This is a genomic window from Pseudomonas sp. UFMG81 (assembly GCF_015354575.1).
In the GTDB taxonomy this organism is placed as follows: domain Bacteria; phylum Pseudomonadota; class Gammaproteobacteria; order Pseudomonadales; family Pseudomonadaceae; genus Aquipseudomonas.
In genome coordinates this window covers 1-57,671 of sequence record NZ_JACAFQ010000018.1, presented here as the reverse complement: position 1 = coordinate 57,671, position 57,671 = coordinate 1, and the positions used below count along the sequence as shown (strand labels likewise).

Genomic DNA, 57,671 nt, shown 5'->3' with positions numbered 1-57,671 from the left:
CCAACCCGGCAAGGTCTTCACCCGCGAGCGGCTCACTCAGCTCCTTTACGGATGGGATGAAGAGCCTGAGAGCAACACGCTGGAAGTGAACGTTTACCACCTGCGCAAGAAACTCTTCAACGATCTGATCCGCACCGTTCGCGGCATCGGTTATCTGGTGGAAGGCAAAGCATGAGCTCGTTGCGCCAACGCACGCTGTGGCGGGTCATGCTGCTGTTGCTGGTCGGTACTAGCCTGCTTACGCTCTACAACTATCACGACAGCAGCCACGAGATCGACGAGATCTACGACGCGCATCTGGCGCAAAACGCGCGTCTCTTGCAGGGCGTGATGAGCATGCCGATGGACGACAGCGATCGCCACGCGCTGTATCTCGCCTTCAACGAAGCGCTGAGCCATGCGGGCAAGTACCGTGTCGGCCACCCCTACGAGAGCAAACTCGCCTTCCAAGTGTGGCGCACCAACGGTGAAGTCCTGGTACATACGGCCAGTGCCCCGAGCTTCACTCGTCCTCTGACCGAGCCCGGCTTTTCAAACATCATGGTGGGGGAGCAGCAATGGCGCAGCTTCGTGCTTCCCGTGCCAGAGCGCCAGTTGGTGATCTGGGTCGGTGAGCGCAACGATGTGCGCAACGATCTGATCGGTCGTATCGTCCGCCACACCTTGTTTCCCTTCCTGATTGGCAGCCTCGCGCTAGCGTTGCTGGTGTGGCTGGCCATCGGCTGGGGGCTGCAACCGCTGCAGAACATGGCACGCGTCATCCGAGCGCGGCATGCAGAGTCACTGGAGCCACTGCAGCTCGTGCCTCTACCTCGGGAGCTGGAACCCATGCAGGCGGCGCTTAATCGTCTGCTAGGGCAGATCGATGAATTGCTGCGTCGAGAGCACCGATTCATCGCCGACGCTGCCCACGAGATGCGTACGCCCCTGGCAATTCTTCGCCTGCATGCGCAGAACGCGCTCGAAGCCAGCTGCGATGCCGAGCGAGATAAAGCCCTGGAGTTTCTAGTCGGCGGCGTGGATCGTCTCGGCCGAGTGGTCAATCAGTTGCTGACCATGGCGCGGATCGAGCCGCGACTAGGACGACGCAACTGGGTGGCAGTGGATGTGGCTGGCGTGGCGACAGAGACATTGGCGAAGATGACACCCTGGATTATGGATCAAGGCCAGGAACCGTCTCTGGAGATCACCGAGAGCAACTATCAGCTTCAAAGCGATGCAGGCGCTTTGGGCATTGCTCTGCAAAATCTGGTCACAAACGCAGTAAATCACTCTCCAGCTGGCGGTCGAATCAACGTCACGCTACACCGCGAAGGCAACGCCATCGTAGTCAACGTGGAAGATCAGGGGCCAGGCATCGACGAGGAAGACCTTGACCGTGTCTTCGAGCGTTTCTACAGCAAAGGCTCTGAGAACGGCGCCGGACTGGGTCTGTCCATTGTGGCGATGATCATGGAGCGGCTTGGAGGCAGTGTGCAGTTGAGCAATCTTCCCTCCGGCGGGCTCCGCGCAACGTTGACAATCGCGCCTACGTCCTGACCATTTAAGTCCGCAATGGGTCGAAGGCGGTCACTCACAACCGGCTACTTTCGAACCAAAGCCGCCATTTACTGGGGGCAGCAAACGGCCAGAAGTGGCCATTCGAAGGTGTCTACGAATTTAGTGGCGATTCAAATGGCCAGTAAGCCATCGAACAAAGGGAGCTGGTTTCGAGTAGCCCAACAATGTTAGTGCTGCGCCTTCGAGCCACCTCTCCCGCCACCTGCTGCCCAATCACAGACAACATAGGCGCTGTTGAGGGTACGCGCTACCACGTAGCCCTGGATCTCTTCGTACGTCACGACATTGGAGGTGCGAATGGGATCGCCATCATCAAAACGCCGCTCCCGGTCGCCGAAGACAACGCCTCTCAGGAACAACTCATGCGGCCCATACTCAACCGAGGACAGGTACGCCGTGATCTCCAATTCGAACTCCATCTGCATCGCCCTGGCTACCGTACTGGGCATGGCTGAAGGCGAGACATCGACGATTTTGCATGTGGAAAGCGGCGCGGGCCGTTTAACCATGTTTTACCTCCTAAGCGGTGACGCCCTCGGAACCTTACACACGAGGTACCAACCTATGGACTGACCAGCAACAGGTGACTAAGTCCGCGCGTGTTAGCCTTGACGAAGGCTTAACCCAAGGAGCGCTGTACTTGAGCAATCCACCTATTTCTGGCTACTACGAAAATCTTCTCGCTGCTCCCGACTTCTCCGACGACCCGATTGGTGCTCGCCAGAGTCAGCGCTGGCAACTGATCCTTCATGACATTCACCGCAGCACATCTGAAGGTGATCTGCGCGAAGCTCGGGGCAAAGCCGAAGGCTACATTCGAGGGCTTGTAGATGCTGGTCACCTTTCCAACGACCGCATCCGGGATTACAAAATCCTGAGCTGCATTCACCGTCGTCGAACATTGCTGTCGGATGCTTGATCGCAGCATCGTTTATCCAGCGCACGGAGGCGCCTGGCTACGTTGTTTTAATCATTGCCCCTATAAGCGCTCGTAAGCTCGCCCTTCCCAATCCCCGCTTGAACGACGTCAACACAAACCGTCCCTCTGCTGTAGTGATCACCCAGTAACGCCCTACCTTCTTCAGATGCTCAATGGGGGACGTCTGCAGAATGTGCCCATCCGCGTGTTGCTCAAACCGGCCCGGATCGGCATGACGAAAAACGATTCCGGTAGCACACTCCGACGTGATGAAGACATCGCTCAAGTAGGCTGTGACAGGTGGCGAGTATCTATAAGCCATCGCTCGTATGACCCGCTTGAGCTGGAAATCGGACGGGCTCTTGCAGTGGTAATCGATGTTGATCTCAGCTGACATCAGCGCTTCCTTTTCCACAACTGACATTGCCCGCCTCTGCAGGCTGACCCTGTCAAAGCTCTATGGTGAAATCCGGCGAAAAACCAGTACGCTCTCCTGGATAGCCTCTCGGATTCGAAATGACCCGGCAGCCCGAGAACATTGTGTCGACTGCATGATGCGTATGGCCGAAAATCCAAACGTCAGCCTGGGCAACAAGGTCGTGCCATTCATTGAAGTAGGCAGCACCCAGGTGACCTTCATGGCCATCGCCGGCCAGCTCTCGAAGAGGGCAATGATGCGTGATCACCACCGTCTTTCCCTCAAAGCCCTTGGCAAGCTCGACGGCCAGAAATTCTCGAGTGGTGATGTTCCGAGCAATCAGGTCGACAGGACGCAGCTTGCTGTAGCCCTCTCCAATGCGGATGCGCTTAAAGTCGTTCATCCACTCTGCACACACCCTCATCGCAGCCTTGTAGTCGCCAGTAGCGGTGAAATCTGTCCAGGCTGTTGCTACCAAAAACCTGGTGTCGCCGATAATGAGGGTTTGGTTGTCGAGGACATGCACATGCTCTGCTGCCGCGTCCTGCATCTTGATCAGCGTTTTGGAGAGGTGACCCTTGTAGAATTCATGGTTGCCACAGGCGTAGATCACCGGACAGCTGAAGGTTTCGTTGGCCCACAACACCCCTCGACTACGCACCGAAATGTCGCCGGCCAGCACCACCAAATCGGACTCCGTCGCAGGAGGCTGAAAGTCCGCGAACTCCAAGTGCAGATCTGAGTAAATCAAAATTTTCATCGGGTCAGCAGGTTCCTATTCGACGCTGATCGTGTCGCCGGAGCGTCCACATGGGGCAGCAAATCAAAATCAAGATTTAGAGCTCGGTCATTCGGCTTTAGCCGCCTACGGTCGAGAGACTCGAGTCACTAAAAGTCACCCCCGGCTCGACGCATTTCGTCCTCATCTGCGATTCCCTCATCATCTAATCGCAGACGTTCAATCAGCTCTGCTCGGAGCTCTTCGAGGCTAACTTGGCCATCCACGTAGCGCTGCAACTGTGCCAGGCGCTCAGCTGCAAGCCGCCCTCCGTCGATCGCTAGACAAGCGATCTCCGCTGCCACAGCTTTACGACGGCGTTCGCGCTCCACCCCATCGATTTCCATGTGCATTCCCACGTCGGTTAGCCGAAGCCTCCATAGGAACGGAAGCCCGGCTATCAAGCGCTACCTAAAGGCTTTACTAAAGCGCTGAGAGAGCGATGCCGCATCAATCGAAGCCCAACTCTCCGGATCATTACTCAACCTGACCCAGTTGATCGCCACCCCCACCATCACCAGCCCAGCAAGAATCCCCTCCCAGAACGCCCAAACAAAGGTGGTTCGAACAAGGTAATCAGGATCGACGCTTCCGGTGAGTAGGTGGATCGGATAAGGAGAAAGGAAGCATCCTGCAATGAACGCCAAGATCATCAAAGGTACTGCGTAGACCATTAACATCACCGGCACCTTGATCTGATACTGCCTCGCAGCTACCAGCTTGCCGCTCGGGCCCTTCATGGCATAGATGGTGGCCTTGTTCTTCATCTTGTCCTTATTCTTGGTGAAGATGCCGTACAGGGTCACACGCGCTCCTGCCTCGAGCTCTTCGTAAATTTTTCCCGGTAGCAGAACCTCCGGCAGCACTTCCCCGTCTATCACGATCCGGGCAGTGACTGCTCCCGGCTCGGTAGCGGTGACACGTGGTTTATCGATCACTCCCGTGACCTGGCGGCAATCAAACTTGATCAAAATTTGCTCCTGCAATTTTAAGAGCGCGCAGCCGACCCCACCGCCTCGAAGGCAGCGTCTGTCGATGTGCCGAGTCAGCTACGCGCGGAACGAAAAAACAGTACTAAGTGCAGCCTGTTTCCTTGACCCATCTCCAAGCAATAGGTAGACGGTACTTTTAGTTTCAAACATGCACGGGTGGTGATGCGAAAGTCCAAAATTGGTGCGCACCCAGTGGCCAGCCGGGAAGCGCTGTTGGCTGTCCTGGACGACCTCATGTGCATAAACAACCGTGGGCAGGATCCCCATGGATGACAGCTTCTGATGCTCATATTGGGTGAGCTGCAAGTCGGCGATAATCCAATGCTTCACAAGGCAGAAAGGCTTCCCAGGCAAAGCCTGCTCGGCGCTACGGATGAGTTCTTCCTCGGTACCTAACCACCCTTCTACTGGCTCTCCGCTCCCGTAGAAGAACTGTGTGATCTCATCTAACGTCGCAGCCATGCAACCTCCAGGCTTGGATATGGCACTTGTGGGAGATGTGAGGCAAATCGGCTGCGCACCATGTGCAACGATGATCGATCGGGCCGTGCCCTCGGGTCGATGACTCGGCGCCCCACCTTAACTCTGCGGCGCTAACACAGACGTTGCCACAGTCAGGTCTGATCACTGGTGAAAACAAGCCCAGAATCGGTTACGAATTCGTAGATGGGGGCGTGCTCACTTCCGTCTTGCATTCGTATTTCCAACAAGGCAGCCATCGAGCAGCCACGTTGACGTAAAGCCCGCGGAGGTATCACGTAGATTTGATGCACGTCCAACAAAGCCGGAGAACCACCGTACCAAAGTGACTTTACGGTTGCGACGTCACTCACTAGGTGCGTCGTTGGGCCTACGGCTCCGCCATCAAACCCCACGCCTTCAATCAAGAAAGTGAAGCTGCATCTGCTGAGGTCGACGGAATTCCAATACAAGACGTCAGAATCGCCAAGCTTGAACCGTCCCTGCAGCTCCTCGCTGTTTGTCAAAAACACATGTCTTCCTAGTATTGCGGGTCGCAATTGAGCTCCCGCCAACCGATGGCGTAGCCCAGACACGACAGTCACCGGAGGCCGTTTACTCGACCATGATCGTCATTTTTTGCCAATCATTGGCGTCAGTCAGTGAGGTCTGACCTCGGATTCCACAAGGGTTGCACCAGGCTGAAAGCGCATTCCATGCACGCCATCCAATATATTCTATGGCGAGCATATGATCAATATGGCCTTATCCTCACTTTTGAGGATTCGACATGGTGTCGAGGGAGTCCCTAGCAGCAGTCCTGCGTTTGGCGCGAGCGAGCCGTGGGCTATCGCGGGATCAGGTGCATGAGAAGGCCAGGATCTACCCTAGCCAGCTTCATGGGCTCGAGAACGGTAAACTGGGTGTTACGTTGGACATGCTAGGCAGCATCGCTGAGGCCCTTGGCTTTGATCCGCTGGCACTTTTGATAGTCGCCACTAGCTGTGATGCTCAGACATCTGTTGCTGAACGTTTAGCGGTTATCAAAAAAGAGCTAGCGATTCTGAATTCTCTACACATAGTTTCTGATTTGCCGAAGCATTTTGTTGAAGGCGAACTAGTGGCTCAGCGTGCAGGACGAAGCCTGAGCGAGAACGTAGTTCGAGAAGCCCTGGCATGTCGTGATCAAGGTCTAAATCAGCGGGAAACTGCAGAGAGGCTTGGAATACATCAGTCAACTGTCAGCAGAATTTGGCGTAGAAATGCAACCTGAGTTAGGCAGACAATTTCCGAAAACCTTCTCGCAGGAAATCCGTATTACGCGCCGACGGCGGAGTTTTTAGCCACCAATTAGCTCGGGCGGAAAGCAATCCTGACACAGTGAATCGCCGAGAAGCAGGGCTAAATCTTGAGATTTTGGCCGAAATTCAGGAGTCACAAACTGGGCGACCCCAACCTCTAGAAGGATGGAAAAACCAGCCTTGCTGGTGCTTGTTTACATCAGGTGTAGATGTTACTGGACAGTGGGAATTTTGAGAGGAGTTTCCAATGAGGTGCACACAGCGGTACTTTAGCGGCGTTGCTGAAAAGTCACTGGTGGGTATCTGACTCAGGTAGTTATTCGGAGCGCCCAAACAATTTGCTCAAGCTCTTCAGCACAGAGCTGCTCCCGTGCTTCATTCCTCACGACCATGACGGCCTCCTTGTCCATCGCGATACACCCCCGCTCTGCAATTTCCTCACGATCAACAGGAAAGAGCCAGGTGGTCGAGCGAGTCATCGCCCGTATCAAGTCAGCCTCATGCTTTGAAATCACCCCATAAGCAACGCCAAGCAGCCAATACGCTACACACAAGTGGATAGGTTCTGCCTCATCGAACACGGCATCTACCCCAATTCCTTGGCTCGCACGCCCCCTGTACCTTCGCACCGGGAAGGGACGGAAATACTGGCTGGCGAATCCATTAATCAACCCTCCGGAGATATCACGCCACAGCCATAGATACATCAAAAATCTCCCAGAATTGAAGCTCAGTTCAGATACGTTACCCTGCCGCAACTGAAGATTGAGCCATTGTTGCGTCCGTGCAACCAAACGTAGCAAAAAACGATTTTCCGCAAGAGCGACGTATGAACTCGTACTGGATAACGCGAAATTTACTTGCAACCTCATCGCAGGACTGCCGACATACTCTTCAAATGCAACCCATGCCTTGTTTACGTAATTCAAGCGGCGCTCCTGTACCCTCTTCAACAATACCGGCGATTCATGCCGGAGGCAAACAGCTGCACCTTGGATGCGCCAAGAGCGACGCCACGCAGGTGCCTGATTATTTGCCACATCACCGCAGAGGCACTCGGGACAATACACGACACTCGAATTAAACATCAGCAACGGCGCGTCTGGCAGTCGGAAAACAGAAGCGCTATGGACGCTAAAAAATGGCTCAAAGGGTTGAGTAAAGCTTTCGCATGCGACCAGAGCATCTATATCACCAGACACTCCACGGAAGTGAGCTTTGATGTGCTCCTGAATAGCTGCGCGGTCGACGAAGCTGCCAAGAACCAGTCGCGCGAGCCAAGACGAGAGCGTTTCGTCGTAAATTGGACAAAGCAGCCTTGAGCATACTGGCATATCATCCACCACTTTTGGCCTAATAAATTCCATGCGTTCAAACGCATGCTTGGCATTGTTCAAACACCTTGACTGCCGTCTCGCCTACCAGTCCGCGGGTCTGGTGATGAATCGCATTGACATTAGGAGCAAATGTGCTCCGAGATGAGAGATTTTGATGCACCAGCCCCTGCACGAAAGCGCCGTACCGTTTATCATTGGTCATTGGCGCCAATCTAAGGCACTCAGGCTTCAATGCTTCGAAAAGCTGGAGATACTTGTTCACATCGCTTTGTGTTCCAGCGATCACGAGTTTCGCAGTCATGGGCAGTGACAAGAGGTATGTCAGCGAAGCATGTGTGCACTGAGTGATATTGCGGGCGAACATCAGATACCTGCCAGCATCATGGATCAAAAAATATCGATAACCGCGCATGGCTAGCACGATCTCAAAGACTGCTGGCATCTTCTGAGTCGCGTCTTTACGGATCGAGTTGGGCATCTGCAGTGCTTCGACGACACTTTGCAGAACAAAGCATGGATCACTGTCGTCATCTTCATAAAGAGCAAGCGCCCGGCCTTTGCTCCGGCTCAATCTGCGCTCAATTTCATAGAGCACTGAACTCAACCCCGAGCCACGCTCGCCAGCGATCAAGATTACTCTTGGCTCGTTTTCTGACAACAACATTTCTAAGCATTTAGTGACAGCGCGCTCATTTCCGCTACTCGTGAGCCAACGGTCATGGGCAGGCTGCAGAAAAGCAGGTGTACAAGAGAGATCAACCGAAGGCGCATCATCAAGACTAGTCACGACTTATCTCCCTAGCAGCACAGTAAGGTTTATTGCTCCGCTTACTCAAAGCGCTTATGAGGCTTTGAGTTCATTCGCTATCGACCAGAACCTTGAGCGATTCCCACTCAACTGTTGGTTTCGAATTGCTCATGTAGAAATGCGTATCGCGAAGAGTTTTTTCGTCCACGTACTCCTGACCATGCAGTAACGCATACCGGTGAGCCTCAGCAAACAAATCGATAATCAGGCGTAACGAAGCAACTGCCGCGTCACCACCTTCAGGTGGAGCCAGGCTGTGCTGAAGCAGCGTGCTAAGAAAGGAATCGGTGGTGACCGCTGAGTATTGCTTCATGGGCATGCACGACTCATATGCGGCAATGAAGCCTGCGAGATCCGCATTGAACAACCAAGATTTCATAGTTTGTCTGCGGCTGGTGAAACGCGATCTGAGATGTTCATTGCCCATGACAGTTTCAGCAAACGCGTCTGTTCCCACAAGGATGAGATTCACCTTCCACCGTTTCCCAGCCAAACCACGCGCTGACAGCAAGTTTTTCTTCCAGATACGCGCGATGCTAGTTTCCTCGGTTTCGCCAAATTCATCGACAATCACTGCGCCAATATTAAAATCCTCGATGGCACGCCAGGCCTCTCTGGCAGTTCGAATATAGGGACGCTCACACCGATTACCGATCTCCTCGATAATCCGCTTCTGCACGTTAAGCTCATTGGTATTCTCAGACATGTCGACATAGATGATTCTTCGCCCCCATCGACTGTTCGGTTCCCAGCTCAGATCAGCCCATCGCTGCACCATCGTAGATTTGCCGGCGCCAATCGTGCCTGTGATCAGCATCCCCGGGTTGTAGGTGCGGCGAGGAAGCTTTACGAGTTCCATAACCAGCTCCATTGCCCTGCTCGCCGCCGGATAATCAATCCAGATCTCGCGCATGCATGCCAGCGCACGCTCCTCAGCAGGCAAATGCAACATCGCGAGCGTTTCGGGAGTAAGCTCGATCATGACCTCTCCTCCACCTTGAAGGGCAAAACATTGGCAAACTGATTGGTCTCTACCGGTTTGGCGACAGGTTCGGCTGCATCAGCCGGAATAAGCCCCATCCGCTGGGCTTGCTCCACTGAAGCTTTCGCCCGCAAGCACTTCTTGCCTTCTTTATTGCTTGTGACAATAAGCTTGCGGACGAACTTGTGGGCTTCCACGCCATGTGGCGTCATGCTGCCAGCAAGCATTCTGGAGCGTCGCATTGCCTGCTGCTCAATCTGGGTACGGGGTACCCTGCCGGCCTTGAGGGCTCTAACGGTGTGCCAGAGTCCGTTGTACAGTACATACAAATGGTGCAGATTCAATGGGCTGCGGCGCACCGAAACGCTCTTATGACGGTTTATCAGCGCCCGTGTTGGGCCGTGGTCATAAACGATCCCTTTATACCTAATGCCCTCTGGTCTCACCTGTACCCTACCACCCGGGAGCATGTTGATCATAAATGCCTCAGCTTGCTTGGCACTAAGGGTGGGCGGGCGCTCTATACCGAGGCTTTTCAAGCCATTTTTCCATCGCTGTATGGGGGTCAGTCGATCAATCTCGCGCGTGGTATTGTTCAGACGAATAACTTCACCGTACAACATCTGACTGAAACGTCTGAGATTGTACACTGCGCATGCTTCTGGATTGAAATCAGCATCCTTTCGTGGACTCGATCCTGTGCTTCCCTCCAGGCTTTGCACGAAAAAAGGTATTTAGCAGCTTCACTGCGTCCTCTACTGCACCTCCTTGCTGAACCCTTTCGCGATACTCGTAGACAATCCCAAATTTGTCACAGGTGGCCCGAAAATGGCGGTTGTCGAATTCAGATCCTTTATCGACTAAAACGCCACTTGGCCAACCGTATACAGGCCATGCTTCTTCGTTCATACCGAGGGCGGACAGCAAATCTCGTTTATTCATCAAAGCTTGATACATGGCAGCCGCGGTTGTCGCTCGAGACGGTGAACAGAAGGAAATGTCAACGGCCAAATATGCACTACTGAAATCATCACTCACTACGGTCAGGTAAGGACGGCCCAGTAGTTTCCCCGTTTCGTCATCAATGAGCATGATGTCCGCAGTCGTGCCATCGACCTGCACACGTGAGAGCGGCCCTTTAAGCTGGAAGTCACTGGGATAAGCGCCATACTTTTTTGAAACATAGTCACTACCCCATTTCCTCAGATCGCGCAGCCTTGGGTCAATATCATTGAAAACCCGTACGGCGGTAGATCTGGAAAATGGCTGCTTACCGGCAGCTCCGCAAAGATTCTCAAACACAGGGTAGATAGCCACTGCGGTTGCGCCTTCGTTCCAATACGTCTGATCAAACGCCTCCATGTAAAGAGCAACAACCTCTGGATCACGGTCATTCTCACCTACGGCCCTACCCGGCTGTTTGGGCACGAGCGATTGCCACCTCGGGTCATTCGCATAAGCACGTTTCACATCGCCAAAGGCAGTGGATTTCAACCCCATTTTTTCCATTGCTTCTTCTTTGGTTTTTATGACCTTGGCTTCAAAGTCCAACAGTATTTTCTCACGGCGCCGCGCTTCCTCCTGCTGCTCCCAACTAAAGGTTTCGGCGCACACAACGCTCTCTGGCAAAGGTTGAACATCAGCCTCTCGCTTTTTCGCACTTAGCGTTTCGTGGAATACACGGATGTCATCGGGAGTGAAGCCAATCAATTCTTCCTGGCGGACGCTTCTGAGCGTATGGTCGTCGCACTCCACAACGTATTCATCAACATTGTCCCCACGACCTATAACCCTGTAGCTGTGATCCGGGTCGTCACTCCATAGCACAAAGTCGTCAACTTCGAATCGATCTTCCAGAAATATGGCCAGCTCTTTTTTGTGCTGAGCACTCAATCCAGACGGCTGACTCTTTGAGCTTCGCTGGGGCATCTCACCATTTGAATTCGGTTTAGCTAATTCGCCCTCTGTGTTCGACTGGGCAACCTCATTTTTGGAGTTTTTCTGGCCCATCCCATTTTTTTCATTTTTCTGGTTCATCTCATCATCTCCTAGCTTTACGATTGTTGTTCAGCTTCTCTAACTGGCACAACCGCCGCCTCACAAGTGTCCAACCAGGCGCTGCGACATTAATCATCTCGCAGTAAATTCGAATTTTCGTATAGATGAAGTGCCGTTCAATGTAAGCTTCTTGATGGGTGTGCCACCAGGACACCAAGATTGCAAACTCACGAATGAATTCTTCTCGATGCGAAAAATCCTGATGGTGATATTGACTGTTCAACACGAACAGTTTGAGTTCATCTAACAGGCTGGTACTACTCGGATTCGTATAGCCGCTGCGTAAGGCAAATCGGCTGTTCTCATGACGTACTGTGTCCCCGAATCCCACCACGGCGGCGCTGGGCGACAGCACGGTCACATCCTTCCGATAAGCAGTCCTAGTTCCACCATCACTCCAACGCTGGATCCGAATGCGGGCCTCGGAACCGAGCCCCCCGCGGATAAGATAAAGGTCAGAATCTCGGATATACCTTGCCAGCCCTCCTACAACCCACAGGCCGGATAACGGCTCGACTGAGCCCCTTAAAGCGTCAGGGCTTTCAGCTGCGGCTGGCGAGTCTGCCAGTTGCGTTGAGCATGCACTGGCGGGGTGGTTTTGGGGTGAGCACATGGTGGCTACCTGATGTAGCGACTCGATCTACCTGTTGTACCACCGCTAGGACATAGCTGAGTTATCAGCGACGAACGGTTCAAAGTTTGTCAGATATCGCCGATTTTTTTGAATGATTTTGCCGGCGATTGTTGACATCGAAATTTAAAGGCTTTCGCGGTCAGACTGTTAGAGGGGGATCGGTGATCGGAGAAAATGTCCATCATGAGCTGCCTAAGCCACTGATTCGACGAATTCGGTTTGGACGACTAGTCTTGCAACGGGCCATGTCCATAGTGTTCATGAAGAGTCCTGGAATGAGGTGGCTGCCCATGAAACTGATTCAGTGCCGTTTCTCTTCTGGTCAACGACTACCGCTGCTCGTGCAAGCTGGTGACGCAGCGCCGTTGCCCATGCTTGTCCCTTTCATTTACGTCCAGCTCAAGCTCAGGCATCGTGCATACAGTACCGCCGCAGCGCACCTGCGCGCGATCCAGGCTTTTTACACCTATGCCAAAAGCCGTGACCTCAATATTGATGAAGCCATCTTGGCCTGCCACTTCGAGGCAATTCTTGCGTTACTGGACGGTTACGCCATCTGGCTCCAAAGTCGCCGCCAAGCCGATAACCTGGTGGCCCGAATTGGCAAAGCTGACACTGTATTTTTTCAGCAGATCGGTTCACGAACACGGGACCAGTACCTGCGCTTGTTGAAGAAATACCTGTCTTGGTGCGTGACCCGTTACCTCCCGCGCGCCCGTCAGAACTCAGCCACACATGCTGACATCGACGCGGTATTTGCCGATGTCGCCGACGTCATTGAGCGGCGATTTGAGAGCCATATCATCAATGCTCGTCCCGACCGCACTCGTTACCGCAGCCTGACAGATACGCAACTACAGATCGTTCGGACAGTGATTCGCCCTGGCGCTGCGGAGAATCCGTTCCCGGAGCGTTTGCAACTGCGTAATTGGCTAATGATTGAATTGCTCTTGGAGACCGGCATCCGTCGCGGAGAGCTTCTGAAGCTCTACACCACGGATATTAATAAGGGTTCTCAGCACGCCTACGTCAGCATCAATGATCGCGAAAATGACCCGGGCGACCCCCGTGCTGAAGAGCCTGCGCTAAAAACGCACGGTCGAACCGTAGGTATTTCTACACAGTTGTATGAGGTCTACGAGCACTATATCCAGAGCGAGCGGCGCCCTTGGCGTGACGGTAAACCGATTAAATTGCCGTACCGCTATCTGTTCATCTCGGATCGAGGCCGCCCGTTGTCGATTCGCGCATTGTCTAACGTCCTCGATCGGCTGTTTCTGGCCATTGAACTGGCACATCCGGGGTTGTTGACTACTCTTTCTGCGCATGACTTTCGCCACACCTTCGCCGACCGTTTCTTGGCTTATCTGGTCGAGCAGCGTGGGCACGACCTGGAGCGCGCCACGGACGAACTCCGACGAGTCTGCGGGTGGACTGAGACCTCGGCGATGCCACGTCGTTATGCAAGTCGTTATCTAGCCGAGTCTGCGAACCGCCATAACGCACAGCGTGCCTCGGCAGCTTGGGGCCGACTTGACAGTTAAGAAGGTTCGTCGTGACTAAATCAGCCGATCGCGAACAGGCATCACCCTCCTCCTTTCCTCCGGCCTACGTGTTCGAGGGCCCGGCTCTGGTTGCGATTCGAACTCGCACCACTGATCAGCCAAAGTACGTCGATACCCGTTTGCCGATATGGACCTGGTACGACGGTGGGCTCGCAATGACAATCGATTGGGCTGAGCTCCATCTCAATCCTGACATCATGCAAATTGCCAAAGCGTTCGTTGCATATGCACTCGAAAAATACGCACCGGTAACGGCATTCAAAGCATCCGGAGTGTTTGGACGGCTAGCTGAAAGCGAGATCTCACGCAAATTTCCTTGGACAAGGGAAGAAGTGGTTACGATAGTAAGTACATGGACAAAATCTCGCGAAAGCATCATCTTTTTTAGAACCTTCTATCGATGGGCGCTTGGTCGAGGAATATTGGGCTTCGACAAAGAAACATATCTGGCACTTAAAGAGATAAAGACGAACCGCGTTGATCCTTATGAGCGGATATTCTTATCCCAGTCCGGCCTAGCCCTTGATGAAGAGATTCGACTTCTTAAGCGCATTGAACGAGACCTTTCATCTGATTCTTGGAAGGAATTCCAGCTAAATATAATTCTTCACTTAGGATTCGAGCTCGCGCCGAGGTCGATCCAATTTCATTCACTAGACGTTACGGACTTTGAGTTCATTGAAAGCGCTGATCATGAGAAGTACTACACCCTATGGCTACCCATGGCTAAAAAGTTCGGCCAGCGCAGACCTGAGCGGCGCCCCCGCAAAATAACCACCCGCCTGGGTGAGAAAATCTCACGCCACGTTTTAGAAATTCAACGCCGTTTTGGTAGCGACTGTGGACCATTATTCGTCAATCCTTGTGGACGGCGTCTCTCGGTTATTGAAATCGGTTCAGGCCTCAAACATGAGCTGGGGGAAGCTGGGATAGATAGGCCGAATCAGGTAACCATGTTGTTGCGTCATCACCTCGGTCAAGGCTTGGCGGATCAGGGAACTCCGGCAGACATGATTGCCGAACTGCTCGGCCACAACAGCACGGTTGCAGCGCGTGCTTACGTAACGGCCACCCCCAACATTGCCCGGGTCAAAGAGAAAGCACTAGGAAAAAGCCCGGCCTATCAACGCATCATGCGCAGCTTATTAACTGGGGAAATCGTCCAACGCCGCGATACAGCTCCTGAAAGAGCCGTCCGCGGTGTCATTGATACGCAATACATAGGCGATATTGGTGCCTGCGCCCTGCCCGTTCATACCCACTGTCCCTACAACCCTATATACGCGTGCTACACCTGCAAGAAGTTCCACCCCTTTGCTGACGGCCGCCATGAGCAGGTAAAGGATGCGCTCCAGCGGGAGGCCCAACGGTTCATTGATATGGCAGAACTAGCCGGTGACCTCATACACAACCGGCCCCTCGCCCAGCATCAGACAACCATCCTAGCGGTAAGCGCTACGATCGAGCGCTGCCGGCAACAAAATGAGGATGCTGCAGATGACTCTGTCTAGAGCAAGTCAACGCCTCGGAGGTTTTGTTACACAGGAACAAGCGATTTTCCATTCGCTACCGATTTCAACACCGTGGGCGTCATCGCTATGGGGCGTCGGAGGCTGGTTACCACAAAGGGGAAAGCAAAATACGCTCACCTTCGAGACGCACCGGCAAGCACTCGAAAAAACAGGCTATCCTACTCCGGCGAAGGGCCCACTCCCTCTCGTGTTCCAAGATTTTAACAAGGCCCTGATTGTGTATTTACAACGCACCCGGAGCCTGAAGTTTTCAATGGTGGCTGCATACAATATTGCCGTCCGCCGGCTCTACAACCCCTTGTTCGAGCGCGGAGTATCCGACCCCACACAATTGACACGTGGCGACTTTAATCGCGTCGTAGGATTTCTCCGTGAGAGCGGCTACAAGAATCTCTATGATGCGATCTCTCACCTCCAAGTAATATCGGATACGATTGATAATCTGCAATTAACCGAGATCGCCATTCACTTTGAGCATGATGCGAAACCAGAAAAACGCCGGCACGATTACATTTCATTGCACGATCCTGATCGAGCGGTAAAACAGCGTAAATCTGATGATAAATTACCTTCTCGTGAGGCGATGGAGGCATATGCTATATGTTCGAACAATCCACTTAGTGACGGCGAAGAAATTTTGCTGCGAGTTATCGATTTATTGATAGCGACTGGGCAGCGAGGTAACGAAGTAACAGTAATACCCTATGATTGTTGGGTCGAAAGGCCGATCAAAGGGGCGACAGGAGAAGTAGTTGTCGATGCCCATGGCAAGCCTCTGGTCGAATGCGGGATTAGATACTTTGCAGAAAAGCAATTTCAATCACGGGTTCACTGGCTGGCTGAAAGCGATATTCCTCTAGCCAGGCGCGCAGTAGAGCGATTAAAAACGCTAACCAATGAACAACGAGAAATTGCCGCCTGGCAAGAGCTCAATCCAGGACGTATTTGGAGTTACCCCCCTCAGTCAGTGATCTCCGATGCAAAAGTCTTGGATTGGCTAGGTTTTAGCGAAGCAAGAAGTGCAAGCAGAAATCTATACCTTTTCCTCACACGCAACGGTGTCCATCCGTTTGACGATGAACCAGATGAAAAGCGAGGAAGGTCGTTAAAACGACGCTACGTTGCCGGGGAAATTGAACGCCTGATCGTCCCGAAGCTCCGTGGACACGAGGTATTGACAGAAAATGTCGGGGGACAGGTTCGTATCGTACTTAGAACCAGCGAAACGCTTGCCATCGCTTTCGACGGCCAATTTCGTTTCGGTGGACGTGAGGCGAATGTGTTCCGTGCGGTCCCGCGTCGGGTCACCATCGCGGATATCAATCACGCATTAGGTGATAATGAAAAATATACGTCCATTTTTTCGCGTCGCTCATTAACCGAATCCGATGGAACTCCGATTAGGCTAACAAGTCACCAACCTAGACACTGGCGGAACACAATTTACCACTTGACCGGTATGAGCGATGTTCAGCAAGCGTTGGCCTTGGGGCGCAAACGCCTCGACCAGAATGTTTATTACCAACACACGAGCATTGAAGAAAACACCGCTGCCCATCATGAGTTCCTGGCGTTCAGTAGCTATCACGAGCGCCTCGACTTTCTACATACAGGCATAAGAGATAAGCGCATTCATGGCGCTTTGACCGACAGTTACCATGCTTTGCTTTCAGATAAAGGTACAACAACTGCAGAAGCATTCCTCGCCGTACACGCCACAGCGCTGCATGTCACCCCTTTCGGAGGTTGTATCCACGATTTCTCCCAGGCACCCTGCCCTAAGCATCTTCAGTGCTGGAATGGCTGCTCGCATCTACATCTGATGGGCACTCCATCGGAGCGGGTCAACCTTGAAAAACAAGCCAAGAATCTGACGAAGGCAATATCGATCATGCGCGACGCAGGCACCGGAGAAGCAGGCAGCGATGTATGGCTAGCAGACCAGGAAGACAAGCTCAACAATTTAATATCTGTCCTTGCACGCGATACCAATGGAGGTGTGCAACGCGTGTTTCCAAATGGGCGTCCAATCACGGTTGCGGACTCGGACAAACGGCACAGTTCGGTATCAGATGACTAGAGGCAACTATGGCACGACGACAGACATTGAGGGGCGGCACTCTTGACGAAGCAATAGACGCTCTCCTCGCCCAGATGATTAGCTCAGGAGTGGAGCTCGCTCCCATTTCCCGACCGGAGGTACAGCGCCGGCTGGGCCTGACAAGCCGAGCTACGCTAGGAGGTGACCGTGGAGACAGAATTGAGGCCGCCCGTATTGTTCAAATGAGGGAAAGCGGGAGGGATCCAGATGGTGCCCGCCGGCGCAGAAGTCTCGAAGAGCGTATTGCAAGTCTTCGAGCGGAGAATGCTGCGTTGGAAAGACAGCGAGACAAGCTTTTCGAGGCTCTGTCAGTAATAGCACACAACTGCCTTATGAACGGTTTGGACGTAGAGTCAGTAATGGCACCGTTGAGAAACACCCAATAAATCAGATTAGTAGTCTTCGTATCGACTACAGATTACGGCATGGTAACCCGCCCACAGTGCTAGACAGGACTGCGTCAGATCTGACGACTACACATTACGGTACACGTATCCTGACTACTTCGTTCCAGACGCAAAACGTTGACATGTGCGCCTACCGCTCGTAGAGTCTGTCTGGTAGCCCTTGAGGCACTTGAGCTTTATCTCCCCTTGAGGGATCTGCAAAGCCCGGTAACGACCGGGCTTTTGCCTTTCTGCTGTGTTGCACTGAACTCTCGTAAGACGTTCCCTCGTATTCACCCTTTTATCGCTGTTGTGTTTTCAGCCAGACGCGGATTGCTCAGGGCGATCGTACTCGGCCCCGGTTTAATGCAACAAGCTATCTACGAAATCCAGCGCGATCCACAGGCCTGCTGCTGACTTACCAGATATCGCGTTGGCGTCTGGTGCAGTGGTCATATACGTCAATCGCAAAGATGTATCAATGAACAACCCGAACGAGATCATGCTGATAGGCCACGCGGAGACAGTACTGCCCAATCTGATTGATCTCGCGCTGATGAACTGAGTCTTCTTGCCGTCTGTTTTCAATGCTTGACAGCCCCACCCTAGCCTTCCACCTACCGCACGTGTCTGCTCGCAAATGAGGTTGGCCTTGATTACTTTTCCAGGCCAGCATATTCGGTAATTGCGAGCCCGTTGGCCGCTCTTAGTGCGGCCAACGGGCCTTCGCCCTTGCTTTATACGCGCGGTTTAGTCCCTGTTTGGCTACTCGAACAACTCCTTGATCCTTTGGTGGGCACCGGACATATCTGACCGGAGCAAATACTCATTCAGGGCCAGATGGCCATCCACGCCTTTCGCTGACGCCACACCATGCACGAAATCTGGCGTGTGAATAAGCCCAGGGAAGCAGCCTACTGCAAGGCTTCGACCATTGCGCTGCACCATCATCGGTACTGATCCCACCGCATCGAACCTACACTGGTAACCGTCGAGTACGAGGCTGGCGCGCAATTGCGACAGTGTCTGCCACTGCTCCTCTAAGGACGCACAGCCAGGCTCTACGCCATCCACGGCGTACTTCAATAGCGTGGCTCCGAGATGCCTGTTGAGACGGCTCTGCAGGTGTTGATTATGGAAGTGATTCAAGCACTCGGTGCAGGACGTTTCACAGTCGCAGTTCTCTAACAATTGGCGGGTTGCCTCCAGGATCTCTACGATGTGGCGGGCTGCGATCTCTGCGTAGCCAGCTCCTCCTGAAAGAGTGTCATACAGGAAGACTTCCAGTACACGCGCCTCCCCCTGCACTCCGGGATCGATCCTGAAGCCCGACCCGAACTCTGAGGGGTCGAGGTCCAATTGTTGATGCCGGCTTGCCGCTAGCCTTAGCGCCTCGGCTATAGAGTGAAGAGCATCCTCAAGGATTTGCAGGACCACAACCTCGGCCGTATTCGTAACCAGCGGCGCTTCAATTTTCAATCTGAGCAGTAGCAAGTCTGTCTTGAAATCATGACCTAGGAGGACTTGCTCAAAGCGACCGGAGCACTGTGCAGGTGTGCCTTTGGGAGCTAGCAACTTGTAAGGCCGGTCATGTGCGCCGAGATGAGCGTTGCGGTCAGACACAGAGGCGTGGCCGCATTCAACGCATACTAGGAAGCCACTAGATTCGGCCCCCTCTATGCCCCGGTTGACTGTCACCAGCGTCTGGTCAACTGCATGGGTGAAACTCGCCTTCGGCCCACAGGGTTGAAAGAATAACTCATCAGGATTAACAGGCTGCGGAAATTGCGCCATCGTTGCGAAGGTAATTTCCTGCTCTCGATCGTTTTCAGGCAAGTCTTCAGCTTTTTCCGGGCCGAACACCTCCGGCAAGATCATCATCTCTGTGGCAAGCACGCCGCCGCATACCGGACATGGATCTTTGGGGTCGGATGGCATATTGGGGTTACGGACGAAAGTGCAGGTTTTGCAATGAACATGGCGCTTGGCATTTTTGAACAGAGGTGCCGCGCGATTGACCACATTCCCTGGCAGGTCGGCGAAGACCCCACCGGATCGATAAGTATGTCGATCGATCACGATGAGCCGTCCTGGGGCATATTCACTCAAGGCTTTGCTGATCGACTGCTGCGGACGTTGGACAGTCTGAATTTCCAACCTGCCATTTACCTTGGCCATGCTCTCCACCAAGAAGCTGCACAAATTCGTTGGAAACGCATAGGTAGGCAGTAAGCCGTGGTGGAAAAGAAACTCCAGCAATTCCTTTTGCTCAATTTCAGCATCGGATGCATTGCTGTCATCGTCATTGACCTCATCTACCTCTTGCACTTCGCTCTCGTCGGCTTGACTTAACGCCTGTTGCGGTAGCTGCGCCGCTAGCTCATGCAACCTCTGCATCAAACCATGAACGGTCTCTTCGAGCCACTCCATCAAGGTGAGCCCTTGCGTATCGAGACTCGGCGGGAGCCATGCCAGCACGGACCGTTTTAAAGGGCCATTATCCTGAAGCACGTTACTCGTGATCCATGCCTTGAACTGCTCGAGATTAAGCCCAGAATCGTTACCGCCAAAAAAGAAATCATGGGTCGCACCCAATGCCTTTTGCAGCAATGCCGTCTTGGATGATGGCAGTACCGGATTCTTGGCCATGACTTCATGGAAGAACGTCTGGAACAAATAGGCGTGGACGTGACGACGAGCAATCTTGGCGTTATCCACCTTGATCTCGGGCGTGCGAGGTGGTCCGGCCACTATGTACCGGGGGTTCAGGAAATAGTGACTGTCGTGCGGGCCGTTTTGTGAATAGGTCACTACCGTGGAAACGGATGCACCTCGGCGCCCCGCCCGCCCAGCGCGTTGCTGATAGTTTTCTCGTTGAGGAGGCACGTTGCGCAGAGCAACCGCTACCAATGAACCGATGTCGACGCCTACTTCCATGGTCGTCGTGCAACTGAGCACATCGATCGGGCGGTCGCTAGCATCGATCAGCACATCCTGGAAACGCAGTTCATAAAGCTCCGTGGTCGCATGCACTTTGTTTCGATCACGATTCGACAACTGTGCCGTGTGCTCTTCCACGTTGAGATTGGAGAGCCTCGCACCTGGCTGCAATGCCTCCCATACCGGTTCGCGCCAGAGTCCCTTGCGGGCGGTTAGATATTCACTCATGGCAGGATCCACAAGCGTGGCACGATCACTCCCGCACGCCAGGCAAATTTTGCCTGATAATGCGAGCGGTGTGACGGCCGTGCACTGGCCGCATTGCGCCCAGACGTGATCGAGGTTCACCACTAAGTTAAGTGAGTTAGGCGACAGGAACCAGCCGCCGTTTTCCTCGTCGGCCAAGTGATTACGCAGCGTCGCTTCGATGACCTCTAGTGTTGCCAAGTGACCGGGCAGATGGGTGGCGAGCGCCTCTCTCAGCGCTTTGTCAAACTTACCGTTGCTGCTCCACGATGGTTTTCCATATCCCGCCGCTTTGATACGCAGGATACGATCAATCGATTTGTCAAACGCAAAGTCCTGCAGCAGCATTTCTATCCAGCCGATGGCCAGTGCTCGCAGGTCCTGGTCCGCGATTGTTACACCCGCCGCAACGAGATCCTGTTTGATTTTCCTCAGCTTGGTGGTGACTGGCTCGACGTAGCCAATGGTGGTCCCAGTCAATGAGTAGTAGCTACTGCACAGCAGCTTGAGCAAAGCGATGCGATAGCGTGCTGGCAACTCTGGAGGCAGACCGTTTTGTTGTAGTGCCTCCTCCAAATCAGAGTCGCAATCGCGTTTGTACAGTGCAATCGCGTCGGCGACCTTGCGCGCGTCAACGCCATCAAACAGCGGCAGGTCAAACTCGGTGAGAACTGCTAGAAAACCTGTGTAAAGCACATGCGTAGGCCGCGGTTCCCGCGAAATATCTCGCAGTTTTTGGCAGGCCAAGGCAATCGCTTGCCGGAAGACGTCCAATTCGATGTCGCGAGGAATGTCTCGTGCCAGACGAGCCGCTTTCTGCCGGCCGTCCGAAAAGATAAGGACCTTGCGCCCACCGTTCGGGTGGCGGGCATCCACGACCCTGCTCTCTGGCTGCCTGGCCATCTGGGTTCGAACCAGAGTAGTAAACGGTGCCTCCCCCTTGGTCACGTGGTCCATGATCTTTGAGGGTTCATCTTTACCATTGCGGATCCTTCGCGTGCAGACGGGGCAATTATCGAAGGTAATTGGTTCCCCCATTGGCGTTTTGTCCGGCACTCGCACCCTGCGAAACCCCTCGACCCCTTCCTGGCTGGTCGAGCTCATGATGCCCGTCGAAATATGCAGCCATTTGTCGCGGTGACGGCTTCGCGGGTGCGTCGTTTCCTCAACAAAAATATCCACTGGCATCAACGCCGCCGTACCCGCTTCGGAGAACGGGCCATTGGGTTGGTGCCAGACGAAATCCATGGCTGCGTTCACGTAGCCGCGCACGAAGGCAGCACCGCAATCACGATGGGTCAGAAATTCAAACACTCGACCTTTGGACTCGCAGTTGCATTGCGTCGAGGGCTTGGTGCGCAGGCTTCCCAGGACAGTTGAGCCCTCGTGTTTACCGTGACGACTGGAGCAATCAGGATCAATGCATGCATAGAGTCCCGGCAAGCCGCGGTGAAACAGGTGGAGCCGCGTCGGTAATAAAACCCGGCCATCCGCACGTCGTTGGGCGTAGCTTCCCAGCGCCAGCAACGCATCGGTGGCCTTTTCTGGGCTGTTGTCCTGCGTTCTACCGAAGAGTTTTTCGCCGAGGTCATCAAGCTTTTCGGCTTTGCCTGAGACCAGCTCGATCAGCCTCTCCAAGGGGCCAAACCCAGTGAGGTTCTCGAACAGCCAGTTCCGCAGCCCGGCGTGATCCGAGCCTTGGAACGAGTCCCAGCCGAGTGCTCGAGCCAGGTCATTCAGCGCACGCATCACTGATGACAAGTCGTTTGCCGCGCGCTGAAACGCAGGCAGATTCAAAGAGGCCAGCGCTTGCATTTGCGCATCGGTGATGCTGCGGTCACCGGGCCGGAGTTCATGGGTACCTTGAATGACGCGAAGTCGACGCGGCGAGCTTTCTAGTAAACCGGTCAAGTCGCGGGCAAACCGCTCACCGTTGTACGCTGCAGCCTCCTCGCTGCCCAGACTCGCACTGGTCAGGATGCAGCGCATACGCTCGCGTGGGATGTCCAAGCGGGCGCAGAGTCGACGAATCAGCAGCGCGACCTCTGCCCCACCCGCTCCGCGGTACATGTGTGCTTCATCGAGTACCAGAATGAACTCGTTGCGAACATCACTTTTCAACCAGTCCTTGGTCTGTTCGAAGATGTCCCGCTCGATGGGGCGCATTAGCATGTATTCGAGCATTGAATAGTTGGTGATTAGCAGTTCGGGGCAGCGCACCTGCATTTCGTCACGCGTCATCAACTCACGGTCACCAGGCTGCGTGAGGAGTCGCCCTTTCCAGTTTTTGGAAATGAACTGTTTGCCTTGCCGCTTACCCGACGAATAGGTCTTGGTCTGCACCGAGTCATCGGCATAAAAGCCCACGAGATCTTTGCTCGGCCAGCGGCCGATCCTAGCCAACTCGCCCTGGACTGCCGGGACGTTGGCGACCCTTTTGTAGAATTGCTCGAACAGCGGCTTGATGAAGCGTTCATCGCGGCTACTTTCCCGCTTGCCCGGGTAAGGCGTGCGCCCGGTATAACTGCCAAAGCGAATTGGCAATGTCCGGCCCTGCTGCAAGACACCCGCTGCGTCGGCGTTGCCAAAAATGCGACGAATTCGCGCCAATTGGTCATTGACTAAGGCGTTCATGGGATACAAGAGCATGGCCCTGCACCCGGGCATTGATGCGGACTTTGGCCGCTCTGCTCCCTCGATTGCCAGGGAGCCAATCACTGGCATGAGAAAACTTTCGGTTTTTCCTGAGCCCGTACCAGTCGCGATGACTAAGTCCGCCGACTCATCACCCAAGAATGCGCTCAAGGCCTGCGCCTGATGTTCATAGGGGCGGGGATAGAGTCCCAAGCCCATCCCGGACAAGTCGTTCAACACTGAAGCAGCCGCCGGCGGGATGGCCAAGTGCTGATAAGCTTCACCTGTTTTATAGACTTGCGTGGCCTCCACGTAGGGGGTCTGGGCGATGGTAGCATTGGCTTGCAAAAGCGCGTGGCGCTCCCTGACCAGTCCTTCATCCCGGATGTGATATTGCGCCTCGATATACTGCCGCAAGCTTTCGGTGAGACTTCTCGCGGTCTCGTGCACCCCGACAGCCTCTGCCATGGACGTGTTGTTCATCAGATCCTTCCTTGTGCGCCGCCGCGCTCGACCAAAACAATGCCTAATCCCTCAAGCGCACAGCGCACAATGGGGAATGTTTCGACTGGTATTACATGGATTTTCAACCCGGCATGATCACTCTCGGTTCTAGGTAACTCCCAGCCGAGCAGCAGTGCCTTCTCCTGCTCAGGCGGAAGCCGGCGATACGATCGCAAGGTCACAAACCGTGGGGAGCTTTCTATTTGCATCTTACAAGGCCGGCCCGCTTCGAGATCCAGATAGAAGCGCAGGCGACGTGCGTCAGATGCCTCGATGGATGCCAACTGTTCAAGCCGACCGCAGTGAAATTTGCCTATGAAATAACTCACTATGTTCTCGGTTCGACACTTGGCCAGGAAATGTCCGGAGTTACTGGGCTGACTTACCAGCTCAGACCAACGTCCTTGCACATACACGGATACAGGCGCGACATCCGTTGGGCAAGAGGTAAAACGTCTGGACGCTTGCATGAGAAAGTTAGAAGACCAGGTTGCCAATCCCTCAAGAGGCGCACCGATCCAGTCACTCGGGTCGCCCATATCTAGCCATCCCGCACAGAGTGACGTCGGTATCACCCGCACTCGCCCGAGTGCCCTAGCCTTAACGCTTCGCGGGAAACGCGGTGAGGGTCCGCCCCCCAGTACGACCGCGTAGCCGTCCTGAGACCTGATCGCTCGTGGAGGAGGAGGCAACCATCCTTTTTCAACCCGAACCAAATCGCCGATCTGCTCTAGGCTGTCGAGAATGCTCAGTACGCCAGGTTTGGCCTCCGTGTCATCCAGCATCCCTGGCCAAATTGGCCCAAGATGTTTTCGGGTCAGGCTGGTCAGGCTGAGTGAAGCCACAGGTGTCCACGCGCCCCGATTTTCGGTAGGCATCGCGCGTAGGAAGCAGGCAGCACGGAGACATTCCGCGATAGCGGCGATCCGCAGACCTTCGCCTTGGGTGGTGCAACTTAGGCCATTGGCCAAGATGCTTTGTGCCTCGTGCCGGGACAGTGCTTGCCATCTCATCTAGGCCCCCTCGAGATGAGAAGTTTCAGCCTGGTGTTGAGCCATGACCTGCTCTGCCAGGCGGGCTAAGTCGTCGACCGGACCGCCTGTACTCTTTGCCCAAGGCAGTGCCCATGCCGTTAAAAGAGCATACAGGTCCCCTTCCTCGCTGCTTCCTGCAGCAGTCCGTAAGCGCAGATAGGCTCGTTCGGCGCATCTTCTCCAAAGGTTGCCCGGCTGAAAGCCCGCCTCTTTCAGCAGTTCCTCCAACTCCGCCACGAGAGCACCGGACATGCCGCTGTCGAAGCCCTCAAGTTGGTCCCATGACTCTTGCGCGAGATGACCATACTTCACATTGATCAATCGGGAAGTTACGCCACGCATGGGAAGCACATCGGTATCAAAAACCGGGCCGAGTTCGGCAAGTGTGCCACCGCCTGGAAATGCTGCAGGTCCCTGGGCCCACGAGGCGACCAGCGCAAGTCGGGGGTAGACGGACATCGCTAGTTGACGGCGGGTAATCACCTCGCGAATGGCTGAGCCATAAACTTCAAAGGCGGAGCGATTTGCGCCTTTCAGGGCTAGGCAGCCTGAGGTCTCTCCCACTATTTCCAGGCATTCCGCCGCTGCCTCATCCGAGACAAGGCCGACAGGGATGCGCCACTCGTGGTAGCTTGATCCACCCACGGCCGCAGCCAGTGCGTCAGCGACCACGTCCGCCAACGACCCGGTAAATTGGATCAACTGACCGGCGGCAAGCGCGGCTATGATTTGACGTGCAACGGTCAGTGCTGTCCCTTTGACGAAACCGCATGCTTGTAGGTTGGTGGAGATCAAATCGCACGCGGTCTCCACGCTTAGGATCTCGACAAGTGGCCCCTGAGGCTCTGCTTCAAACAGACGAACCTGCGACGTAGGGGGTGACTCGCTCCTTACTGTACCAACGCTATTTTGCAAAGTTTCCAGGCGTTCTGACAGCCGCGCTACAGCTTCTGTGGTCTCCACCCAAGCCGTTTCGCGTGCAGTGATAGGCTTTAGCCGGTTTTCGATCGCACTGAGGTGTGCAGTCATCTCATCCCAAGCACCTGACCGCTCAGACAGCACCTTCACTGCTTCGCTCAAGGAACGGATGTCGTCTTGGGCTGCTTCGTCGGAAGCGCCGGCGCGCATGGCGTTCTCTTCCAATGCGCGGACGGTCGATACCAACTGCTCATCCGCGGCAAGGAGGCGTTCTGTCAGTGCGCGAAGTTCGGCGAGGTCGCGCGTCGACTCAGTGGCGCGCTCCCTGATGTCACGCAGTTCTCCAGCTAGGTTGTCATCCTTCAAGCGCAGTGCATTGAGCTGTTCGACAAAAGCATCATCTGTCGCTTCAAGGCTCTCAACGCTGTCCTCGAGAGTGCCGACGCGATCCGGCAAGGCTTCAAACAGTCGATCACGCGCCACTATGGCCGCAGTGCGGAATTTGCTCAGTTCTGTCTGAGTGTCGGCGTGGTCAGCGAACCCACTAAACGCGATCAAGCGCTCTACCGTCTCGCGTGGGGCATCCGGGAAACGTTCAACGAGCTTCGCCAGAAAAAGCGGGCCCGCATCATTAGCGGGCGGCAATTTGTCACCTGCGGGGAAATCTTTGTGCAGATGATTTCTCGCCCACTCTACCCAGAAGTTGGCGAAGGCCTTCCAATCGGCTTCACTCTTCTGGCCACCCAGTGGATGCAATAGATGACTGATGAGTCGCTTTTGCTTGGCTTTGAAGTCAGTGGGTGTCCCGCTGCGAAAACCGTCAATGGCGGTCATCCGGTCATAGCAGGATTTTCGATAGCTATGCGGTACTTCCTCAATAAACTCGGTAAGGGACTGCTGGTCGAACGCCGAGATCCGAACTCTGGCCTCCTGGCTGTAGTAGTAACTCATGGCGAGACACTTTTTCCTGAAGATTTGACCTCAAAACCGCAGGCGATAACGTCCTTGATCAAGGCACGGTAATGCGGAATTAGCGGAGGTTGTGGTTGGATGGCGCCGAACGCGTAAACCAACTGGACATCGTCGGCGTCAATGTGGGCCGGCGCAGAGCACTGCAATTGCGTCATAAAGCTGCGCAGCCGCAAGCGTATAGATGGCCCGAGACATGGCACAGCGATGTCCGACGGGCACTGTGCGCTACCACGTAAACGCAGCCTGCCGAAGCCGCCTAGGTCGAGGTCGACGTGGCATGCAGCATCAATCAAACCGTCAATAACGATCGCTTGTAGTTCTGGCGTAAACAAGCGCTGATGCTGGTTGTGAGGCGCGCTCAGATCACTTGCTGCCAGCTCGTACTTGAGGCCAGTGGCAGCGCGTTCAAGGTAAACAGAGCCCGACGCACCAGGAGGTATTGACAGGTATTCCAGTCTCATCTGGTTGAGCCTGGCCAAGGCGATACATTCCTTGCATCGGGCTCCTTCGAAGGGCACGACCAAGCGCACGCCGGCGGTGTTAGTGAAAGCCACCTCCACCCCAGGCAAATCGATCGCAGCGTCGACGTTGAAGGTCGTCGATACGTATTTTTCAATCTCCGACGTACCAGCGTTGGCCACATGGAACTGCTGACGGCTGTCAGGTATCAAGGCAAATAGTGCCGGATCTCGATCCACTCCTGTTGCCGAAAGCCGATTCTGCCCGCTCAGCAGTAACATGGTTGGCCCGTTAGCGGTCTGCCCTACCGGCATTCCTCGGGCTGTGAGGATGATTGCGGTCGAGGCAACGCATTCGGCGGAATTTAAACTGGAACTCTGGGTCAAGAACGGCCAAGCGATTGAAATACTTGGCACGGCTCCATTGATGGTCAAGCCCGTCAAGGACTCCAGCCATTCTGCACAGGCATCGGAAGGTGACGTGGGCACCGTAATAAGAGCTAGGTTCCAACCCTCACGACTGTGAAATTTATCAGGAACCAGTTCCTCTGGAAAATTCAGGTTCTCCGGTGCCTTCCACAACAGAGCGTAGCTACCGTCCGTTCTGAGCTCCTGGGCTCTGGGAAAGCCCGGCGTTCTATCCCCTGCCAAGGCCGTAAATACTGCGGCCCCGAAGGTGGGCAATCCATGACAGGTGCGCTCTACACCATCGGTAAAATGCCGATCGGGGGTGCCTTGGAACGACACGATGCGAAAACTCTCTTGCGAAAGTTCCGCAGTCACGCGGCGGCCGTTCGGCATTCCGCGCATGTCAATCTCTTGAAGAATCCCATTGCCTACGTCCAGGGTGAAACTCGCGTCGCAGGGCCGACAAGACGGTAGTGTTAGTTCCAGATACCAGGCAGCGCGGTTTCTCCCTCTCTCAATTTTCAGCCGTAGTTCCATACTACGCATGGGCCGCGCCGACAATGCGAGCCCGGCTCCATGCTGACCGTGCAGGCCTGGCACAAAATTATCGCACTGTGCCGAGCCGAAACCTGGCCAATGAGCAAAGCACTTTTTCTGCTTGATCCCAGCCCGATGTAATACCTTTGCGCGACAGATCGGGCACACATAGCGTCCCTTGCGTGTGGCCTGCTCTGCTGACTCAACCTGGTTTGTTAACGTGTTGACGGCGTAATCCAAGGCCTGCCTCCTTGCATCCCTTAGTGTCCGAAAGCTTTCGCCTTCTCGTTATTCAACTGGAACTCGGGGCGCAGCAATTGTGCTTGGCTACCAAACAAAGAAATTAGGTCCGATGAGCGCCACCGCCGGTAATCGGGGACGTTAGCGGCCCGTTGGATCACCCACCGATCCAGCGCCTGATCTGCGATTTGCTTCACTGTCTGAAGAGACCGGATATCCGGCTTACCCTTGCCTGTTTGCAGGATCTTCGTCGCATTGGTTGCCAGTTGGCAGATAAAGACTTCGCGTTGGATGCCGTGACGCATCAGGTCATCTTTGAAACCCAGCGCCTTCAGGGCTGCGCGGGTGGTGCGCAATCGCCAATTCGGCCCTTGGCCGTACGCGTGATGATCAGCATAGGTGTGATCAATGTGGCGCAGATAGTCACGCAGTTCCAGGAACAACCAATCAGGAATATGGAAGTGTCCCCAGCCGCCGGTGTAGCCGATTGACTTAAGGTACTCTGTGCCATTGATTTTTAGACGGTTGTATACCGAGGAACGGCCCATCGAAGACGTGGTGATGACGGCCATCAGGCGCGCCCGCTTCTCCTCCTGAGAGATTATGCCCGTGGTGGCTCCGTAGGCATGGGCGAAGTCGTTGTAAAGATCACGACTTCGAAGCAGGCAAGCGATCAGTTTGCCGCAGAGCAAGGAGTTGTAAGGAGGGAGCGCTCCCAGGACGTAGGCATCCATGATGTTGACTAAGCGCGCGCCTCGATCATGCGAGTTCCAGCCGATGAATTTGTCCCGCACACCTAGGTTAAACACTGGATCACCCACGGCAATGATGCCCATTAGCTTGCCATTGGATTGATCCCACACCAGATAGCGCAACCGCCTGCCGAAGCCGCTGGACACCGGGACGGACCACGAAAGCGATGCCAGACGGAATAAGTCGCTCTGCCAGGTGCCCGACGAAACCCGCTCCAGGGCAGGGGAAATTTTCTTGGGAATCACCTCGGTACCTGAGGCGAAATATTGCATCAGTTTAGCACCCGCTCGAGCTACAAAGTTGCTGCTGGCGATGAGGCGCTCCTCCCGTTGAGCTCCATGCAACACCCGGATCGCATCCTTGTCATTGCCGGGCGCTCGCAAGGCACCCTCATCAGTTCTGGTGAAGCCCAGAGTATGCAAGTGTTCACGGAGTTTTCGCTTGAGGTTCGCCTCCCTCGGATTAACGCCCGCGATAATGATGTTGCCCTGTGACATCTACGGCTTCCTGCTCACTGTCATGCTGCATTGAATATCGAAATTTATTCATGACGCATGCGATGGTTCATACACTGCGTACCTGAAAAGGGATGTCAGTGCATTCCTGGGAATATTAAACTCCAGCTTATATCGGGCGCGCTCTGCGATGCCTTGGTCAGAATAACGTCAAATATGACTGGGAACGGCATCAGGTACTGCTGGGCAGTGATGTGCTTGGTGCCCGTGGACCTGACGAAGCTTTCACTCAGAATACCGGCCTTCTCCGCTAGGCGGCGTAAAGGTGCTCCATCGCGTGGATGATTCTCATAACCCTGCCCCACTGCAAGGTTCCCCAAGTACCAGAGCTGTCGACGAATCTCAGTGCAGGTCTGAATCATGCCTTTCTTCCGGGAGTGCAGTGCGGGCATAAGCCTATAGCCTGGGGATGGCATTGCGCCAGCCTTTTTCGCTTGTGCTTCTCCTCTCCCGCTGAATGGTGCGATCAGGCGTCAGCGCTGGTCCTACTGTGTCCAACCTTGATTTCGCTCGAATTGACTCTCGGGAACCTCACAGGCACGGTGTTATTGGTATGTTGCAGAGCATGATCAAACACCTCAGCAAGCCTGGATGACCTGCAAGGCGACATTGCCTCTACTGGCTTGCCGCACACAAGATTCCCGCCCGTCCCTCCAAGGTTATACGTCCGGAAATCGCTGCTGCGGTGATCTGGCATGCGCAGATCATAAAGCTCAAGGATCAGGCACTCATGCAGCGATATAACTGGACACGGCCACATCAGTACAACGGTTCTGTGCCGCCGACGGTTGCTGAAAAGAACTCAATTCCGTGTCCGGGAATGGTTGACCACTACAGATGTAAACCCCTACTGGCTTCAAGGGCTGTGAACAGACTCCCGCGTCCCTAGAGACCTCCGAGCATTACAACTGAGGCTATTAGAAGGTTGCATCAGCAATGACCTCCGGGACAAACCACACTGTTCAATTCTGAGCCTGTCGGGTTCTACCCGATTTCCAACCAGATCCCAAAGCATGTTTTTTTTGAAAACAATTATCCATTACATTTCGGACTGGGACGGTTAGAGGTCGGGGGTGAGACAACTGAGGACCGCGGGGAAACTGAATCTATGAACACCAATCTATGAACAGTTGCCTTAATCTGTAGAGTATTTAGCCTGTAATCTCAGACTCGGGAACTGCTTGTGAACATCTGACATCGCCCACTTGTAAAATTGAGTATTTGGTTGATGAACAGCCTCCTCATCCGGTCTACAGGTTTTTTCCCGATCGCAGCACCTCACGTATTTCGCTTACCACCTGCAGCGTTGCCTCTTCCAGAGTCCCTTCGTTACGGCATACAACCCAATCGTGATCTGCAGCCGCTCGCTCAAACGCCTCGGTACACGCCTCATGCTCATCCAGTTCATGCATCACGGTACTGCTCAATCCGCGCGTGCGTGCCGCAGCCCTTGCCCAGGAGATTTCCGGCGCGGTGACGACTCCCACATGCAGGTCTGGCACCCGCACCTGTCGATCCAGGTTCAACCGCAGAATCTGCGCAAACGGCACCAGCCGGCGAAACGCGGCATCAGATGGGTACCATCGATCAATCAGGATGATGCTGCCCGGCGGCTGTTTAGGCAGCACATGCTGCGAGATCCAGGCGCGACTGTCGGCAAGACGCTGGCAAACGCCCAGCTCCAGATCCCGGTTTGGGTTCCTGACGAACTGATTGACGAGCGCCATTGTTTCGGCCCTGAAGGGATCTCTTTTTCTCTCGCAAAGACGAATGACCTTCCTGTTGTCGGCCCTGAGCATTTTCGTCACAGACTCCAACAGCGTGGTTTTTCCCGTGCCCTTGGGCCCGTCCAGCGCAACGAACAGCGATTGATTCATGCTTCAAACAACGACATGGGTTAACACTCCAGGTAATAGTGGCCTCGTTACGCCAGGCAATAGAACTCGCTGACCTGCGCCACAATCTCTCCCGCGGCATTGTACAGCCGAGCCTCGGGTGTCAGGGCCATGGAGCGGGCTTCCAGCACATAACGCTGGCCTGCCTTGAAGTCCTGGTAATTGATGGTCAGGTAGCATTGGCGCACCGTGGTGCCACCCATCAGGCTTATACCGCCGCCGCCATTGACTTCGTAGTCGAACCTGACGACCAGTTCATGGCTGCCGGGACTGACCTGAAAAAAACGACCGTCGCTCAGGCGTTGCTTGTCCAGGCGCTCGGCCAGCAGCACGCGATCATTCGGGAATGGCATCGAGAAATCCACCCAGGCCATCTGCGGATTGACGGCTGGCATGGGCGCCTGACAAGCCGTGACTGCAATTAATGCATACAGCAGTATCAACTTGCGCATGATGAATGCTCCAAAGGATCCGGGCCCCGAAAGTGCCAACGCGAAGTGGGCAGATCAAATCACTCGACGACACATTCAGTCTAGTTGAGTCACTTCCGCCCCTGCTCCACCCTGCACTACCGATCTGCGCTGGCGCTGCTCAAGCGCCATAACGATCAAGTCCATCAATAGTCGCCATCGCTGAACATCGTTTCTCATCGATCCGCGACTGCATCACGCTTGGCTCCATCAGCAACATCTGGAGCTTCACACATGCCCACCCTCCTCCTCGATGCATTGCGCCAAGGTGCCTACGCCGCGATTCTTGGTTACATCGTGTTCATCCTCGCGATCACCGCCGCCAACGCCCAGGGGTTGCTGTCATGAAATGCGGCCCCTTTTGGTTGCTTGCCTTCTTCGTGTTGATCAACAACGGCTGCTCGCTGCTGGGCTTCGGCGACCGCTCCGTGGGTGGCGTGGCGCGCAGCATCGAGGCACGAACGGAAATCGCTGTCGCCACCACCCTGCAACGGGCGCATGAAACCCAAGCTGGGGGCTTGCCGCCTGACGATGGACAGATCCTGCCAGAGAACCTGCTGCTGGCCCGCTTGTGAGTACATTTGTACTCCTTGCGCCGGAACTGCCAAACCGTAGGTATCTCCTGCCACCTGCAAATTGCACGGCTGCTCGTCCCACCATTGAGCGTTAAGGTGGTGACCACGCCCCTTTCTCGTCGCGACGGACACGAACATGACGACAATCAGCCGCCTCAGCTTGATGACCCTGCTCGCCGGCATGCTGTTGGGCGACATCGTCGTTGCCAGCATCGGCTTGGCTGGCCTATGTATCGCTGCGGTACATTTCAACATCCTGCAGGATCATCAGCAAAGCGAACCCTCGGACCAGTCATTCGTCGCGTGACCTGACAGTAGTCGGTTGCGTGCGCATGTGTTCTCACCCGCTCTGCCGCGGAGGAGAAGTTGGCGATATCGCGTATGCAGAACAGCAGCTGTATCGTACCGGCGACTAGCAAGTATCGTATCAACGCCTGTAAAAAGTGATTTAGGGACAAGGCTTTACCCTTCTCACAACTACTATATTTCGTACCACATAGTATGCCTGCTTCAGTGCTCATCAACGACTGGAGCAAATAGAGGCCGGCGCACCAGGGGCGCGTTCGACAGCCCCAAGCTCAACGCGCTGCAAGCGTGACGAGGTGTTCCCGCAGCCAGCGGTGGCCAGGATCACGGTGCACCCGCTCCGGCCACAGCATCAGCATTTCGAAACCCGCCACCGGCAGCGGGGCCTCCACCACGGCCAGCGCCGGATTCCCGGCCACCAGGCGCTGCGGCAGCATCGCTACCAGATCGGAACTGGCCAGCATCGCCGCCACTCCAGAAAAGCGCGGCACCGACATCACCACGTTACGCTTCACCCCCTGTTCGGCCAAAGCATGGTCCGTCGGCCCAACGAAACCACCGCCATCAGGCGACACGATCACATGCTCCAGCGCACAGAACTGCTTGAGCGTCGGCCGGCGCCGGAGCCGTGGATGATCGGCGCGCCCGGCCAGCACATAGCGATCGGTGAACAGCGGTTTCTGGCGCAGACCCGGTGGTGCATCGATCGAAATGTGAAACGCCAGGTCCAGTTCACCCAGTTCCGCCTTGCGCACCAGCGTCGGCGGATTCATGTCGAGGATCGCCAGGCGCGTGCCAGGTGCCTGTGCGCGCAGTGCGCTCAAGGCCGGCAAGAGGATGGTCGCCTCGGTATAGTCGGTGGCGCACACGCGCCAAGTGATCCTGGCTTGAGCAGGATCGAACGGTTCATCCCCGGCAATGGCCAGGCGCAAGGCTTCAAGCGCCTGGGCCAGCGGCATCCTCAATGCCTCGGCCCGCGCCGTGGGCCGCATGCCGCGTGGGCCCGGCAACAACAGCGGGTCGCCCAGGGCTTCGCGCAAACGCGCCAGTTGCACGCTCACCGTCGGCTGGGAAAGGTGCAGCCGTTCGGCCGCGCGGGTCACATTATGTTCAGCGAGCAGTGCGTCGAGGGTGACCAGCAAGTTGAGGTCGAGGCGCCGCAAGGAATTGTGCATGGCAATACCTGCAATTCTGGATATTCATTTCAACAATATTCGCGGTATCCGCATGCTTTGGCCATCCCCCACTGCCGGAGTACAACCGCAATGAACATCCTGATCGTTTATGCCCATCCCGAACCGCGCTCGCTCAATGCCGCGCTCAAGGACTTCGCCGTCGAGCACCTGCGCCAACAAGGCCACAGCGTCCAGGTCTCGGACCTGTACGCCATGAAATTCAAGGCCGTGCTAGACGCCGACGATTACCTCGCTCACCCCGCAGCAGAGCGTTTCAACCCCTCCGAGGCCTCCCGCCTTGCCCTGGCCAACGGCACCCAGGCCGATGACATCGCGGCCGAACAAGCCAAGCTGCAATGGGCCGATGCGGTCATCCTGCAGTTTCCGCTGTGGTGGTTCGGCCTGCCGGCAATCCTCAAAGGCTGGGTCGAGCGCGTCTACGCCTACGGTTTTGCCTACGGCGTGGGCGAACATTCCGACCACCACTGGGGCGACCGCTACGGTGAAGGGCGCCTGGCCGGCAAGCGCGCCATGTTGATGGTCAGCATGGGTGGCTGGGCCTCGCACTACAGCGAACGCGGCATCAACGGCCCGCTCAACGACATCCTCTTCCCCATCCACCACGGCATGCTGTTCTACCCAGGGTTCGAAGTGCTGCCACCCTTTGCGGTCTACCGCACCAGCCGAATGGACAGCGATGGTTTCACCACGGCCTGCGCACAGCTGGCCCAGAGGCTCGACGGCCTGTGGACGGACGCCCCCATCGCGTTCCGTCGGCAGAACGGCGGCGATTATGCGATTCCCGCCCTGACCCTGCGACCAGAGCTTGCACCCGGTGAATCTGGGCTGAGCGTGCACCTGCTGCACGACTGAGCATTACGCACACCCGCTCCAGATCAATGCACGGCGCTGGCGATCCGGTATCATCCGCGCCCTTCAACCGTTCGTTTGCTCATGGAGTGGCCTGCAATGAAAGTTCTGACGCTGTTCGGCACCCGCCCGGAGGCCATAAAAATGGCGCCACTGGTCAAGGTCCTGGCGCGCACCGAAGGGGTCCAGAGCATCGTCTGCAGCACCGGCCAGCACCGGCAGATGCTCGACCAAGTGCTGCAGTTGTTCGCCATCGAGGTCGACCATGACCTCGATGTAATGGTCCCGGGGCAAACCCTCAACGGCCTGTTCGCCCGCCTGATGACCCGCATCGACGCCCTGCTCGACGAGCTCAAGCCGGATTGCGTGCTGGTGCATGGCGACACCACCACCGCGGCCGCCTGCGCCATGGCCGCCTTTCACCGCGGCATCGCCATTGGCCATGTCGAAGCGGGCCTGCGCACCGGCGACCTGACCCAGCCCTTCCCCGAGGAGATGAACCGCCGAGTGGTGGACGTGATGGGGCGCTGGCTGTTCGCCCCGACCCACACCTCGCGCACCAACCTGTTGCAGGAAAACCTGCAAGGGCAGATCCACGTCACCGGCAACACCGTGATCGATGCACTGGACCTGATCGTGCGCAAACTCGAACGCGAACCGCACATCGGCGAAGGCTTCACCCGCCGCTACCCCTGGCTCGACGCCCGTCGCCGCCTGGTGCTGGTCACCGGGCATCGCCGCGAGAACTTCGGCGAAGGCTTCCAGCAGATCTGCCAGGCGCTGGGCCAGCTGGCCCAGCGCGACGATATACAGATCGTCTACCCGGTGCACCTCAACCCGCAGGTGCGCGACGTGGTGATGGCCGTGCTCGGCGACAACCCCAACGTGCACCTGATCGACCCGCTCGATTACCTGGAATTCGTCTGGTACATGCAGCGCGCCCACCTGGTGCTCACCGACTCCGGCGGGGTGCAAGAGGAAGCGCCACACCTGGGCAAGCCGGTGCTGGTGATGCGCAATACCACCGAGCGCCCGGAGGCCGTGGCCGCCGGCACGGTGAAGCTGGTAGGTACCGACAGCGCCCGGATCGTCGAGGCCGTGGCCGCGATGCTCGACGATCCGGCGCTGTACGCCCAGGTCGCACGCAGCGTTAACCCGTATGGTGACGGCAAGGCCAGCGAGCGCATTGTCGATGCCCTGCTGGGGCGGTCATTCACCGCATTTACTGGGCACTGAGCATCTCGTCAAAAAAACGGCGACGTAAAATTTAATGAACGTTTTAGGGAATTTTCCTACAACAAAACACCAAATTATTGACATTGGCACTTTGATACTAGAAAGTATGCCCCCGATGTTCATAGGAAATGTCATCGCGCTCCACTGGCGGCCCGCGGCACCTGGCCACCCCCGCCCTCATTGAATTTCCTGCTTTCCATGCTTAGACGCGCGCCTTTGGTGCCTGTCGGCGCACACGTTTGCGTTCGCTTTTATGCCGGCAACGCCCCTGAACCTTCAAGGACCAGATCGTTGAATCCCACGACTCGCCGCTTGCAGTTCGCGCTCCTGAGCACTGCCCTGACCGCCCCGCTTCTCGCCCACGCCAGCCCCGCCAGCGAAGCGCTGCAGGCGCTGCTCGCCCAGGACCAGGTGTCACGCAGCGTGTCGCTGAAAGACCTGGGCATCACCAACCCGGTGGTGCTCGACCAGGCCGACAATCGCCAGGCGTTCTTCCTGCCGGTGCCACGCGGTGTAGCGATCAGCGATGCACAGATCGAACTCAAGGGCCAGTTCATCAAAGGCGAAGTACAAGCCGCGACCTTGCGCCTGGCCGTGGACGGCCAGCCTCGTGTGGCCGAGCGCGTCATTCGTGGCGAAGGCGACCTGGGTCGCACCCTGGCGGTGGACAGCGGCAAGCATGCCAGCGGCTTCGTCAATTTCAGCCTGGACTGGAGCTCGCCGGTCTCCGATGACTTTTGCGCCCCGCCGCGGGCCACCGCCAACGTCCTGACCCTGTCGCCGGAAACACGCCTGACCTACCGCTACGCGATGTCCTCGCTGGCCAGCCTGGCCGAAGCCTGGAGCAGCCTGCCAGCACAGCCGGTGATTCTGGTGGCTGCAGGCGCGCTTGAGCGTGACAGCTTCGACAGCGCCTGGCGCCTGGGCGTGGCCCTGGAGCGCAACGCCCGACGCGCCCAGGTACGCGCCCTGCCCCAGGTCGGCGACAACCTGAGCCTGGCCGGCGTCGAAGTCCCCGTGGCCCTGGCCAAGATCCCGGCCTTCGCGGCCCTGGCCGGCCAAGGCCGGCACACCCTGGCCAACCCGGCCGAGCTGGGCGCACTGCTGCTCCTCGACACCGAGGCCACCCGCGCCGACCTGGCCATTGCCGACGCCGCCCTTGCATCCCAACTCACGGCGGCACTGGATGCCCTGGCCCAGCAGCTGCAAGACGACCCGGACGCCCTCGCCGCCCTGGCGCAATGGCGCAAGCAACGTGCAAGCCTCGCCGGCGGCGCCCTGCCCGCCCAGCAACTGCAATTGCACAGCCTCGGCCGCCAGGCGCTGATCGCCGTGGCCGCCGATGCCGGTGCCAAGGCCGCCGGTGTGCTCGACGCGCACTGGCGCAACGTGCTGGTGTCGCGCCAGGCCCAGGTCCAGGCAGTGGGCGAAGCGCTGCGCAACGAGCACGGTCACCTGCGCCTGAGCAGCCTGGGCGGCAATTTCGGCACCTTCGATGTGGTCAGCCGCGGCGAATGGACCGCCACCTTCCCGCTCAGCGCGGTGTCGGTCAACGGCCGCATGCCGGGTGAGCTCAACTTCGACCTGGCCGCCGCGCCGGGCGCCTCGAGCACCGCGCCGGTGGCCTCGGTGATCTGGAACAACGTCCTGCTCAATGCCGCGCAGCTGACCGCCGACGGCACCCCCGAGCGCCTCAAGGCACGCATCCCCGGCTACGCCCTGGGGGTCACCAACACCGTGCAGGTGCGCTTCCAGCGCCAACCGAGCTCGCCGAACTGCGCCGAAGTACCGCAGGCCTACCCGGTCAATGTCCTGCCCAGCAGCTACCTGACCATGGCCGACGCCGAGCCCGACGGTACCTTCATCGGCCTGCTGCCCTTGCTGGCTGGCAAGCCACAGGTGATCGTCGACCAGGCTGCGTTGCAAGCGCCGGTCAGTCACCTGGGCAAGCTGATCCGCCTGGCCAGCGCCGCCGCGCTGTCGCCGGTCAATGCCGAATTGGTACTGGCCGCCGGCCAGGCCGAAATCAAGCCGAGCCGACCGTTCCTCGCCGTGGACGTGCAACTGCCAGGCGCCAAGCCGGTGCTGGGCGTAGCTGAACTGCAACGCCTGCAAGCCCAGGGCAACCAGCAGCTGGCCCTCGACCTGCAAGGCCCACAGGGCTTGGGCACGCTGTCGGTGGTCGGCTCCGCCGGCCAGCAAGGCATTCTCTGGAACAGCCTCGGCAACCCCGACATGGTGCCGCAAGTGCCGTTCCTGCTGACCCAGGGCAATGCCGTGGTGGTCGGCGAGCAGGGCCCGCTGACCTGGATCGACACCACCGACCCCGAGCTCAACCTGGCCGGCACCCCCTTCCACCAGTGGCGCAAGCAGCTGGTGTGGGCACTGCCGACCCTCTCGGCGATCGTCCTGTTGCTGCTGTTGCTCGGTGTGGTGGCCCGTCGCCTGCGCCTGAAGCACAAAGGCAAGTAACGCCGCATGTCGTCGCTCTACTGGCCGTACCTGCTGGCGGACTACTACCGCGTGCTGGAACTCGTCACCGCCTTCGTCGGGGTGCTGATCCTGCTGTCCAGCCTCGATGACCTGTTCATCGACGCCTGGTACTGGGTGCGCCAGGTCTACCGCAAGCTGCTGATCCGCCGCCGCCGCTACCAGGCGTTGACGGTGGAACAGTTGCGCGCCAAGCCCGAGCAGCCGCTGGCGATCATGATCCCGGCCTGGCTGGAGTACGACGTGATCGCGCCAATGCTGGAGAACATGGTCGGCTCGCTGGACTACAAGAACTACTACATCTTCGTCGGCACCTACTGCAACGACCAGCGCACCATCGACGAAGTGGAGCGCATGCGCCGGCGCTACAAGCAGCTGGTGCGCGTCGAGGTGCCCCACGACGGCCCGACCTGCAAGGCCGACTGCCTGAACTGGATCATCCAGGCCATCTTCGCCCAGGACGCACGCATGCCCGAGCCCTTCGCCGGGGCGATCCTGCACGACAGCGAAGACGTGCTGCACCGCCTGGAGCTGCACTACTTCAACTACCTGCTGCCGCGCATCGACTTCATCCAGCTGCCGGTCACTTCGCTTGAGCGCGACTGGTATGAACTGGTGGCCGGCACCTACATGGACGAGTTCGCCGAATGGCACACCAAGGACCTGGTGGTGCGCGAAAGCATGTCGCGCATGGTGCCCTCGGCCGGCGTCGGCACCTGCTTCTCGCGCAAGGCGCTGCTGGAGCTGTCGGCCGAGACCAACAACCAGCCGTTCAACACCGACACCCTCACCGAGGACTACGACATCGGCGCGCGCCTGGCCCGGCGTGGCATGAAGCAGATCTTCGGCAAGTTCCCGGTGGACTACGTGGCCAAGCGCACCACCTGGTTCGGCAATGGCGAGCAGAAGATGGTGGCCGTGCACATGCCCCTGGGTGTGCGCGAGTACTTCCCCGACACCTTCCGCACCGCCTATCGGCAGAAAGCCCGCTGGACCCTGGGCATCGGTTTGCAGGGCTGGAGCCAGGTGGGCTGGCAAGGCTCGCTGGCGACCAAGTACCTGCTGTTCCGTGACCGCAAGGGCCTGATCACCTCGTTCATCGCCATCCTCGCCTACCTGCTGCTGGCCCAGCACCTGGCGTTCCTGGCACTCAATGCCAGCGGCCACTGGCAGGTGTTCTTCCCCTCGGCGTTCAGCCCCAACAGCGCGCTGCTTGATCTGATGTGGGCCAACACCGTGGCCCTGAGCTTGCGCATCCTCCAGCGCGCCTACTTCGTTGGTCGTTTGTATGGCTGGGAGCATGCGCTGCTGTCGGGGCCGCGGATGATCATCGGCAACTTCATCAACGCCATGGCCGCCGCCCGCGCCTGGCGCCTGTACCTGGGCTACCTGTTCCTCGGCAAGCCGCTGGTGTGGGACAAGACCATGCACGACTTCCCCTCGGCCGATCAGTTGCAGCAGCAGCGCCTGCGCCTGGGCGAGCTGTTGCTGTCGTGGCGCGCCATCGACGACGACGTCCTGGCCCTGGCGCTCAAGGCCCAGGCCGAGGAGCACAAGCCGCTGGGGCAGATCCTGCTCGAACACGGCTACCTGGATGCCGACACCCTCAACGAAGCGATCCTGTTCCAGCAGGAGAACGGCGAGCCCGTGGCCGCCGCCCCCGTAACCCCTCCCCCGGCCAACGCGGCCAAGCAGAAGACCCAGGTTGCCGAACTGACATGATTCACCCTCGTCCCGCCACTCTGTTGCTCGGTGCCTGGCTTGCCTGCGCCAGCCTGCCCACCGCCCTGGCCGCCGAGGTGCCGCTGGAGGGGGTGGCCTGGGAGCAGGCCGACCTGGCCTACCGCAGCTACCAGTCGGGGCGCTACCGCGATGCCCTGCAACAGGTGGATGCCGCGCTCAAACTGCGCCCGGACGTGGCCCGCCTGAACCTGCTCAAGGTCTATACCCTGCAGAAGCTCGGGCGGCGCAGCGAGGCCCGCCAGGCCGCACAAGGCGCCCTCAAACGGGGTGTGCGCGACCCCGGCCTGCAAGCTGCGGTGGCCAACCTGCAATCCACCACGGCCAGCAATGGCCCGGCACCTTCGGCGGCCTACCAGCGCGGTTTCCCGCTCGCCACCAAGGCCTATGCCGCCTACAACGCCGGCGACATGCCCGGCGCCGAACGCAACGCCGAACGGGCATTTCGTATCGACCCGAGCCAGGGCGCCTGGGCGCTGCTCTGGCTCGACAGCCTGGAAGCCCAGCAGCGCTGGCCCGAAGCCGCCGCCGCTGCGGACACGGCGGTCCAGCTGGGCGCACCCAACACCAGCGACTTGCAGGCCCGCCGCCAGACCCTGAGCCGGCGCATGGCCGTGCGCCCGGCCGAACAGGCCTACCAAGCGCTGATCGCCAACCGCCCCGGCGACGCCGTGCCCCTGGCGCGTGAAGCGGTGCGCCTGGCCCCGGACATTGCCAGCCACCGCCTGTTGCTGGTCACCGTGCTGCTGCTCGACAACCAATCCGCCGCCGCCGAACAGGCTGCGAGCCAGGCGCTGGAAGCCGATGACGAAAGCACCGTGATGATCGTCATGCGCGGCTACCTGCGCCAGTTGCAGGGCAATGCCCCAGCGGCCGCCAGCGACTTCGACAGCGCCCTGGCCCAGGACTGGCTCGATGAAGAACAGCTGCGCAATGTGCGCCTGATCGCCATCGACGCTGCCCTGGCCGGCGGCGACAAGGCCCGCGCCACAGCGCTGCTGGCACCGCTGGCGGCCGACGACGAGGCCGCCATGAAACGTCGCGAAGCCCTGGCCGATACGCGTCGCCCGAGCGCCGCGCTGACCCTGGCCAACTACCCTGCCCCGCGCCAGTCGTGCCAGGACACGCCCTATGGCACCCAGTGCGAACTGCTGCCCGCCGATGCCGGCGGTGCCGCCGGCCCGGCCGCCGAAGCCTATGCCGCCTATGCGCGGCAGGACTACCAGGAGGCCATCCGCCAGGCCCGCAAGGCCAGCGAGCAGGATCTGGACAATCTGGAGTTCCAGCGCTTGCTGACCACCGCCCTCGCCGCCGGCAACTCGCAACAGGCCGCCGAGGCCGAGCAGCGCCTCAGCGATGCCATTGCCCGCGCACCTGCCGATGCCGACCTGCTGATGCAGCGCGGCTACCTGCGCATGCGCACCCGCCAGCCCGCCCGCGCCCGCGAAGACTTCCGCGCCGCCCAGGACACCGGCAAGGCGCCGAAGACCGTGATGCTCGACGAGGCCTATGCGCTGTCGGCGATGGGTGAGAAACCCAAAGCGGTACGCCAGCTCAAGCACGTCATCGACCTGGACGACCAAGGCACCCTCGACCTGGATGCGCAGCAACGCCACGACACCCGCAGCGCCATCACCGCCTTCGATCGCGAATGGGGTGCCACGGTGACCACCAGCTATCGCGGCGCCCGGCCGAGCACCACCATCGCCAACGCCGGGCAAAGCTCGGCGGGCGACTCGGTGTTCAGCACCGCCGAGCTGTACTGGCGCCCGAGCCAGTTCAACGACCAGAACGGCGTGCTGGAGGTGTACGGGCGGATGAGCAACACGCTGTGGGACGAGGGTGGCCGCTTCAAGGCCGCAGGCGCGATCGACCCGTGCAGCAAGCAGGCACTGGACGACAACGGCAGCAGCGATTCCAAATCGGTCAGCGGTTTCCCCAGCACCATTGGCTCGCTGGGCGTGCGTTATTCGATTGCCGATACCGGCTTCACCGTCGGCCTGGAACGACGCTTCCTGCTCGGTAGCGCCACACGTCAAGGGACGGCGAGTCCTGGCAAGAACAGTGTGCGCTGCGAGCTTCAGGAAACGATCGCCACGGAAAACCTTGATCGTGAGAACCAAGGCATCAATCGCATCAGTGGCGCACTGATGAGCTATCAGCTCAAGGACCGCGCCGGCGGCTGGCTGGCCTACGCGACCTACGGTTTCTACCGCGGCACCGAGCTGCGCATGGAGCGCAGCTGGTGGACGGTGGATGCCTATTCGCAGTTGGGCTATTCGCTCGAAGACAACGCGGCGAAGTTCACCCTGCATGACGTCGACAGCCAGGGTTCGCGCCTCGAAGAGCTGGGCACGGCCGACGGCCGCCTGCTACGCCGCCAACTGTTTTTGAGCAACGAAATCCGCCTGGGCCGCAGCTTCCGGCTCACCGAAGCCTCCCCCAACCTGGTGCTGTTCCCGCACCTGGTGGGCGCTGCCGACTGGATCTGGCAGAAGGACGAAGTGACCCACCTCAAGGGCAAGAGCGGCCTGCTGGAGGATATCGACGGCGGCAAGTACTCCCTGAACCGCGACCAGGGCACCTGGTCGATGGGCGCCGGCCCCGGCGTCGCCCTGCGTTACTACTTCCGTGAAGACCACTACCACACCCCCCGCTCCTACCTGGACTGGACCGTGCAATACCGCTTCGCCATCGGCGGCGGTGCCAACGACCGGGCCGAGGGGCTGTTCATGAACCTGACCCTGTCGTATTGAGGACCATCGCCATGCTCAACCGCTCCCTCAAAAGCCTCGTCGCCGCGCTGCTGGTGACTGGCCTGGCCCTGCCGACCGCGCAGGCCGACGACTCATCGATCGTCCTGCGCGGCAACGACGGCTGGCTGTTCCCCGGTTGGGGCAGCCTGACCGAAGTCGATGGCCGTGGCATCGAAGCCTCCACCGCACTGATCAAGGACGCCCAGCAGGCCCTGGCCGCCCGTGGTGTGCAACTACAGGTGCTGGTGCTGCCCGACAAGACCCGCTTCTACCAGGACAAGCTGCCTGCCGGCAAAGCCCTGAGCGCCCCTGTGCAACAGCGCTACCAGACCATCCTGGCCAGCCTGCGCAAGGCGGGTATCAGCGCCATCGATGACGAAGCCGTGCTGCGCCAGGTCAAGGCCGGCGGCCAGGAGGTCTTCTACCGCACCGACCAGCACTGGACCCAGGCTGCCGCCGACGCCACCGCCGTGGCCACCGCCGCGCAGGCCAAGCGCGATGTGCCGACGCTCAAGGGCAATGCCGGCAGCGGCATGGTGCTGGGCAGCGAGTTCAAGGAGCGCCGCTACGGCGACCTGGCCGAACGCTTCCTCACCCCCGAGCAGCGCAAGCAAACCGGTCGCGAAACGTTCACCGTGCGCCGCCAGGCCGCCGCCAACGGCCTGCTCGACGATGCCCCGGCGCCGCTGCACGTGACGGGCCACAGCATGGTCCAGCCGTACTTCGGTTTCCCGCAAAAGCTCTCCAACAGCCTCGACCGTCCGGTGTCGGTGAACTGGAAGCCCGGCAATGTCGGCCAGTGGATCATGTTGCTCGAATACCTCGAATCGCCAGACTTCAAGCGCAACCCGCCGCAAGTGCTGGTGTGGCAGATGTTCGAACCCACCTATGCCCAAGGCCCCCAGGCCAGCGGCCTGTGGGACAACGCCTCGATCATGGGCGCCGACACCTGGCGCCAGCGCCTGCGCGCCGCCGTCGGTAAGTGAACCATGGCTGACCAGGCTACCCCTGCCACGCCCTCGCATCGCGGCTACACCGCCGCGGTGATCGCCCTGCTGCTGCTGGGCCAGGCCTGCGGCCTGTGGATGCTCCATGGCAGCCAGCTCGACGCTGCGCAGCTAAGGCCTGCCGCCTGGCTCGACGGTGAAGCCGGCAAGGCCCTGGGCGATGCCTTGCAGCCCACGCTGCAGCAGCACGCCGACACCCTGAGCGCCGCCGCCCGCTACCGCTTGCTGGGCGACTTGGGCGACCAGGTGGTGCAGGGCTGCCCGGGCTGGCTGTTCTACCGCGATGGCCTGCGTGCCCAGCCGGGCGTCAACGGCGCCTATGAAGCGCGCCTGCGCCTGATGCGCCACTGGGTCGGCCAGCTGCAAGGCCAGGGCCTGCAGGTGCTGTTGGTGGCGGTGCCGGACAAAGCGCGTATCGAACCCCAGGCCCTCTGCGGCCTGCGCCAGTCGCCGCAGTTGCAGGCACGCCTGGGCCAGTGGCAGGCCAGCCTGGTCAGCCTCGCGGTGCCCTACGTCGACCTTGGCGCGGCCCTGGCCCATGACGGCCAGTCCACCCCCCGCTTCTTCCACACCGACGTGCACCTCAACGCCGATGGCGCCCAACGCGCCGCCGATGCCGTGGCAGCCAGCGCCTTGCCGCTGCTAGCCGGCAAGCGCGACCAACTGTTCAGCAGCGCGCCGCCGGGCGCGGCCCAGCCCCGCATGGGCGACCTGATCGTGCTGGCCGGCCTCGAACATGCCCCGGCGGCCTGGCGCCCAGCGCTGGAAACCGAACACCCCGAGCAGATCCAGGTGCAACGCGGCGGTGGCCTGCTCGACGACACCCCGCCGGTGCAGGTACTGCTGGCCGGCAGCTCCAACGGCCGGCGCAGCGCCTTCGCCGAACGCCTGGGCCGCAACCTCGGCCAGCAGGTGTGGAACCAGAGCCTGGACGGCGGCCAGTTCAGTGGCGCCTTGCAAGCGGCGCTGCTCAAGCGCGAGCGCTGGCCTGCCAGCCTGAAACTGGTGATCTGGGAATTCTCCGAAAGCGCCCTGTCGCTGCCGCTGACCGCGGACGAGCGCGCCGTGCTGGCAACGCTACCTGAACCGCAGGCCGACCATGCTCTTTAACTCCTACCTGTTCCTGCTGCTGTTCCTGCCGCTGACCCTGGCCGCGCATTACCTGATCGCCGCCCGTAGCCTGCGCGGCGCCGCGCTGTGGCTGTGCCTGACCTCGATCGTCTTCTACGGCTGGTGGAACCCGCAGTTCGTGCTGCTGTTGATCGGCTCGATCGCCTTCAACTACCTGGTCAGCCTGCTGATCCTCAGTACCCGTGGGCGCACGCAACTGCTGGTGACCAGCGCCGGGGTGATCGCCGACCTGGCGCTGCTGTTCCACTACAAGTACTTCGTCACCCTGGTCAATTTCGCCCAGGACTGGGGCCTGGCAGGCAACCGCCTGGACGACATCATCCTGCCGCTGGGCATCAGCTTCTTCACCTTCACCCAGATCGGCTACCTGCTGGACTGCCGCGCCGGCATCGTCAAGGAGCGCAGCCTGCTCAGCTACGTGCTGTTCGTGACCTTCTTCCCGCACCTGATCGCCGGCCCGATCCTGCACCACAAAGAGATGATGCCGCAGTTCGCCAAGGCGGATACCTACCGCTTCCGGGCCGAGAACCTCAGCGTCGGCGGCATGCTGTTCGTCATCGGCCTGGCCAAGAAGGTACTGCTGGCCGACCCGATCGCCCCCTATGCCGATGCCGGCTTCGCCGACCCCGCCAGCCTGGGTTTCTGGGCGGCCTGGGGCACCGGCATCGCCTATGCGCTGCAGCTGTACTTCGACTTCTCGGGCTATTCGGACATGGCCCTGGGCCTGGCCAAAATGTTTGGCATCCGCTTCCCGCTCAACTTCAACTCGCCCTACAAGGCCAGCAATATCATCGATTTCTGGGCCCGCTGGCACATGACCCTGACCCGCTACCTGACCGCCTACCTGTATTACCCGGTGGCCATGGCGGTGTCGGAGTGGCGTGGCAAGCGTGGCCTGCCGGTCGGTACCCAGGGCGCGGCGACGCCGGGCGGCTTCGCTGCTGCGATCATCCTGCCAACCACCTTCACCATGGGCCTGGCCGGCATCTGGCACGGCGCCGGGGCGCAGTTCCTGATCTTCGGTTTGCTGCATGCCGCGTACCTGTCGATCAACCACGCCTGGCGCATCTTCGTGGTCGGCCGCCACACCGCCAAGGGCAAGCAGCACCCGCTCAAGGTGGCAGCGTGCGTACTGCTGACCTTCGCCGCGGTGATCGTCGCCCAGGCGTTCTTCCGCGCCGAATCCACCCAGGATGCGGTGCTGCTGGTGGAGGGCATGTTCGGCCTGCGTGGCCTGGGCAGCCTGCCCGAAGTCCTGTACCCGGCCGGGATCGCCTGGGGTGACGCCTGGCGCCTGCTGGTCGGCCGCCACCTCGAAGCCCTGCACGTGCTGGCGGTACTCGCCGTGGCCTGGTGCCTGCCCAACTCGCAACAGATCATGGGCGGCTTCTCGCCTTCCCTGGCCCGCGCGCAACTCGACGGCCCGGCCGCGCTGCGCTGGGCACCGAACCTCAAGTGGCTGGCGATCATGAGCCTGCTGCTGTTGCTGTGCCTGATGAACCTGCACAAGGAAGCCCGCTTCCTGTACTTCCAATTCTGACTTTAACGGAGCGAATGCAATGAGCGACGACACCCTCAAGCAACAACTGGCCGAGATCATCGAAAACGTCATCGGCACTTCGGTTGCCCACGACGACCTGCTGATCGAGTCCGGCCTGGTCGACTCGATGACCGCCGTGGACATCGTCATGGCGGTGAAGAACGCGTTCGGCTGCAAGGTGCCGCCTACCGAGATCGACGAGCACCTGGAGTCGATCGACGCCCTGGCCGCCTTCATCCACAACAACCGCTAAGCCTGCACAGGCCACCGCCCAGGAGAGTGCCGGATGCACTTCGATTTCGACCGCTGTGAGTTCGCCAACTGCCACCAGGGCGCCGACGCCCCTGCCCTGCGCGACGCCCATCAGCTACTGGACTGGGCCGGTCTGCAGGTGGCCGTCGAGGCCTGGGCGCTGCGTGCCCGCGCGCAGGGCATCCTGCCCGGTACCGCGCTGGTGCTCAGCGGCCACAAGCAGATCGAATTCGTCGTCGCCATGCTCGGCTGCCTGCGCCTGGGCGTGACCTATGTGCCGCTGGACAGCATCAACCCACCGCAGCGGTTGCAGCGCATCATCGAGCTGGTGGGTGCCGGGCATTGCTATGACGCCGCCGAGGACTGCTTTCGTGCCGGCATGCCGAGCGCCGCGCCACTGGCCGAACCGAGCCTGGCCTACATCATGTTCACCTCCGGCAGCACCGGCGACCCCAAGGGCGTGCAGATCGGCCGCGACAGCCTGGCGTTGTTCGCCGGCTGGATCCGCGACTGCCTGGGCCTGGGCGAGCGCTCCCGGTTCATGAACCAGATGCTGTTCAGCTTCGACTTCTCGCTGTTCGACCTGTGTGGCGCGCTGGCCCTGGGCGGCCAGTGCGTGCTGTGCCCACGCGAGGTCATCGGCGACCCCGAGCGTTTTGTCGAGTACCTGGCCGACAGCCAGGTACAGGTATGGGCTTCGACGCCGTCCTTCGTCCGTCAGCAGTTGCTCAATGACGCCTTCGATGCCAGTCACCTGCCCGACCTGCGGGTATTCGTGTTCGGTGCCGAGTCGCTGACCCCGACCCTGGCCAACCAGCTGTGGGCGCGCTTCCCCAAGTCGCGGATCATCAACTCCTACGGACCGACCGAAGCCACCTGCTCGACCACCTGGATCGAAATCCTGCCGCCACTGGAGAACGGTGCCCAGCCGCTGTCCATCGGCCGCGCCAAGCCCTATGCCGAGCTGTTCATCGACAACGGCGAGCTGTGCATTGCCGGCGACCACGTGATGCATGGCTACCTCAATCGCCCGGACCTGAGCGAGGCCGTGCTGTTCGAGCACAACGGCAAGCGCGCCTACCGCAGCGGCGACCTGGCCGAGATCGACGATGAAGGCCGGGTGTTCTTCCACGGCCGGCGCGACGACCAGATCAAGTTGCACGGCTACCGCATCGAACTGGGCGAAGTGGATGCCGGGCTTACCAGCCTGCCAGGGGTCGACAACGCCGCCACCATCGCCTTGCGTCGCCCGGACGGGACGTTGGTGCGCATGATCGGTTTCGTCGAGACCCCTACTCACCTGCCGGCAGTGACCCTCGGCCCGCTGCCGGCGGCGCTGGCCGACTGGAAACAACGCCTGGCCGCCAGCCTGCCGCCCTACATGATTCCATCCGAACTACTGGCCTGCGGCCGCTTCCCCGCCACGCTGTCCGACAAGGTCGACCGCAAGCGCCTGGCCGAGCTGTACCAGCAAACCCGGGCCAAACGCCCCAAGGAGACCGTATGAAAGCCCTTGCCCTGCTCACCACCGCCCTGCTGCTGCCCGGCGCCGCCCTGGCCGAGGGCAAGCTGGCCCAGCTGTATGCGCCGCGCCCACCGGCGGGCTCGGCCTTCGTCCGCGTGCTGCAACCGGCGGACGGCGCCCTGCAGGTGCAGGTCGGCCACAACCCGGCGCAACGTATCGAGGCGGGCTCGCAGGCCAGTGCCTACAACGTGGTCAAGGGCGGTGAGCCCTTCAAGGTGGTCATCGCCGGCAAGCCCGCCGGTACCCTCACCGTGGCCGCCGACAGCTACCAAAGCCTGGTGCTGCATGAGGGCAAGCTGCAGGTATTGGACGACAGTGCCGCCAGCGACGATGCCTTGAAAGCCGAGCTGCGCTTCTACAACCTCGCCAGCGATTGCCCGACGGGCAAGTTGCAGGTCGAAGGCGGCCCGACGCTGTTCGCCCAGGTGACCACCCACACCAGCCAGGCGCGGGCGATCAACCCAGTGAGCGCCACACTCAGCGCCGGTTGCAGCGGGATACAGGCCAAGGCCCTGGACCTTCCGCCCTTGCAACCGGGGGATCACTACGCGCTGTTCCTCACCGGCAGCGCCAGCCAACCGGTGCTGCGCGGCGAACTCAGCCGCACCGCGCCCTACTCCCGGTAACCCCGCATGCGCACACTGTTCCGTGACGACCACCAGCTGTTCCGTGACCAGGTCCGGCGTTTCGTCGAGCAACGCATCCTGCCCCACTACCAAGGCTGGGAGCGTAACGGCATCACCCCCGCCTCGCTGTGGCGCGAAGCCGGCGCCCAAGGGCTGCTGTGCCCGGCGCTGCCGGCCCCCTACGGTGCCGGCGGCGACTTCGGCCATGCCATGGTGGTGATCGAGGAGCTGGCCCGGGCCAACTGCCTGGGCATCGGCTTTTCGATCCACTCCGACATGGTCGCGCCGTACCTGTACAACCTCGGCACCCCGGCGCAGAAGGACCGCTGGCTGCCCGCGATGGCCAGCGGCGAACTGATCGGCGCCATCGCCATGACCGAGCCGGGCGCCGGCAGCGACCTCAAGGCCATACGCTGCCGCGCCCGGCGCGATGGCGAGCACTATGTGCTCGATGGCCAGAAGACCTTCATTACCAATGGCGTCAACGCAGGCCTGATCATCGTGGTCGCCAGCACCGAGCCAGACCTTGGCGCGCGCGGCCTGTCGCTGTTCTGCGTGGAGGCGAACCTGCCCGGGCTGAGCAAGGGCCCGGCGATGAGCAAGATCGGCCAGCACGCCCAGGACACTTGTGAGCTGTTCTTCGACCAGCTGCGCGTGCCCGCCGACTGCCTGCTGGGCGAAGAGAATGCCGGCTTTGAATACCTGGGCCGGGAGCTGGCCCGCGAACGCCTGGCCATCGCCTTGCGCGCCGCTGCCCACACCGAAGGCATGCTGGAGCAGACCCTGGCCTACACCCGCGAACGCAAGGTGTTTGGCAAGCGCGTCAGCGACCACCAGCACAACCGCTTCATCCTCGCCGACGCCCGGTCGCGCCTGACCATGCTGCGGGTATTCCTCGACGATTGCGCCCGCCAGTTGATCGAAGAGCGCCTGGACCCAGTGGTGGCAGCCATGGCCAAGCTCAACGCCAGCGAGCTGCAAGGGCAGATCCTCGACCAGCTGCTGCAACTGCACGGGGGCTATGGCTACAGCAGCGAGTACGGCATCGGCCGGGCCTGGGCCGATGCCCGGGCGCTGCGCATCTTTGGCGGCACCAGCGAGATCATGCGCGAGATCATCGGCCGCAGCCTCTGACTAACCGCGCAGCCAGTCTTCACGCAGCCTGCGGGCGCGCGGGTCATCGCCCAGCGCCCAAGGGTCGAGGGCGAATGCCACCACCTGTTCGGCGCCAGTGGTACGCGCCCACTCCAGCTGGCGCTGCACACGCGCGTAATCGGCCGAGCGCGCCTTGAAATCGCTGCCGTCGTTGTTTTCCGACGGCAACTGTTCGAACAGTTCCACCACCACATCGAACGGCACGCGCCGCCGCCGCAGTTCCAGCAACAGCGGCTCGATGGCCTGCACGTTGGCCCAACCGGCGACACCAACGCCGTCCTGCACCACCGGGCGCAACGCGGTGCGGTCAAGCAGCGTGCGCCACAGTTGCAACAGCGAGCCCTCGGTGGGCAACACGCTGTAGTAGGTGGAAATCGACGGGGTGCGGTCACTGTGCTGGCGAATGCTGTCGGCCAGCGCACTCAGCCAGGTGGCCAGGCGTTGCTGGCTGGCCGCGGTGGCCCAGTGGTACTGCTCCAGCTCGTAAGGGATGTACCAGCCGGCGAAGGCGCGGTGCTGTGGCCAGGGTGCGCCGGCCAGGTAGCGTTGCGCCTCGCCCAGGGCCTTGTCGAAGAACCGCGCTTGCCCCGTCTCGTCCGCCGCCAGCGCCTGCCACCAGGCATTGTCGAACGGCAGCCCAACCTGTACCTGCATGCCCTGCTGATGGACGATGTCGAAGACCGTGCGCAGCATGGCGTCAGGGATCATCCACGGCGACTCGCCACCGATCAACCCGACCCACTGCACGGTAAGGGTGCGACAACCCATGTCGGCCATGGCCGCCAGGCGTTGCTGCCATTGCTTGGCGTCGAGCTCGGCGTGGCTCTTCCACAGCTGCAGGAAGCTGCCTTGCAGGCCGGTGGAGCGTGTGCAGCCCGGCAGGCTGGCGAGGATCGGTGCGCTGGCCAGCAGGCACAGCAGATGACGGCGGCTGAGGGTGGCGGCGGAAATGGTGATGTCCTTTTCATGGCGCGGCGGTGAAGGTGCGCAGCCTACCCGAAATCTCGCTGTTCTGCTGTTACCCCAGCGCTGTGCTTGGGCGCAGAGCACTAGGGAGCAACGGTTTCTGTAGGAGCGGACTTGTGTCGCGAACGGGCCGCAAAGCGGCCCCGGCGATCGGTGGTGCGACACACATGGCTGGGGCTGCGATGCAGCCCGTTCGCGACACAAGGCCGCTCCTACAGAGCACGGCAAACCCATGAAATTGTATGAATAACTCAGCGGCCTTATCGCCGGCAAGCCAGCTCCCACAGGATGGCGCACGCTCCCACCAGACTCACCCACTCATGGCGCCACTCATCGCTTGACCTTGAAGTCGAGTTGAAAGTTAAGGTCATCTCGCCGCCCGCCTCGGGCACACCCCTGGAGAACCTGATCAGTGAAACTCGCAACCGTCACCGCCCTGGCCGGCGCCCTGCTCGCCCCCTCCCTCCACGCCGAAACCACCCAGATCGACATCGCCGGCCACCCGGTGCCGGTGCTCAAGGGCGGGCTGTACGATCGCTACCGCTCCAACCCGCCACTGTCGGTGATCCAGGCCGAAGCCCCCGAACTGGACCTGACCTGGTTCAAGGGCTTGGACAAAACCAAGGTGGACATGGGCTTCGAGTCGTACTCACCCAACTTCTACTACCGCAACAGCCGGATCACCGCCGTCTACACCGCCGACCTCGAGCGCCTGCGTGCGTTGATGCCCGCCGAGGTGCTGGCGCAGGTGCAGCCCTTGCAGGTCTGGCCAGGGCGCGGCCTGGTGGCGTTCACCGCCTACACCTACGACTACTGCGACAACGACAGCTACAACGAAGTGGCGCTGTCGATCATCACCAGCAAGCCAGGCAACACATCGCTCGGGCCATTCACCCTGGTCGGCCAGGCGTTATCAAAGGACTTCTGGGGCTACGTGCTCAAGCTGCCGGTGAACACCGAGCTGGCCCGCGTGCGCGGTGTGGTGGGCTACAACCTGCCGAAATGGCTGACGGGTATCGACCGTCGCGAGGAGGCTGGCGCAGTCAGCTACACCCTCACCGACAGCCAGACTGGCAAGGTGGACGTGACCTTCAGCGGAAAAAAGCTCGACGACCTCTCCCATACGATCGGCCTGGTTGAAAACAGCTTCACCAACCTCGACCACAACGGCCAGCTGGCCTACGGCCATGCGACTTCGCGCCAGATGGCGCATGCCTCGAGCATGAGCGCGGACTCGGCCAGCCTCACGCTGGGCGACGGCAGCCTGTCCCGCTACATCCGCAGCCTCGGCCTGGGCCGGATGGTGAAATATGAATACGTGCCTGAGTTCCAGAGCGCCCTGTATGCGCCCAAACCCCTGGCGGCCCTCAACGCAGACCTTTGACAGCAGCAGGCGCCGGTCTCACTTGCCTGGCGCGGCGCCTGCCTTGTTCGCGGCCATCTCTTCACGCAGGCGCTCCAGCACCCGTTGGCTGTTATCGGCGCAGGGCATGCCCTCGGGCTTGCTCTGGATGCCGTCGATCACCAGCAGCAACTGTTCCCGGTTGCGCGCCAGGCGCTGCTGCAGCGCCTCGATCTCCTGCACCTTGCGTTGCAGGCCTTCGAGCAGTTCGTCGTGCCGCCAGCCGTTGGTCCTCACCGGCAGCAGCTGGCGGATCTCATCCAGGGAGAACCCCGCCGCCTGGGCATTGACGATCATCTCCAGCACCCACACCGCCTCCGCCGAGTAATCACGGTAGCCATTGGCCTTGCGCGCCACCGACAGGGCCAGCCCGCTGGCTTCGTAGAAACGAATGCGCGACGGCGCCAGGCCGGTGATTTTCGCCAACTCTCCTATTCTCATTCGGCACCTCGCAGCTGTGTTGACCTTGAAGCGCACTTTAACCCTAGAGTGATTGCGCGGCCAGGCGATGCTGACATGCATTGGCCGGCTGCTACCTGCTGACTTCATCGAAGGAGACGCAAAATGGGATATGTCACGACCAAAGAAGGTGTCGAGATCTTCTACAAGGACTGGGGCCCCCGCGATGCCCAGGTGATTTTCTTCCACCATGGCTGGCCGCTGAGCGCTGACGACTGGGATGCGCAGATGCTGTTCTTCCTGGCCCAGGGTTACCGTGTGGTGGCCCATGACCGCCGCGGCCACGGGCGCTCCAGCCAGGTCTGGAGCGGCCACGACATGGACCACTATGCCGATGACGTGGCGGCCGTGGTCAAGCACCTGGGGGTCGAGGGCGCCGTGCATGTCGGGCACTCCACCGGCGGTGGCGAGGTGGTTCACTACATTGCCCGCCACCCCGAGGACAAGGTGGCCAAGGCGGCCCTCATCGCCGCGGTGCCGCCATTGATGGTGCAGACCGCCAGCAACCCCGGCGGCCTGCCCAAATCGGTGTTCGATGGCTTGCAGGCGCAGCTCAAGGCCAACCGCGCGCAGTTCTACCACGACATTCCCGCCGGCCCCTTCTATGGCTACAACCGCCCGGGTGCCAAGGCCGACCAGGGGGTGATCCTCAACTGGTGGCGACAAGGCATGATGGGCTGCGCCATCGCCCACTACGACGGCATCGTCGCTTTCTCCCAGACCGACTTCACCGAAAGCCTGAAGAAAGTCACGGTGCCCACCTTGGTGATGCATGGCGATGACGACCAGATCGTGCCCTACGAGAACTCTGGGCCGCTCTCGGCCAAGCTGCTGCCCAACGGCACGCTGAAAACCTACGCTGGCTTCCCCCATGGGATGCCCACCACCCATGCCGATGTGATCAACGCCGATTTGCTGGCCTTCATACGCAGCTGATCATTTTGCCGGGTGGAGCACATTTGTACTCCGCCCGGCAAAACATCAATGCCACGTGCATTGAAAGCAGCACGCTTTTGCACTAACACATATAAAAGCGCATTACCTGAATGCAACCTGAACCCCTTCAAAGTTAAATAAAAATATAAATTCATTCATGAACTGTTCCTTGCCCATCACTTATTAAAATTCTTTCACGCATTCCTCCCATTTTTGCTTGCCTGGCTGATTGAAACGTCCCGCCCAGGCAGTGACAATAGCCCGCCGCCATTGGCTGCAAACGCCTAACCACAGGCTTTGCAGGGGCGCCAAGGTTTCTGCGACTTATTAACGTTTGCCATCACCGAGATTAATTAATCGGCCCCCAGGCAGCAGCGCATCCATTTATTGCTCACACTCTTTTCACGCCACGTTGACCGTGCATCACGTTCACTGCGCGACATCCCATTCTCGAGGTAAACCATGAACGCAATTAACCACGGTGAAGTATTCGCCGCCGCCGACGCCTGCGAGCACATCCTGTTGACCGGCGCCACGGGGTTCCTCGGTGGGTCGGTCGCCGCCCAGCTGATCGCCGATGGCCAGGGCCCCGCCCTCACCTTCCTGGTCCGCGCCGACACACCCTGGCAGGGCCTCGACCGGCTGCGTGGCAACTTGCGCCAGCATGGCGTCAGCCAGGCCGACTGCCTGGCACTGGACGAAGCGCAGATCATCTGCGGCGATTTGCTCGACACTGCATGGCTGGCGCATGAAACCCCGCGCCTGCTGCAATTCGACCGGGTGATCAACTGCGCCGCCGTCGCTTCGTTCTCGAAGAACCCGACCATCTGGCCGGTCAACGTCGAGGGTACCTTCGCCTTCGCCAAGGTGCTCAGCCACTCCGCCCGCCTGAAGCGCTTCCTGCACGTGGGCACGGCGATGTGCTGCGGCCCGCAGCGCCAGTCGCCGATCAGCGAGTCGTGGGAGTTCCCCGAGGCCGAACAGCAATTGGTGGACTACACCGCCTCCAAGGCCGAGATCGAACGACGCCTGCGCGACGAGCTGCCAAGCTTGCCACTGGTGGTGGCGCGCCCGTCCATCGTGGTCGGCCACAGCCGCCTGGGCTGCCAGGCCTCCGGCAGCATCTTCTGGGTGTTCCGCATGGGCTTTGCGCTGGAGAGCTTCACCTGCGGGCTCGACGAGCAGATCGACGTGGTCCCGGTGGACTACTGCGCCGCGGCGCTGATCGGCCTGGCGCGCAAGCCCACGCTCAACCACGACCTCTACCACATCTCCGCCGGGCACGGTTCGGCCTGCACCTTCGCCGAGATCGACCAGGCGTTCGCCCTGGCCAACGGCGCCGAGCCGGTCGGCGAGCGCTACCGCAAGGTCGATGTGGATGACCTGAAATCACTGGCCGGCAGCTTCGAAACCCGCATCGGCCCGGCCAACCCGCGCCTGGTGCTGCGTGCCTTGCGCCTGTACAGCGGCTTCGCCGACCTGAACTACCTGTTCGACAACAGCCGCCTGCTGGCCGAGGGCATCGCCATGCCGCCACGTTTTACTGACTACCTGGACGTGTGCGTCAAGTCATCCAACGACGTCAGCATCGCCACCCAGATGCAGTGGGACTTCAAGTAACGCCCGCCCCTTCTCCGTCGCACGCGCTTGCCCGGGCCAGGTTCCAGCCTGCCCCGGGCCTTTTTTTGCTAACGGCCGCATTCAATAATCACCCCGCTTGCGAAACGCCCAACGCCCTGCGATCAGTGTGAAAGTCACCACCAGCGCCACCAGCACCCAGAAGCCGTGGGGGTCGTCCGACAAAGGCACGCCCCCGACGTTCATGCCGAAAAAGCCGGCGATGATATTGATCGGCAACGCCAGCACGGTGACCACAGTGAGGGTGAACAGCGTGCGGTTGTTCTCTTCGGTGAGCTTGGCGGCTATCTCTTCCTGCAACAGCTTGATGCGTTCGACCAGGCTGGTGAGGTCGCTGATGATCACCGAGAACTCTTCGGTGGAGGCGCGCAGCTGGCGGATATCCTCCTCACGCAGCCATTCCGGCGGGCGGTTGAGCAGCCGCAGCAGCGAGCCCGGCTCCAGCGCCAGCAGGCGTTGCAGACGCACCAGCACCCGGCGCAGGCTGCCAAGCTCGGCGCGGTTGTCGCTCAGGCGCAGCGACAACAGCTGGTCTTCGATACGGTCGATCTTCAGCGTGGTTTCGCGCACCACCCGGGTCAGCAAATCGCCCTGGTCACGCACCAGGTGCACCAACAGTTGCACGGTGGAACCGAAGCACTCCCCGCGCTTTACCGATGAGCGCAATTCGTCCACCGAGTGCAGCGGCTGCAACCGCGCGCTCACCAGCAGGCGGCTGCGCGCGCAGGCCCACAACGTGGAAACGTCGGACGACATCACCCCATAGCTGAACACCAGGTCGTTGACCACCGCCAGCAAGGCGCCGTCGGTGTGCTCGATGCGGGTGGAGCGTGAGCCTTCGCGCAGGGTTTCGAAGAAGGTTTCGGGTAGGTCGAGGTGGCTTTTCATCCACCGCTCGCAGGCGGCATGGGCAAGGTTCAGGTGCAGCCAGAGGAACTGCTCGTTGGGCGCCGCCTGCAGGTGCGCCATGGCCTGCGCCGAATCGATCTCGCGGCCGGGGTGGCCAGGGCGGAACACGAAGGCATAGAGCAGGCCGTGCAGGTCGGTTTCAGGGTTTTGCGGGTTGGCTGGGAGCATGCGACGGAACGACCTCGGCGGGTCCCGGGGAAGAGAAGTGTCATATTAGGTAACGCCGCATGACAGTTACGTGACGTTCCGGGGGGCAGCGCGAGACAACGCTGATAGCCGGTAGTTGTTACGGCGTATTACAAACTACGCTAACTGGCAAAGCGGCAATCGCCGCGACAACCGGCCGACGGCCTTCGAAGGATCGTGCTCCAGGACCATGCCAGGCATCTGGCGACCGCCCGCCAGGCGGTCGAGGTCCAACGGCTGTGGCCTTCCTGCGCGACAGAGCAGGCAACGCTGAGCGGAGATCATCATGCAGTTGAACAAATACCTGTGGGTGCTGGCGATTGGTGGGGTTCTTTCGGCATCGACCGTCCTGCTGCCGGACAGCCTGGGCACGTTCTCGAGTGCCTTGGCGAAGGACGGCGGCGGTGGCGGTGGCGGTGGCGGTCATGGTGGAGGCG

Annotated in this window: 45 protein-coding genes and 1 pseudogene (1 of these 46 running past the window's edge); 24 read left to right on the top strand and 22 right to left on the bottom strand. The window is 59.4% G+C overall.

Going from position 1 to position 57,671, the window contains the following annotated elements; translation table 11 throughout:
* Together IX761_RS15690 and IX761_RS15685 are read left to right on the top strand one after the other, a co-directional pair.
* Positions 1-175 carry the 3' end of a response regulator transcription factor gene (locus tag IX761_RS15690; protein ID WP_194790481.1) on the top strand. Its footprint begins 488 nt before the window's first position, so only the last 175 of its 663 coding nucleotides appear in the window; the start codon falls outside the window, past its left edge; the stop codon is at positions 173-175.
* Positions 172-1,539, top strand: coding sequence for an ATP-binding protein (locus IX761_RS15685; RefSeq protein WP_194790480.1), 1,368 nt, complete (start codon positions 172-174; stop codon positions 1,537-1,539). Before IX761_RS15690 ends, IX761_RS15685 begins: the two co-directional genes overlap by 4 nt.
* Positions 1,540-1,727: 188 nt before the next feature.
* On the opposite strand, the gene IX761_RS15680 is transcribed toward IX761_RS15685, so the two are convergent.
* Positions 1,728-2,069: a hypothetical protein gene (locus IX761_RS15680; RefSeq protein WP_228533599.1), complete on the bottom strand. Its 342-nt coding sequence runs from the start codon at positions 2,067-2,069 to the stop codon at positions 1,728-1,730.
* 131 nt (positions 2,070-2,200) lie between these two features.
* Here IX761_RS15680 and IX761_RS15675 point away from each other — a divergent pair, with 131 nt between their 5' ends.
* Positions 2,201-2,479: a hypothetical protein gene (locus IX761_RS15675; RefSeq protein WP_194790479.1), complete on the top strand. Its 279-nt coding sequence runs from the start codon at positions 2,201-2,203 to the stop codon at positions 2,477-2,479.
* A gap of 449 nt (positions 2,480-2,928) precedes the next feature.
* Here IX761_RS15675 and IX761_RS15670 read toward each other — a convergent pair whose 3' ends face one another.
* From IX761_RS15670 to IX761_RS15655, 4 genes are all read right to left on the bottom strand, one after another.
* On the bottom strand, positions 2,929-3,657 hold the full coding sequence (locus tag IX761_RS15670; protein WP_194790478.1) for a metallophosphoesterase: 729 nt from the start codon (positions 3,655-3,657) through the stop codon (positions 2,929-2,931).
* Between the two features lie 128 nt (positions 3,658-3,785).
* Positions 3,786-4,022 carry an antitoxin VbhA family protein gene (locus IX761_RS15665; RefSeq protein WP_194790477.1) on the bottom strand — a complete coding sequence of 79 codons (237 nt, stop codon included), beginning with the start codon at positions 4,020-4,022 and terminating at the stop codon, positions 3,786-3,788.
* A 60-nt stretch (positions 4,023-4,082) separates the two neighbouring features.
* Entirely contained in the window at positions 4,083-4,646 is a 564-nt protein-coding gene (locus tag IX761_RS15660; protein ID WP_194790476.1) for a hypothetical protein, read from the bottom strand.
* A gap of 78 nt (positions 4,647-4,724) precedes the next feature.
* Positions 4,725-5,129 carry a DUF6957 family protein gene (locus tag IX761_RS15655; RefSeq protein ID WP_194790475.1) on the bottom strand — a complete coding sequence of 135 codons (405 nt, stop codon included), beginning with the start codon at positions 5,127-5,129 and terminating at the stop codon, positions 4,725-4,727.
* Between the two features lie 787 nt (positions 5,130-5,916).
* Between IX761_RS15655 and IX761_RS15650 the strand changes: the two genes are divergently transcribed.
* Positions 5,917-6,399 carry a helix-turn-helix domain-containing protein gene (locus IX761_RS15650; protein WP_194790474.1) on the top strand — a complete coding sequence of 161 codons (483 nt, stop codon included), beginning with the start codon at positions 5,917-5,919 and terminating at the stop codon, positions 6,397-6,399.
* A gap of 336 nt (positions 6,400-6,735) precedes the next feature.
* Here IX761_RS15650 and IX761_RS15645 read toward each other — a convergent pair whose 3' ends face one another.
* From IX761_RS15645 to IX761_RS15620, 6 genes are all read right to left on the bottom strand, one after another.
* Entirely contained in the window at positions 6,736-7,824 is a 1,089-nt protein-coding gene (locus IX761_RS15645; protein ID WP_194790473.1) for a TniQ family protein, read from the bottom strand.
* Complete coding sequence (locus IX761_RS15640; protein WP_194790472.1) at positions 7,799-8,551, bottom strand: hypothetical protein; 753 nt, start codon at positions 8,549-8,551, stop codon at positions 7,799-7,801. Before IX761_RS15640 ends, IX761_RS15645 begins: the two co-directional genes overlap by 26 nt.
* 70 nt (positions 8,552-8,621) lie before the next feature.
* Positions 8,622-9,554: a TniB family NTP-binding protein gene (locus IX761_RS15635; RefSeq protein ID WP_194790471.1), complete on the bottom strand. Its 933-nt coding sequence runs from the start codon at positions 9,552-9,554 to the stop codon at positions 8,622-8,624.
* Entirely contained in the window at positions 9,551-10,204 is a 654-nt protein-coding gene (locus IX761_RS15630) for a Mu transposase C-terminal domain-containing protein (protein ID WP_194790470.1), read from the bottom strand. Before IX761_RS15630 ends, IX761_RS15635 begins: the two co-directional genes overlap by 4 nt.
* Positions 10,205-10,226: 22 nt before the next feature.
* The gene (locus IX761_RS15625; protein ID WP_194790469.1) at positions 10,227-11,591 is read right to left on the bottom strand and encodes a DDE-type integrase/transposase/recombinase; all 1,365 of its coding nucleotides are present in this window, start codon (positions 11,589-11,591) and stop codon (positions 10,227-10,229) included.
* Between the two features lie 4 nt (positions 11,592-11,595).
* Positions 11,596-11,967, bottom strand: coding sequence for a hypothetical protein (locus IX761_RS15620; RefSeq protein ID WP_194790468.1), 372 nt, complete (start codon positions 11,965-11,967; stop codon positions 11,596-11,598).
* A 569-nt stretch (positions 11,968-12,536) separates the two neighbouring features.
* Here IX761_RS15620 and IX761_RS15615 point away from each other — a divergent pair.
* From IX761_RS15615 to IX761_RS15605, 3 genes are read left to right on the top strand one after another with little or no spacing between them, the layout of a single operon-like run.
* Complete coding sequence (locus IX761_RS15615; protein ID WP_194790467.1) at positions 12,537-13,790, top strand: tyrosine-type recombinase/integrase; 1,254 nt, start codon at positions 12,537-12,539, stop codon at positions 13,788-13,790.
* Between the two features lie 11 nt (positions 13,791-13,801).
* Positions 13,802-15,322, top strand: a complete 1,521-nt coding sequence (locus IX761_RS15610; protein ID WP_194790466.1) for a site-specific recombinase — start codon at positions 13,802-13,804, stop codon at positions 15,320-15,322.
* The gene (locus tag IX761_RS15605) at positions 15,309-17,423 is read left to right on the top strand and encodes a hypothetical protein (RefSeq protein ID WP_194790465.1); all 2,115 of its coding nucleotides are present in this window, start codon (positions 15,309-15,311) and stop codon (positions 17,421-17,423) included. The genes IX761_RS15610 and IX761_RS15605 overlap by 14 nt, the downstream gene beginning before the upstream one ends.
* Before the next feature lie 1,172 nt (positions 17,424-18,595).
* Here IX761_RS15605 and IX761_RS15600 read toward each other — a convergent pair.
* The 7 genes from IX761_RS15600 to IX761_RS15570 form a co-directional block, all read right to left on the bottom strand.
* Positions 18,596-24,133, bottom strand: coding sequence for a DEAD/DEAH box helicase (locus IX761_RS15600; protein WP_194790464.1), 5,538 nt, complete (start codon positions 24,131-24,133; stop codon positions 18,596-18,598).
* Positions 24,133-24,483: a hypothetical protein gene (locus IX761_RS15595; protein WP_194790463.1), complete on the bottom strand. Its 351-nt coding sequence runs from the start codon at positions 24,481-24,483 to the stop codon at positions 24,133-24,135. Before IX761_RS15595 ends, IX761_RS15600 begins: the two co-directional genes overlap by 1 nt.
* Positions 24,484-25,167: 684 nt before the next feature.
* Positions 25,168-27,057 (bottom strand): hypothetical protein, encoded by a 1,890-nt coding sequence (locus IX761_RS15590; protein ID WP_194790462.1) that lies wholly within the window; start codon positions 27,055-27,057, stop codon positions 25,168-25,170.
* Entirely contained in the window at positions 27,054-28,721 is a 1,668-nt protein-coding gene (locus tag IX761_RS15585; protein ID WP_194790461.1) for a hypothetical protein, read from the bottom strand. Before IX761_RS15585 ends, IX761_RS15590 begins: the two co-directional genes overlap by 4 nt.
* Before the next feature lie 20 nt (positions 28,722-28,741).
* On the bottom strand, positions 28,742-29,971 hold the full coding sequence (locus tag IX761_RS15580) for a Druantia anti-phage system protein DruA (protein ID WP_023535636.1): 1,230 nt from the start codon (positions 29,969-29,971) through the stop codon (positions 28,742-28,744).
* Positions 29,972-31,239: 1,268 nt separating this feature from the next.
* Complete coding sequence (locus IX761_RS15575; RefSeq protein ID WP_194790460.1) at positions 31,240-31,866, bottom strand: dTMP kinase; 627 nt, start codon at positions 31,864-31,866, stop codon at positions 31,240-31,242.
* A gap of 47 nt (positions 31,867-31,913) precedes the next feature.
* Complete coding sequence (locus IX761_RS15570; RefSeq protein WP_194790459.1) at positions 31,914-32,336, bottom strand: hypothetical protein; 423 nt, start codon at positions 32,334-32,336, stop codon at positions 31,914-31,916.
* Positions 32,337-32,698: 362 nt separating this feature from the next.
* Here IX761_RS15570 and IX761_RS15565 point away from each other — a divergent pair, with 362 nt between their 5' ends.
* On the top strand, positions 32,699-32,929 hold the full coding sequence (locus IX761_RS15565; protein ID WP_194790458.1) for a hypothetical protein: 231 nt from the start codon (positions 32,699-32,701) through the stop codon (positions 32,927-32,929).
* Between the two features lie 136 nt (positions 32,930-33,065).
* Positions 33,066-33,236, top strand: coding sequence for a hypothetical protein (locus IX761_RS15560; protein WP_194790457.1), 171 nt, complete (start codon positions 33,066-33,068; stop codon positions 33,234-33,236).
* A 271-nt stretch (positions 33,237-33,507) separates the two neighbouring features.
* On the opposite strand, the gene IX761_RS15555 is transcribed toward IX761_RS15560, so the two are convergent.
* Complete coding sequence (locus IX761_RS15555; RefSeq protein WP_194790456.1) at positions 33,508-34,410, bottom strand: LysR family transcriptional regulator; 903 nt, start codon at positions 34,408-34,410, stop codon at positions 33,508-33,510.
* Positions 34,411-34,500: 90 nt separating this feature from the next.
* Between IX761_RS15555 and IX761_RS15550 the strand changes: the two genes are divergently transcribed.
* From IX761_RS15550 to IX761_RS15495, 12 genes and pseudogenes are all read left to right on the top strand, one after another.
* Positions 34,501-35,283, top strand: a complete 783-nt coding sequence (locus IX761_RS15550; protein WP_194790455.1) for an NAD(P)H-dependent oxidoreductase — start codon at positions 34,501-34,503, stop codon at positions 35,281-35,283.
* 75 nt (positions 35,284-35,358) lie between these two features.
* Positions 35,359-36,516, top strand: a complete 1,158-nt coding sequence (gene wecB / locus IX761_RS15545) for a non-hydrolyzing UDP-N-acetylglucosamine 2-epimerase (protein WP_323744575.1) — start codon at positions 35,359-35,361, stop codon at positions 36,514-36,516.
* Positions 36,517-36,828: 312 nt separating this feature from the next.
* Positions 36,829-38,988: a hypothetical protein gene (locus IX761_RS15540; protein ID WP_228533597.1), complete on the top strand. Its 2,160-nt coding sequence runs from the start codon at positions 36,829-36,831 to the stop codon at positions 38,986-38,988.
* A 6-nt stretch (positions 38,989-38,994) separates the two neighbouring features.
* Positions 38,995-40,641, top strand: a pseudogene (locus IX761_RS15535) (glycosyl transferase family protein); the annotation flags it as partial.
* 83 nt (positions 40,642-40,724) lie between these two features.
* Positions 40,725-43,502, top strand: coding sequence for an NfrA family protein (locus IX761_RS15530; protein WP_194790451.1), 2,778 nt, complete (start codon positions 40,725-40,727; stop codon positions 43,500-43,502).
* An 11-nt stretch (positions 43,503-43,513) separates the two neighbouring features.
* Positions 43,514-44,488, top strand: a complete 975-nt coding sequence (locus tag IX761_RS15525; protein ID WP_194790450.1) for an alginate O-acetyltransferase AlgX-related protein — start codon at positions 43,514-43,516, stop codon at positions 44,486-44,488.
* A 3-nt stretch (positions 44,489-44,491) separates the two neighbouring features.
* Positions 44,492-45,619 (top strand): alginate O-acetyltransferase AlgX-related protein, encoded by a 1,128-nt coding sequence (locus tag IX761_RS15520; RefSeq protein WP_194790449.1) that lies wholly within the window; start codon positions 44,492-44,494, stop codon positions 45,617-45,619.
* The gene (locus IX761_RS15515) at positions 45,609-47,180 is read left to right on the top strand and encodes an MBOAT family O-acyltransferase (RefSeq protein WP_194790448.1); all 1,572 of its coding nucleotides are present in this window, start codon (positions 45,609-45,611) and stop codon (positions 47,178-47,180) included. The genes IX761_RS15520 and IX761_RS15515 overlap by 11 nt, the downstream gene beginning before the upstream one ends.
* A 19-nt stretch (positions 47,181-47,199) precedes the next feature.
* Positions 47,200-47,433: an acyl carrier protein gene (locus tag IX761_RS15510; protein WP_194790447.1), complete on the top strand. Its 234-nt coding sequence runs from the start codon at positions 47,200-47,202 to the stop codon at positions 47,431-47,433.
* Positions 47,434-47,466: 33 nt separating this feature from the next.
* On the top strand, positions 47,467-48,939 hold the full coding sequence (locus IX761_RS15505; protein ID WP_194790446.1) for an AMP-binding protein: 1,473 nt from the start codon (positions 47,467-47,469) through the stop codon (positions 48,937-48,939).
* Positions 48,936-49,583 carry an alginate O-acetyltransferase AlgF gene (locus IX761_RS15500; RefSeq protein WP_194790445.1) on the top strand — a complete coding sequence of 216 codons (648 nt, stop codon included), beginning with the start codon at positions 48,936-48,938 and terminating at the stop codon, positions 49,581-49,583. Before IX761_RS15505 ends, IX761_RS15500 begins: the two co-directional genes overlap by 4 nt.
* Before the next feature lie 6 nt (positions 49,584-49,589).
* Positions 49,590-50,717 carry an acyl-CoA dehydrogenase family protein gene (locus tag IX761_RS15495; protein ID WP_194790444.1) on the top strand — a complete coding sequence of 376 codons (1,128 nt, stop codon included), beginning with the start codon at positions 49,590-49,592 and terminating at the stop codon, positions 50,715-50,717.
* Here IX761_RS15495 and IX761_RS15490 read toward each other — a convergent pair whose 3' ends face one another.
* Positions 50,718-51,788 carry a DUF4434 domain-containing protein gene (locus IX761_RS15490; RefSeq protein ID WP_323744574.1) on the bottom strand — a complete coding sequence of 357 codons (1,071 nt, stop codon included), beginning with the start codon at positions 51,786-51,788 and terminating at the stop codon, positions 50,718-50,720.
* 328 nt (positions 51,789-52,116) lie between these two features.
* Between IX761_RS15490 and IX761_RS15485 the strand changes: the two genes are divergently transcribed.
* A complete protein-coding gene (locus IX761_RS15485) occupies positions 52,117-53,088 on the top strand; it encodes an acetoacetate decarboxylase (ADC) (RefSeq protein ID WP_416366790.1) in 972 nt (323 codons plus the stop codon).
* Between the two features lie 18 nt (positions 53,089-53,106).
* On the opposite strand, the gene IX761_RS15480 is transcribed toward IX761_RS15485, so the two are convergent.
* Complete coding sequence (locus tag IX761_RS15480) at positions 53,107-53,547, bottom strand: MerR family transcriptional regulator (RefSeq protein WP_194790443.1); 441 nt, start codon at positions 53,545-53,547, stop codon at positions 53,107-53,109.
* Positions 53,548-53,670: 123 nt separating this feature from the next.
* Between IX761_RS15480 and IX761_RS15475 the strand changes: the two genes are divergently transcribed.
* The gene (locus IX761_RS15475) at positions 53,671-54,501 is read left to right on the top strand and encodes an alpha/beta fold hydrolase (RefSeq protein WP_194790442.1); all 831 of its coding nucleotides are present in this window, start codon (positions 53,671-53,673) and stop codon (positions 54,499-54,501) included.
* 462 nt (positions 54,502-54,963) lie between these two features.
* Positions 54,964-56,121, top strand: coding sequence for a cationic peptide resistance protein CprA (cprA, locus tag IX761_RS15470; RefSeq protein ID WP_194790441.1), 1,158 nt, complete (start codon positions 54,964-54,966; stop codon positions 56,119-56,121).
* A gap of 81 nt (positions 56,122-56,202) precedes the next feature.
* On the opposite strand, the gene IX761_RS15465 is transcribed toward cprA, so the two are convergent.
* Complete coding sequence (locus tag IX761_RS15465; RefSeq protein WP_194790440.1) at positions 56,203-57,216, bottom strand: transporter; 1,014 nt, start codon at positions 57,214-57,216, stop codon at positions 56,203-56,205.
* Positions 57,217-57,671 lie beyond the last annotated feature (455 nt).

Bases quoted from the DNA above. Each gene is read 5' to 3' on its own strand.
- IX761_RS15670 (WP_194790478.1), bottom strand. From the start codon at position 3,657: ATGAAAATTTTGATTTACTCAGATCTGCACTTGGAGTTCGCGGACTTT.
- IX761_RS15565 (WP_194790458.1), top strand. From the start codon at position 32,699: ATGAAATGCGGCCCCTTTTGGTTGCTTGCCTTCTTCGTGTTGATCAAC.
- IX761_RS15465 (WP_194790440.1), bottom strand. From the start codon at position 57,216: ATGCTCCCAGCCAACCCGCAAAACCCTGAAACCGACCTGCACGGCCTG.
- IX761_RS15505 (WP_194790446.1), top strand. From the start codon at position 47,467: ATGCACTTCGATTTCGACCGCTGTGAGTTCGCCAACTGCCACCAGGGC.
- IX761_RS15550 (WP_194790455.1), top strand. From the start codon at position 34,501: ATGAACATCCTGATCGTTTATGCCCATCCCGAACCGCGCTCGCTCAAT.
- IX761_RS15685 (WP_194790480.1), top strand. From the start codon at position 172: ATGAGCTCGTTGCGCCAACGCACGCTGTGGCGGGTCATGCTGCTGTTG.
- IX761_RS15530 (WP_194790451.1), top strand. From the start codon at position 40,725: ATGATTCACCCTCGTCCCGCCACTCTGTTGCTCGGTGCCTGGCTTGCC.
- IX761_RS15560 (WP_194790457.1), top strand. From the start codon at position 33,066: ATGACGACAATCAGCCGCCTCAGCTTGATGACCCTGCTCGCCGGCATG.
- IX761_RS15480 (WP_194790443.1), bottom strand. From the start codon at position 53,547: ATGAGAATAGGAGAGTTGGCGAAAATCACCGGCCTGGCGCCGTCGCGC.
- IX761_RS15575 (WP_194790460.1), bottom strand. From the start codon at position 31,866: ATGAATCAATCGCTGTTCGTTGCGCTGGACGGGCCCAAGGGCACGGGA.
- IX761_RS15520 (WP_194790449.1), top strand. From the start codon at position 44,492: ATGGCTGACCAGGCTACCCCTGCCACGCCCTCGCATCGCGGCTACACC.
- IX761_RS15625 (WP_194790469.1), bottom strand. From the start codon at position 11,591: ATGAACCAGAAAAATGAAAAAAATGGGATGGGCCAGAAAAACTCCAAA.
- IX761_RS15495 (WP_194790444.1), top strand. From the start codon at position 49,590: ATGCGCACACTGTTCCGTGACGACCACCAGCTGTTCCGTGACCAGGTC.
- IX761_RS15635 (WP_194790471.1), bottom strand. From the start codon at position 9,554: ATGATCGAGCTTACTCCCGAAACGCTCGCGATGTTGCATTTGCCTGCT.
- IX761_RS15600 (WP_194790464.1), bottom strand. From the start codon at position 24,133: ATGAACAACACGTCCATGGCAGAGGCTGTCGGGGTGCACGAGACCGCG.
- IX761_RS15655 (WP_194790475.1), bottom strand. From the start codon at position 5,129: ATGGCTGCGACGTTAGATGAGATCACACAGTTCTTCTACGGGAGCGGA.
- IX761_RS15615 (WP_194790467.1), top strand. From the start codon at position 12,537: ATGAAACTGATTCAGTGCCGTTTCTCTTCTGGTCAACGACTACCGCTG.
- IX761_RS15515 (WP_194790448.1), top strand. From the start codon at position 45,609: ATGCTCTTTAACTCCTACCTGTTCCTGCTGCTGTTCCTGCCGCTGACC.
- IX761_RS15500 (WP_194790445.1), top strand. From the start codon at position 48,936: ATGAAAGCCCTTGCCCTGCTCACCACCGCCCTGCTGCTGCCCGGCGCC.
- IX761_RS15590 (WP_194790462.1), bottom strand. From the start codon at position 27,057: ATGAGTTACTACTACAGCCAGGAGGCCAGAGTTCGGATCTCGGCGTTC.
- IX761_RS15555 (WP_194790456.1), bottom strand. From the start codon at position 34,410: ATGCACAATTCCTTGCGGCGCCTCGACCTCAACTTGCTGGTCACCCTC.
- IX761_RS15580 (WP_023535636.1), bottom strand. From the start codon at position 29,971: ATGTCACAGGGCAACATCATTATCGCGGGCGTTAATCCGAGGGAGGCG.
- IX761_RS15650 (WP_194790474.1), top strand. From the start codon at position 5,917: ATGGTGTCGAGGGAGTCCCTAGCAGCAGTCCTGCGTTTGGCGCGAGCG.
- IX761_RS15665 (WP_194790477.1), bottom strand. From the start codon at position 4,022: ATGGAAATCGATGGGGTGGAGCGCGAACGCCGTCGTAAAGCTGTGGCA.
- IX761_RS15605 (WP_194790465.1), top strand. From the start codon at position 15,309: ATGACTCTGTCTAGAGCAAGTCAACGCCTCGGAGGTTTTGTTACACAG.
- cprA (WP_194790441.1), top strand. From the start codon at position 54,964: ATGAACGCAATTAACCACGGTGAAGTATTCGCCGCCGCCGACGCCTGC.
- IX761_RS15680 (WP_228533599.1), bottom strand. From the start codon at position 2,069: ATGGTTAAACGGCCCGCGCCGCTTTCCACATGCAAAATCGTCGATGTC.
- IX761_RS15510 (WP_194790447.1), top strand. From the start codon at position 47,200: ATGAGCGACGACACCCTCAAGCAACAACTGGCCGAGATCATCGAAAAC.
- IX761_RS15475 (WP_194790442.1), top strand. From the start codon at position 53,671: ATGGGATATGTCACGACCAAAGAAGGTGTCGAGATCTTCTACAAGGAC.
- IX761_RS15525 (WP_194790450.1), top strand. From the start codon at position 43,514: ATGCTCAACCGCTCCCTCAAAAGCCTCGTCGCCGCGCTGCTGGTGACT.
- IX761_RS15570 (WP_194790459.1), bottom strand. From the start codon at position 32,336: ATGCGCAAGTTGATACTGCTGTATGCATTAATTGCAGTCACGGCTTGT.